Source organism: Enterobacter cloacae complex sp. SHL009 (genome assembly GCF_049237205.1).
Lineage (GTDB): Bacteria > Pseudomonadota > Gammaproteobacteria > Enterobacterales > Enterobacteriaceae > Enterobacter > Enterobacter cloacae_M.
In genome coordinates this window covers 56,683-114,353 of the sequence record NZ_JBMKIW010000004.1, presented here as the reverse complement: position 1 = coordinate 114,353, position 57,671 = coordinate 56,683, and the positions used below count along the sequence as shown (strand labels likewise).

Genomic DNA, 57,671 nt, shown 5'->3' with positions numbered 1-57,671 from the left:
TCGCCTTTCGGGAAGATCCGCGTCCAGGCAATAGAGGTGCGGAAGCATTTGAACCCCATCTCGGCAAAGAGTCTGATGTCTTCTTTATAGCGGTGGTAGAAATCGATGGCTTCATGGTTAGGATAATTTTTCCCCTCCAGCACGCCGTTGGTGATTTCACGCGGCACGCCGTGCGCCCCCGCGGTCATAACATCGGCAACGCTCACGCCCTTGCCGCCCTCTTTCCAGCCGCCTTCCAGCTGGTGCGCCGCAACGGCCCCGCCCCACAGAAAATCTGCTTTAAATCCTGACATTCGCTTTCCCTCATTCTGCGTTATTTTCTGCAAAAACAATTACAGAAACCGGTTTCAGTTCGATGATGTGCAAAGGGCATAGCTGTTGCAAGCAGTTCTCAGAAACCGGTTTCATTTTCGTGAACAGAGTCAAGTTTGGCTGCATTCATAAGGCACACAGAAAAAAAGATCCCCACGTCCAGAATAGGCTCGCAAACGTTTGCCTGGACTGTTAGAATTGCGCCGATTTTTCTTACTAGCTATGCAATCGCGTGGGGATTTAAGCCGTGACCAACAAAACTTCTCTCAGCTACAAAGATGCCGGTGTTGATATTGACGCAGGTAATGCGCTGGTTGACCGAATCAAAGGTGTGGTGAAAAAAACCCGCCGCCCGGAAGTGATGGGTGGTCTGGGTGGATTCGGCGCACTGTGCGCGCTGCCGCAAAAATATCGTGAACCTGTTCTGGTCTCGGGTACTGACGGTGTAGGCACCAAACTGCGCCTGGCGATGGATTTAAAACGTCACGACACGATCGGTATCGATCTGGTCGCGATGTGCGTGAATGACCTGGTGGTACAGGGCGCAGAGCCGCTGTTCTTCCTCGATTACTACGCGACCGGCAAACTGGACGTGGATACCGCTGCCAGCGTGATTAACGGTATCGCCGAAGGCTGTCTGCAGTCCGGCTGTGCGCTTGTCGGTGGTGAAACCGCGGAAATGCCGGGCATGTATCACGGCGAAGATTATGACGTCGCGGGCTTCTGCGTCGGCGTAGTAGAAAAATCAGAAATTATCGACGGCAGCAAAGTGACCGATGGCGATGTGCTGATCGCGCTGGCCTCCAGCGGCCCGCACTCCAACGGCTACTCCCTGGTGCGTAAAATCCTCGAAGTGAGCGGCTGTGACCCGCTGACGACCGAGCTTGACGGCAAACCGCTGGCTGACCATCTGCTGGCGCCGACCCGCATCTACGTGAAAAACGTGCTTGAGCTTATTGAGAACGTCGACGTTCACGCTATCGCTCACCTGACCGGCGGCGGCTTCTGGGAAAACATCCCGCGCGTCCTGCCGGACAACACCCAGGCGGTGATCGACGAATCGTCATGGCAGTGGCCAGCCGTGTTTAACTGGCTGCAGACCGCAGGCAACGTGAGCTCTCACGAAATGTACCGCACCTTTAACTGCGGCGTGGGCATGGTTATCGCCCTGCCGGCAAGCGAAGCGGATAAAGCGGTTAAGCTGCTGACTGAAAAAGGTGAAAACGCGTGGAAAATCGGTACGATTAAAGCTTCCGATTCCGAACAGCGTGTGGTCATTGAATGAAAAACATCGTGGTGCTCATTTCCGGCAACGGAAGCAATTTGCAGGCCATCATAGACGCCTGCAAGCAGAAGAAAATCAATGGCACCATTCGGGCAGTTTTCAGCAACAAGGCCGACGCGTTCGGCCTTGAGCGCGCGCGGGAAGCGAACATTCCCGCGCACGCGCTGGAAGCCAGCCAGTTCGCCGGGCGTGAAGCCTTTGACCGCGAGCTGGTGCATGAGATTGATGCCTACGCGCCGGACGTGGTCGTGCTGGCGGGCTATATGCGTATTCTGAGCCCGGCCTTCGTCGAACACTTCGCCGGTCGTCTGCTGAATATCCACCCTTCCCTGCTGCCAAAATATCCCGGCCTGCATACCCATCGTCAGGTTCTGGAAAACGGCGATGAGGAGCACGGTACCTCCGTGCATTTCGTTACCGACGAGCTGGACGGCGGTCCGGTGATCCTGCAGGCGAAAGTTCCGGTCTTTGACGGCGACAGCGAAGAAGACGTGACCGAACGTGTGCAGACCCAGGAACACGCCATTTACCCGCTGGTGGTCAGCTGGTTTGTCGACGGGCGTCTCGAGATGCGCGACGGTGCAGCCTGGCTGGACGGCGTGAAGTTACCCCCGCAGGGTTATGCGGCCGAAGAGTAGTTTGTTATGTCGGGTGGCGCTGCTGCGCTTACCCGACCTGTACATTGCATTACCCGATATCCCCTTCTCCAACCTTCTAAAATCCCCAACAAAAAAAATAACTGTCATACTTTTCTGGCACTGTTGGACATATCGTGGAATTGCTCGCCATAATAAGGACGAGACGGATTTACCACGTCCTGTGATTGAACTGGAGTGTGAGCTGTAATGGGTCAGGAAAAGTTATATATCGAGAAAGAGCTAAGCTGGTTAGCATTCAACGAACGTGTACTCCAGGAAGCGGCAGACAAAAGTAACCCGCTTATCGAGCGCATGCGTTTTTTGGGCATTTATTCCAACAACCTGGATGAGTTCTACAAGGTTCGCTTTGCCGAGCTGAAAAGACGCATCATCATCAGCGAAGAACAGGGCTTAAACTCGCACTCGCGGCATCTGCTGGGCAAAATCCAGTCCCGCGTGCTGAAAGCCGATCAGGAATTTGACGGCCTGTATAACGAACTGCTGCTGGAGATGGCGCGCAATCAAATCTTCCTGATTAACGAACGCCAGCTTTCCGTTAACCAACAAAACTGGCTGCGCCACTACTTCAAACACTACCTGCGCCAGCACATTACCCCGATTCTCATCAACCGCGAAACCGATCTGGTTCAGTTCCTGAAAGATGATTACACCTACCTGGCGGTGGAAATTATTCGCGGTGAGTCTATCCGTTACGCGCTGCTGGAGATCCCGTCCGACAAGGTGCCGCGCTTTGTGAACCTGCCGCCGGAAACCCCGCGCAGACGCAAGCCGATGATCCTGCTGGACAACATCCTGCGCTACTGTCTGGACGACATCTTCAAAGGCTTCTTCGATTACGATGCGTTAAACGCCTATTCGATGAAGATGACCCGTGACGCCGAATATGACCTGGTACACGAGATGGAAGCCAGCCTGATGGAGCTGATGTCATCCAGCCTGAAACAGCGCCTGACGGCCGAGCCGGTGCGCTTTGTCTATCAGCGTGATATGCCGGATGCCATGGTGGAGATGCTGCGCGATAAACTGACCATTTCGCGCTATGACTCCATCGTGCCGGGCGGTCGTTACCACAACTTTAAAGACTTTATTGGCTTCCCGAACGTCGGCAAAGCCAATCTGGTGAACAAGCCGCTGCCGCGCCTGCGCCATCTCTGGTTCGATAAATTCCGCAACGGATTCGACGCCATCCGCGAACGCGATGTCCTGCTCTACTATCCGTATCATACGTTTGAGCACGTGCTGGAACTGCTGCGTCAGGCCTCGTTCGACCCGAGCGTGCTGGCGATCAAAATCAACATCTACCGCGTGGCAAAAGATTCCCGCATCATCGATGCGATGATCCACGCGGCGCACAACGCCAAAAAAGTCACCGTGGTGGTTGAGCTGCAGGCGCGCTTCGACGAAGAGGCGAACATTCACTGGGCGCGACGTCTGACGGAAGCCGGTGTGCACGTCATCTTCTCCGCGCCGGGGCTGAAAATTCACGCCAAGCTGTTCCTGATTTCCCGTAAAGAGGGTGACGATGTAGTGCGTTATGCCCACATCGGTACCGGGAACTTTAACGAGAAAACGGCGCGAATTTATACCGACTACTCGCTCTTAACCGCCGACGCCCGCATTACTAACGAAGTGCGCCGGGTCTTTAACTTTATCGAAAACCCGTACCGTCCGGTGAGCTTTGACTATCTGCTGGTCTCGCCGCAGAACTCGCGCCGCCTGCTGTACGATATGATCGATAAAGAGATCGCCAATGCCCAGAAAGGGCTGTCGTCCGGCATCACGCTGAAGCTTAACAACCTTGTCGATAAAGGGCTGGTGGACAGGCTGTATGCGGCGTCCAGCTCCGGCGTACCGGTTAATCTTCTGATCCGCGGCATGTGCTCGCTGATCCCGGAACTGGAAGGCATCAGCGACAATATTCGCGTGATCAGCATTGTTGACCGCTACCTGGAGCACGATCGGGTCTATATTTTCGATAATGCGGGTGATAAACAGGTCTATCTCTCTTCGGCAGACTGGATGACGCGCAATATTGACTACCGTATTGAAGTCGCGGCACCGCTGCTGGATCCGCGTCTGAAGCAGCAGATCCTCGACATCATCGAGATTCTGTTCAGCGATACCGTGAAAGCACGCTATATCGACAAAGAACTCAGTAACCGCTATGTGCCGCGCGGCAACCGCCGTAAAGTGCGGTCGCAACTGGCGATTTACGACTATATCAAATCACTCGAGCAACCCGATTAACCTATGCCGATAAATGATAAGACCCCACGCCCGCAGGAATTCGCCGCGGTCGATCTTGGCTCTAACAGTTTCCACATGGTCATCGCCCGTGAGGTGGATGGCGCGCTGCAGATCATCGGTCGTCTGAAGCAGCGCGTACACCTGGCGGATGGTCTTGATGAACGCAGCATGCTCAGCGAAGAGGCAATGGAGCGCGGGTTAAACTGCCTGTCGCTGTTTGCTGAGCGCCTGCAGGGCTTCTCGCCCTCCAGCGTGTGCATCGTGGGCACCCACACCCTGCGCCAGGCCCTGAATGCCCCTGAGTTTCTCAAGCGGGCCGAAAAGGTGATCCCCTACCCGATTGAGATCATCTCCGGCAACGAGGAAGCGCGTCTGATCTTCATGGGCGTCGAGCACACCCAGCCGGAAAAAGGGCGCAAGCTGGTTATCGACATCGGCGGCGGTTCTACGGAGCTTGTGATCGGCGAAGACTTTGAGCCGCGCCTGGTGGAAAGCCGCCGTATGGGATGCGTCAGCTTCGCACAGATGTATTTCCCGGGCGGTAGCATCACCCGCGAGAACTTCCAGCGTGCGCGGATGGCGGCCGTCCAGAAGCTGGAAAACCTGGCCTGGCAGTACCGTATCCAGGGCTGGAACGTGGCGCTGGGCGCGTCAGGTACCATCAAAGCGGCGCATGAAGTGCTGCTGGCGATGGGTGAAAAAGACGGGTTTATCACGCCCGAACGCCTGACATTGCTGACCGAAGAGGTGCTGAAGCATAAAAGTTTTGACGCCTTAAGCCTGCCGGGGCTTTCCGACGAGCGTAAGGTGGTCTTCGTTCCGGGGCTGGCCATCCTGTGCGGCGTGTTTGATGCCCTCGCCATTAAAGAGCTGCGCCTTTCCGACGGCGCGCTGCGCGAAGGTGTGCTGTATGAGATGGAAGGCCGCTTCCGCCATCAGGATATTCGCAGCCGCACCGCACAAAGCCTGGCTAACCAGTACAACATCGACCGCGAGCAGGCGAAACGCGTGCTGGACACCACGGTACAGATGTACGAACAGTGGCAGGAGCAGAATCCGAAGCTCGCGCACCCGCAGCTTGCCGCGCTGTTGAAATGGGCCGCGATGCTGCACGAGGTGGGGCTGAACATCAACCACAGCGGGATGCACCGCCATTCGGCCTATATTCTGCAAAACAGCGATCTGCCTGGCTTCAACCAGGAGCAGCAAACCATGATGGCGACCCTGGTGCGTTATCACCGCAAAGCCATCAAGCTCGACGACCTGCCGCGCTTTACGCTGTTCAAGAAAAAACAGTTCCTGCCGCTTATTCAGCTCCTGCGCCTTGGCGTATTGCTCAATAACCAGCGTCAGGCGACAACCACACCGCCCACGCTGAAGCTTAAAACCGACGACCATCACTGGACGCTGAGCTTCCCGCACGACTGGTTCAGCCAGAACGCGCTGGTCCTGCTGGACCTGGAAAAAGAGCAGCAGTACTGGGAAGCGGTCACCGGCTGGCTGCTTAAGATTGAAGAAGAGAGCGCTGACGTCGCCGCGTAACGGTTCAGGCGTCCGCGCAGGACGCCTCTGCTTCCGGCAGTGACTCAAGCGGCACCGGTCTGCCAATCAGATAGCCCTGCACATAATCGATGCCTAGCGCGTGAACCGCGCTACGTATCTCTTCGCTTTCAACATACTCCGCCACCACCAGCATTTTCTTCATGCGCGCAAGATGGCAGATAGACGCCACAATCTGATAATCCAGGCTGTTATTGACGATATTGCGAATAAAGCTGCCGTCAATCTTGAGAATATCCGCGTCCACGCTTTTCAGCCGCGCATAGCTCGCATAGCCGGTGCCAAAATCATCAATCGCAATACGTACCCCCATTTTCTGCAGCTGCCGGAGGATGTGTTGCGCCTGCTCCGCATTGCAAAAGGTGCTGCACTCCGTCACTTCAAAGATTAGCTGCCACGGCTCAATGGCGTATTTCGCCAGCAGGCGGCTCACCTCAAGCGGAAACTGCACCCGACACACGGTCGACGGGGCCAGATTAATGGCAAAGCGCTGGCCGGGCAGTCTTTCGCGATGCGCGGCGAGAAAGCGCAGGGTGTGCTCCAGCACCCACAAATCTACCCGGGAAGAGAGACCAAACTCCTGCGCGACGGGCAGGAACTGGTCGGGGGAGATCAATAGCCCGTTTATATCCGACATCCGGAGCAGGACTTCGTGATAGCAATCGCCACGCATGCCGCGAACGGGTTGAACCAGCAGGGTGAATTCGTCGTTATCAAGCGCCTTTTGCAGGCGGCTCATCATCGCGACCTTATCCTTCAGGTTGCGCTGCAAATGGACGGCACCCCGCTGCTGAAGATTTTCCGGATGGTTGGAGGAGAGCGAAAGGTCGGCAACCACGCCCAGCTCGCCCAGCACCAGGTAAAGATGGTTAACCGGGGACCGGACATAGCAATAGCTCACGCCCACCTGCGGCTGCAGCGGCATGCCGTCCCAGACAAAGCGGAACTGCTTGATATGCTCGTCCAGGGCTTCAATCCGCTGCTGGTGCGATTCCGCGTTGAGCCGTACCGCCAGGTCATACCCGGTCAGGTGATACACCAGCTCATTGGGCTGGAGAATGCCATTCACCCACTGCGCCAGCTGCTGCTTGTACTGAATCCGCAGCAACACGCCGTAATTTCGGCCCAGAATTTCCAGCTCCGGAATGCGCAGCAGACAGAGCGCCGACCACGGGTTTTTCGCCAGATCGCGCGACAGCGCCCGCAGGTTAGGCATATGGACGACCGGATCGAGCAGCGCCAGCCTGCGGGAGCGTTTGTTCGCCGCGCGCTGCCGGGTCGCCAGCATCGACATATAAATCACCACGAACGAGAAGACCAGGTAACTGGAAGAGGTGATCGCCAGCTGAATGTCATACCCCGGGTTCACCGGGATATAGCGGTAAAAATAGTGAATAGACACCAGCAGTATCGGCGTCCAGATAAGCGAAATCAGCTTATAGCCAAAACGCATCGCGCCCCAGAGCATCACCGGCATCAGCAGGGAAAGAGTGTAGTTGGTGGTGAAAATGGAGCTGTTCTCATTCATCGGAAGCAGCAGCAGCGAAAGCAGCCCGCCAAGCGCGATAGCCCACACCAGCAACTCAACGACCGTCACCTTTTTATCTATCTCGGAACGGATCTGCGAGAGAAGGCTTTTGATATAGCGCGGATGTCGAAGCAGGCGGATCAGCAGATAGCTCAGCGGCACCCCCGTCAGACCGCTGACCAGCAGCGTCTGATAGTTGATGAGCGTACGAATATTGAGAGGATTTAATCCCGCAAGGCTCTGACGGCTCTCATACACACCTAAATACACCGCAAACTGAAACAGCACCAGAAATAGCGTCGCGGGGCAGAAGACTTGCCAGAAGATGCGCTGCGCCATCAGCCGCACGTCGCCGTACGCCGTCATATTCCGTCTGGGCGAAAATACCCGGTAGCCTCCCCAGCTGAGCACTAAAGGGACGACAAAGTGGAAGATCCCCGCGACGGTTTCAAACATCCCGACCGACGGGTAATAGCGGATAAACAGCGACAATACGATCCCGGGCAGCGCTTCCAGGCCAAAGAACATCATCAGCGAAAGCAATAATGAGAGGGGTAAATAATAGAGTGCCGCAATGCCGTCGCCCAGCTGCGTGAATGTATTCGCGATGCTCAGCACGGGAAGTAAAACCACAGGCAAAATAAGCGGTAATGCCCACCAGCGGTTTTCATTTTTTTTCAGGAAAGCCAGAATGTTCATAGATGCCCGGTTAAACCCCTTTCGCTCCAGAGGGAAAATAAAGACAGGCATCCAACCTGACGTACGCGCCGCCCGGCGGCGTGCGGGGCGAACAGTATGGAGGAAGGATTTTAAATATCAGGGCCGGGAAGCCGTTGACTTAAATCAAACTACTTTACGCAAATAACTTTTTGCGGCATTTTTTTGAAATTATTTTCTTCATATTATCAATATGATAAATGCATTAATTAATTTCAATAACATTAATCAATGTAAACATTGACGGTTATTTACACACTTCAGAATTGACCCCATCTTCCCCCTGTGCCTTAATATCCTTGTCGCCCAAAAGGGCTTATCCAGGAAAAACAGAGTGAGTCAGGTCACGCGTATGCGCAAACGACATCAATTTAATACCCGAATGACCCGCATCATACTGCTCATCAGCTTCCTGTTTTTCTTTGGCCGCTTCGTTTACTCTTCAATTGGCGCCTGGTACCACCATCAGGACAAAACCCAGTCGCAGCAATCCAGCCTGACCGTCGACACCACCGATCGCTAAACTGCCGCAGGATGCTGCACGAGCCGAATAATGGCCGCGATCCCTTTGCTGAGGATTTTATCCTGTCGCATTACCACCGCCAGCTGCCGCTGCAGCATGGGCGTAAGCGACATCACGCATAGCCCTTCGCGATCGGCATCCTGTTCGACCGCCATTCGCGGCACAATACTGTAGCCCAGCCCCGCGCGAACCATGCGTTTGATCGCCTCGATGCTGCCAAGCTGCATCACCGGTGCGATCGCTAATCCATTAGCCGCAAACCAGCCATCGATCAGCGCCCGGGTACCGCTGCCTGATTCAAAGGCAATCAGCGGCTGAGCGTGCAGCGCCTCCGGGGTAAAGTCCCTGAAAGCATCCTGCTGCTCCCGCGACGCGATAAAGACAAACTCTTCGTCCATCACCGGCATGACGTCCAGCGCTCTGCCGCTCACCGGCAGCGTCACCAGCCCCATATCGAGCCGGTTCTCTTCGATGGCCCTGACGATGTCGAGGGTGTTGCCCGTCGTCACCCCCACGCTCAGGAGCGGATAGTCCTGGCGCAGCTTCTCCAGCAGCGGGGGCAGAAAATGGATGCAGGCCGTTGCCCCCGTGCCAAGCGTAATGGTGCCGCTCACATCGTGGCTGAATGCGCTCACGGACCGAATGGCGTCATCCACCGCCTGCTGAATACGCTCCCCATGCGCCAGCAACGCTTCCCCGGCAGCCGTAGCCTTAATCCCTCGCCCGGTACGCTCCACCAGCCGCGTTTGCAGAAATTGCTCCAGCTGGCGTATTTGCAGGCTGACGGCGGGCTGGGAAATACCCAGCACATCCGCTGCCGCTGAAAAGCTGCCGCGCTGGATCACCAGACGGAACGTGGCGAGATAGCCCAGATTAAGCGTTGTCATTCAAAGTTTCTCTTATACCGCGCATAAGGTTGCTGCCCTGCCAGCACAATAGCGCGCGAGTTATGCTCAGGACAACTGCATAACGGAATGAAAAACAATGGAAACACCCGCCCTGCCACGCCGCCTCGCCCTCACGGCGGGATGTAATCAGCTTATCAACTGGGGGATCTCGTTTTATATGCCCGGCACCTTTGCAATGGCGATTTCAGCCGACCGGGGATGGACATCACCGCAGATTTACCTCGGCCTGACGCTGGCGATGCTGGTGATGGCGGCGGTTTCTCCGTTTGTCGCCCGCCTGCTGGCACGCTTTGGCGGTCAGAAAGTGGTGATGAGCGGCACGTTGCTGATCGCCGCAGGCTGCGCAGGGATGGCGTATACCCAGACGCTTTTTGGCTGGTACTGCGCCTGGCTTATCGGCGGCACAGGGATGCGCCTGTCGCTGTACGACGCGCTGTTCGCCGCGCTGGTAAACCTCTACGGGCAGCAGGCGCGAAGAACGATCTCACGCGTCACGCTGTCGGGCGGGCTGGCCTCCGCCGTTTTCTGGCCGCTGGGTGATGCCCTGCTTCAGGTCATGAGCTGGCAGGAGGCGCTGCGCGTCTATGCTCTCTTCGGCCTGCTGAGCGCGATGCTGATTCGAACGCTTCCCCGGCAAAGGCTGACGGTGACGACAAAGGTCACTGCGCCGCCGCTGAACAACGAGCGGCATAACGCCTGGCTTTATGCCGCCTTCATTGCCCTCATCACCTTTGTCTCTAACGGCACATCCACCCATCTGCCGGAGTTTATTGCCCACTTTGGCCTGCCGGTCGCCATCGGCATGCTGTGGGGGATCGGCCAGACGTGCGCCCGCTCGCTGGAAGTGCTGGCGGGTGCCCGCTTAACCCCCTTCAAACTGACGCTTTTTACCGCGCTCGCCATGCCGCTCTGCTTTCTTCTGGGGATGAGCAGCGCCCTGTTTGCGTGGTGTGCAGCCGGGTTTGTGCTGGGCTACGGCGCCATCAACGGGCTGGTCACCATCGTAAAAGCCACCCTGCCGCTGGAGCTGTTTAGCACCGAAAGCTATGCCCGCCGCACGGGGATGCTGCTGATCCCAGGCCAGCTAATGGCGGCAGCCTCACCGTTTGCCTATGCGTGGCTGAATAAAACCCTGGGGATCGCGGGTGCAATGTGGGTTTCAACGGGGCTGACGCTGGTGATTGCCGGGCTGGCGATAGCGATTGTGCGCCGTCCACGCAGGCAAACTGTATCGCACTGTATCCAGAGCGCCACGCTGACAAACGGGTACAAAACGCCGCCTCCGGCAAATATCTCCGATACATAAAAATGGTTTTCTTTCCCTGTCGCCATTCAGAACCGATGAGGAGAGAACCCATGATTCGTCGTTATGCACTTATCCCCCTGCTTGTCCTGGCATCTGTAGCCCATGCCCGGGCCACACCGCTGGACAACCTGAGCGCCGCGGACGTGAACGGCCCCGCCGCCGTTGCGCCGCTGGCGCAGCCGCAGCCGCCCGCAAAGCTGATAGTCGATCCCCCGCTTGCCGGGCCGCTGAGCAAAGGCGCGGTGTTTATTCAGTACCGTGCCGAAAACCTGCGCATCGAGCCGGTATTCGGCCCCGAAGCGCTCAAGGTTACCCCGCGCATCGGGCACATTCACGTGGTGGTGGATGACGCGCCGTGGCACTGGGCTGACGCCAGCGGAGAGCCGGTGATCCTGGTGGGGCTGCCCGCCGGTAAACACAAGGTGACAATTATTCTGGCCGACCCGACGCACAAGCCGCTCGACCACAAAACCGTTGAATTCACCGTCCCGCCCCACGCGGCGGTCCACCATTTTTAAGGAGTCTGAAGATGAAAGCACTGTCTGTAGTGACGGCAGGCCTGCTGGCGCTTTCCGCCAGCGCGTTTGCACAGAATAAAACCAGTGTGGTGCTGGTCCACGGCGCGTTTGCCGACGGCAGCTGCTGGAATAAGGTGATTACCCTGCTGCAGAAACAGCACGCCGAGGTCATTGCCGTCCAGCTCCCGCTCACGTCGCTTAAGGATGACGTTGCGGCCACGCGGCGGGCCATCGCCCGCGCCCAGGGTGACGTGGTGCTGGTGGGCCACTCCTGGGGCGGCACCGTGATTAGCGAGGCGGGCAACGATGCGCGGGTAAAATCGCTGGTGTACGTGGCGGCGTTCGCGCCGGACTCCGGCCAGTCGACGGCGGATCTGGCAGGAAGCTTCCCTGCCCCGCCGGGCAGCGCGGGCATTGCTAAATCGGCGGACGGCTATTTATACCTGCCGACAGGAGCCGTCAGAAAGGACTTCGCGCCTGACGTGAAGCCAGCCATTCAAGATACGATTGCAGCCACGCAGGGGCCGATTAAGGCCGAGGCGTTTGGTGAAAAGGTCGCCCACGCGGCGTGGCATGACAAACCGAGCTGGTATGTGGTCAGCAAGAATGACCGTATGATCAACCCCGATCTTGAACGGGCGATGGCGAAGACGATCCATGCGAAAACCGCCGAGGTGGCGGCAAGCCACGTGTCGATGGTAAGCCAGCCGCAGATCGTTGCCCGGACGATTGAGCAGGCGATAGGCGGTAATTAACCGGAGTGACTCATTCGGTCTTCTGCACTTCCGTATCCACCGGCAGCAGCGCAGTGCCGTCATGCGCTGCTGGCGCCATAAAGGGAACCGGCCTGCCCGTCCGCCTGTCAATCAGCAGCGAGTGACGCTCGCCCTGCGCAAACAGATTTTGCTCTCCCCACTGACGCAGCGCCACGATCACGGGGAAAAGACGTTCGCCTTTGTCGGTCAGAACATATTCCTGATAAGCCGTGCCGTCCGATGCTCCCTGTAACGTCAGGATTTCCGCCTCAACCAGCTTGCGAAGCCGGTCAGAAAGGATGTTGCGCGCCACCCCAAGGCTGCGCTGAAAATCCCCGAAGCGCGTCATGCCGTCAAACGCATTACGCACAATAAGAAGCGACCAGCGATCCCCGAGCAGGTCAACGCTGCGGGCAACGGGACAATATTCCTCTTTTACCGTATTTCGGGACATCACCTGTTTTCCTCGCAAAGGCCACTCTATAACTAGTTGCATTTTAAAACTGCTTAGCCTAGCATTCAACCAGTTTCATTTTAAAACCAGGTTATCACAGGCGAGGATTTTGAATATGTCACTGACGTCAGCCCTTCCTTCAGCCGACATGCCGCGCAGCATGGTCTGGCTGTTCGCCACCGCCAGCGGCCTAAGCGTGGCAAACGTCTATTACGCCCAGCCTTTGCTTGACGCGCTGGCGAACGATTTCGGCATCAGCCATGCGGCCGTGGGTGGCGTGGTGACCGCGACGCAAATTGGCTGCGCGCTGGCTCTTTTGCTTGTCGTTCCTCTGGGTGACAAAGTGGATCGTCGACGACTCATGGCAGTACAGCTGATTGCTCTGGTGGTGGCGCTGGTTTCCGTCAGCATGGCACAGTCCTCTTCAGCGCTGCTTATCGGTATGCTTGCGACCGGTATGTTGGGCACGGCCATGACGCAGGGGCTGATCGCCTACGCCGCCAGCGCCGCGTCGCCCCATGAACAGGGACGCGTTGTCGGCGCGGCACAGGGCGGCGTGTTCACAGGTTTGCTGCTCGCTCGCGTCTTTGCCGGTGGCATCAGCGATATCGCGGGCTGGCGCGGGGTTTATCTTTGCGCTGCCGCGCTGATGCTTATGATTGCGTTACCTCTGTGGTGGCGACTCCCCGCCCTGCCAGCCGTCACTGCCACGATGAGCTATCCGCACCTGATTGGCTCAATGCTCACGCTGCTGCGGCAGGAAAAAGTGCTGCAGATACGCGGCGTGCTGGCGCTGCTGATGTTTGCATCGTTCAACATTTTCTGGAGCGCACTGGTGCTGCCGCTGAGCGCACCGCCGTTTAACTTTTCGCATACAGCGATTGGCGCGTTTGGGCTGGCTGGCGCGGTGGGCGCGCTGGCGGCTGGCCGGGCAGGACGCTGGGCCGATCGGGGATATGCCCAACGCACCAGCGCGGCGGCGCTGAGTATCTTACTGTTAGCCTGGTGGCCCTTGTCGCTGATGGACCGTTCACTCGGGATCTTGCTTATCGGCATCATACTGCTCGATTTGGGCGGTCAGGCGCTGCACGTCACTAATCAGAGCATGATTTTCCGCACCCGTCCCGAGGCGCACAGCCGGCTGGTCGGGCTTTACATGCTGTTTTATGCCGTCGGCAGCGGGCTCGGCGCGCTCGGCACAACGATGGCGTATGCCTGTGCCGGCTGGCCGGGCGTCTGCCTGCTTGGCGCCTCGGTCAGCCTGCTGGCGCTGGTGTTCTGGTGGCTAACCCGCGCTAGCCACCGCTGTCCGCGGGATAATCCCGATTAATCCACGCGTGGTCCTCTTCCCAGGTGAACATCCATTTGCGCACCGGGCCGGCCATCACGTTGAGATAGTAGCTGTCATACCCGGCCATCGTCGCCACCGGGTGGTAGCCCTTCGGCACCATCACCACGTCACGGTTATAGACCGCCATACACTCATCCAGCGTTCTGTCGTCGGTGTAGACGCGCTGCATGCAGAACCCCTGCTCCGGGTTAAGGCGATGATAGTAGGTCTCCTCCAGGTAGGTCTCCTGAGGCGGGTTATCCGTGTCATGCTTGTGGCTCGGGTACGAGCTGGTGCAGCCCTCGTTGGTCCACACCTCCACCACCAGCAGGCTATCGGCGGGCCTGTCTTCCGGCAAAATGTTGTGCACGTAGCGCTGGTTGTGGCCTTTGCCGCGCGCTTCACCGTCGATATCCTGCGGGGCAATCAGCCGCGTCGGATAGGTGCCCTTGCCCGGCGCGGCGCAGACCGCCAGCTCCAGCGTCGTCAGCGCCTTCACCTGCACCGTCTCCTGCAGGGTGACGTACACCGCCCAGGGCTTGATGCGCTCGAACGGGCTCATCCGCTCGCCGATATCGTTAAACTGCGCGGAAGGCGTGCTGATGGAGGCCCGCCCGGCAACCAGCACCAGGCAGCGCTCTTCGCTGATGGCGGGCAGCATCAGCGTCTGCCCCTCCTGCAGCTCATACGCCTCAAAGCCGACGTAGCCCCACCCCGCGCTTTCCGGCGTAACGGACTGGGTGCGCCCCTCCGCGTTCGGCTGCTGCCAGCGTGATAACAGACGTGACATGTTCCCTCCTTAAATCAGTCCGGCGTCGCGGGCCAGACGGCTCAGGTTGTTATACCCCAGACGGGCGTAGGTCAGCGGATGGGCAATCGCCGGATCCTGCTCGGCCTCGACCACCAGCCAGCCGTGATAATCCTGCGCCTTCAACAGCCGCATAATCGGCGGGTAATCGACGCAGCCGTCGCCCGGCACGGTAAACACGCCGCTCAGCACCGCATCGAGGAAGCTGGTTTTGCGGTTTTTCACGTCCGCCAGCACGTCGGCGCGCACGTCTTTACAGTGAACGTGGTTGATGCGCGACGCCCAGCGCTGCGCCACCGCCAGCGGATCGGCCCCGGCAAAGGTGAGATGGCCGGTATCCAGCAGCAGTCCGACCGCCTCCCCGGTGTGGATCATCAGGTTGTCCACGTCCTCGGCGGACTCAATCACCGTGCCCATATGGTGATGGTAGGCAATCTGCACGCCCTGCTGCTGCGTATAGCGGGCAAATTCGGTGAGCTTCTCGCCGTACTCCTTCCAGCGTTCCTGCGGGAAGCGCGGACGCAGATGCACCGGGGTCTGCTGTTCGCCGTGAATGCAGCCGCTCACTTCCGCAAACACCAGCACCTTCGCCCCCAGCTCGCGCAGCAGCGTCAGGTGGGACTGCACGGCGGCGATCTCCTCCTCCACGCTGCGCTCCAGCAGGCGACCGGAGTACCAGCCGGAGACCAGCTGCAGGTCGTGACGCTGCAGGATGGGGCCAAGCAGGCGCGCTTCGCGCGGGAATTTATTGCCCAGCTCGAAGCCGGCAAAACCGGCCTCTTTACCTTCGCTCAGACAGGTCTCCAGCGAGGTTTCCGCGCCGAGAGAAGGCAGATCGTCGTTCGTCCAGGTCAGCGGGTTAATGCCTAATTGCACACTCATTGTCGTCTCCATTATGCGTGTCCGCGCTCGCGCCACCAGGCGATAAGCTGCAGGTAGTTGTCCCGGATGCGCGTCACCAGCTGCGCATCGTCAATATCGTGCTTCAGCCACGCGCGGGAGGCATCGCCAAACAGCGTGCGCCCCACGGCGAAGCCTTTTACCAGCGTCTGCCCCGCTGCGGCTTTGAAGTCCGCGCGCAGCTGTTCCGCCGGGGCGTCCAGGCCGAGGATCACCACCCCGCGGCAGTGCGGATCGCGGCGTTCGATAATCTCGCTCAGCGCCGTCCAGCCGTCGGCCGAGAGCGGCGGCAGCTTCCACCAGTCGGGATAAATGCCGAGGTTGTAGAAGCGGGAGATGGCGCGCAGGTAGAGCTCGTCGCTGCGCGGCATGCTGGCGGGCAGGATCACCTCCAGCAGCAGCTCGTGCCCGGACCGGCAGCAGGCGTGGTACACCTCGGCGATTTTCTGCTCCTGCTCCAGGCGCAGGCCGTGGGCATCTTCCGGGTGGAAGAAGACCAGGCACTTCACCACGTGCTCCTGCGGCCAGCTGATAAGCTGGGTGCCGATGTTGCCGTGCTCCATCTCCAGCGGCCTGGAGCCCGGCAGCTCGATGGGGCGGCCAATCCACCACCCTTCTCCGGTGATCGCGTTCAGCGCGTCCTGACCAAAGGTGCCGTCGCACAGCAGGCCGGCTTTGCCCTCCAGCCCGGCGCGGCTCGCCGCCTCGCGGCTGGCCTGCAGGATCAGCTGCTTCAGCGCGGGAATGCGCTTAAGCGACGCGCCGCACTGCATCGCCATATCCTCAAGCTGGCTGCGGTGATCGAAGGCCATCACGCACAGCTCCGGCCATTCGCGGCGGCGGGTGGTCACCCGGTGGAGATGGTTAAGACGCGGGTCAAGATCCGGGCGCGGAACATCTGCAGCGCGTAAAAGATAGTCATCCAGCTCGATTTTGCTCGGCATCGCCGGGGCGCAGCCGTGACGCGAGACCACCAGCGCGCCGCAGGCGTTGGCGTAGCGGCACGCCTGCTCCCAGCCCTCGTCGTTCAGGTAGCCGCGCAGCAGGCCGGACATAAACGCATCCCCCGCCCCAAGAACGTTCAGCACCTCCACGCGCACGCCGGTCACCGTCAGGCCGTCGTCCAGCCGGGACGGAATAGCGTCGGTATAGACCGAGCAGCCGAGCGCGCCGCGTTTGCAGACCAGCGCAGCGTCACTGACGGCGCGCACCTGCTCCAGCGCCTGCAGGGTATCCGTGCTGCCGCCCGCAATGTGAAACTCCTCTTCGGTGCCGACAATGACGTCGAAGAGGTGCAGCACCTCCTGCAGCTCGCGGGTGACCTTATCGGCGGCGATAAAGCGCGTTTCCCCGTCGCCTAAGGCGGTGAGCCCCCACAGCACCGGACGGTAGTCGATGTCCAGCACCGTGCGCACGCCGTGACGGCGGGCATAGCCCAGCGCCGTCAGCACCGCCTCGCGGGTCTGCGGATGAGAAAGGTGAGTCCCGGTGATGGCAAGACAACGTGCGGAGGCAATGTAGCTTTCGTCCACATCGCTGGCGGTAATCGCCATGTCCGCGCAGTTATCGCGATAAAAAATCAGTGGAAAGGTGTCCCGGTCTTTAATGCCGAGCAGCACCAGCGCCGTGAGGCGTTGTTTATCGGTAATCAGATGGCTGGTATCGCAGCCCACCTGGTTGAGCTCTTCCCGCAGGAAGCGGCCCATATGTTCATCGCCGACGCGCGCCAGCATCGACGAACGTAAACCCTGGCGCGCGGTGCCGTACGCCACGTTACCCGACGACCCGCCGAGATATTTGGCGAAGCTCGACGCGTCTTCCAGGCGGGCACCAATCTGCTGACTGTAGAGGTCTACCGCCACGCGGCCCATGCATATCACATCAAACTGCTTTTCCACGTTGATACCTCATCAGACAATGTCGTTCACATTCAGCCAGCGGCCTTCCTGGTGAGAGAGCGCGATCGCGTCCAGCACGCGCGACACCTTCCAGCCCTCTTCGAAGTCCGGCCACATCGGCGCGTCGGCGGCAATCCCGTCCACCAAGTCGCGCACCTCCACCGTTTTTTGATCGTTAAAGCCAATCCCGTGACCCGCGCCCATACAGAACGCGGCGTAGTCCGGGTGCGCCGGGCCGACGAGAAGCGTGCGGAACCCCTGACGGTTCACCGGATCGTCATGCAGATAGAGCTTCAGCTCGGCCATGCGCTCCTGGGTGAAGCTGATGGCGCCTTTCGTCCCGGTGATGACGTACGACAGCCCCATCTTGCGGCCGCAGGCAACGCGGGAGGTTTCAATAACCCCTTGCGCGCCGCCCGCAAAGCGCACCATCGCGTGGGCCTGATCCTCGTTTTCGACGGCAATCATTTCCGACGATCCGGCCTTCGCCGGGCGCGCCGGGACCACGATCTTCAGGTCGCCGCAGACCTGCTCGATCTCCCCGACCAGGTACTGGGCCATATTGACGATATGCGCCGCGAGGTCGCCCAGCGCCCCCAGCCCGGCGGTCTCTTTAAAGCAGTGCCAGTGAATGGGCGAGAGCGGGTCGGCCATATAGTCTTCGTTGTGGGTGCCGTAGAAGTGGATCACCTCGCCAATCTCGCCGCGCGCGATAATCTCCTTCGCCAGCTGCGCGGTCGGGTTCTTCATGTAGTTGAACCCCACCAGCGTTTTCACCCCGGCCCGCTTCGCGGCGTCGACCATCTCGCGCGCGTCGTGGGCGTTAAGCGCCAGCGGCTTCTCCGAGTAGACGTGCTTGCCGTGGCGGATCGCCTCCAGCGCCATCTCCTTATGCAGGTGGTTGGGTGAACAAATATCCACCACGTCAATAGCAGGGTCGGCCACCAGCGCCCGCCAGTCGCCGGTGGAGCGGTTGAAGCCAAACGCCTGCGCGCGCGCTGCCGCCAGCTCCGGCGTGACTTCCGCCACCATCTCGCGCACCAGCCTGCCGCGCAGGTTGAACACCGTCGGGGCCTGGGCGTAGGCGATAGCGTGCGCCTTGCCGATATACCCGGTGCCAATTAATCCAATACGAACCTCTTTCATCGTGATCCTCACAGTGCGCCGCGACGGCTCTTGGCATAGGTATCGAATGCCACCGCCAGAACGATAATTAATCCGGTGATAATCTGCTGGTAGTAGGCCGAGACGTTCATCAGCACCAGGCCGTTAATCAGAATCCCCATGATGATGGAGCCGATAATGGTGCCGCCGATCCGCCCGTAGCCGCCCATCAGCGAGGTGCCGCCGATCACCACCGAGGCGATGACGCGCAGCTCAAAGGAGATCCCGGCCACCGCCTCGGCGCTCCCCAGACGCGCGCTCAGAATGAAGCCCGCCAGCCCGGCCAGACAGCCAATCAGCACGTAGACGCTGACCAGCACGCGCTTGACGTTCACCCCCGCCAGGCGCGCCGCCTCCGGGTTACCGCCGATGGCATAGACGAAGCGGCCCCAGCGGGTTTTATGCAGCGCCAGATAGCCGCCGAGGGCGACGATGGCGAAGATCCAGATCGGAATGGAGATGCCGAGCAGCTCCCCGCGACCCCACCAGCGGTAGCCAGGGTCGAAACCGGCGATCGGCGCGCCGTCGTTGATCACCAGCGTCAGGCCGCGCCAGATGGTCATCCCGCCGAGGGTGACGATGAAAGGCGGCAGGCGCAGGCGGGTGACGCCCAGACCGTGCAGGAAGCCAATCGCCGTGCCCATGGCCAGACAAATCCCCAGACCAATCAGCCAGCTCATGCCGCCCCAGGCGTTCGGATCGACGGTGGTGAAGTTGTCGCCCTTGATCACGTACGCCGCGGTCATGGCGCAGACCGCCAGAATGGAGCCCACGGAGAGGTCAATCCCGGCAGTCAGGATGACGAAGGTCATCCCCACGGCCATGATCCCGTAGATGGAGACTTCGGTCAGGATGTTGAAAATATTGCGTTCAGAGAAAAAGTTGCTGTTCTGCGACTGGAAGAAGATCAGCAGCAGGATCATGAAAATCAACACCCCGAAGCGCTCGAAGAAGGCGATGGGATCGATGCGTCCGGCGCGTTTGACCGGGGCCTGCGTTTTAGAAATCATCTGCGTCATGAGAAACTCCGTTATGCCGCGTTCAGGGCGTTGTGGTTGATGGCCATCATCGTCATCAGCCGTTCTTCGTTAGCGTCGTCACCGTGGATCTCGCCGGTCACCCGGCCTTCGCTGAGGGTGATGATCCGATCTGACACCGCCATCACCTCAGGCAGATCGGAGGAGATCACAATCACCGCCACGCCCTTTTTCGCCATGTCAAACAGCACCTGGTGCACTTCCGATTTGGTCCCCACGTCGATGCCGCGCGTCGGCTCATCAACGATCAGCACCCGCGGGTTGAGCGCCATGCAGCGCGCGAGGATCACCTTTTGCTGGTTGCCGCCGGAGAGCTTGCGCACCTCCTGCGCGCTGTTGACCATTTTGATCTGCAGCGCCTTGCGGTAGGACTCAATCAGATCGTCTTCTTTGCGGGTGTTTACGAACCAGCGCCACTGCAGCAGCGAGGAGAGGCAGGAGAGCGACAGGTTGTCGCGAATCGACAGCCCCAGCACCGCCCCCTCTTTTTTGCGGTCTTCCGGCACCAGCGCCACGCCCTGATCGAGAGCATACAGCGGGTCGCGCGGCTGGTACGGCACGCCGTCCAGCTCAAAGCTGCCCGAGGTAAACGCATCAGCGCCAAACAGGCAGCGGGCCACTTCGGTACGTCCCGCGCCCACCAGCCCGGCAATGCCCAGAACTTCCCCGGCGTGGACGTGGAAGCTGATGTCGTGCAGGGCGATGCCGTGCGGATCCAGCGGCGGCTTTTCGCGGCTCAGCCCCTTTACCGCCAGGCGGACGGGTTTGTCCTCGTGATGGGTTTCGCTGGCGGGGCGGCGGTTAAAGGCCACGTCGCGTCCGACCATCAGGCGGATCAGCTGTTCAACGTTGGTCTCCGCCACCGCGCCGGTGCCGGTGAAACGGCCGTCCTGGAAAACGGTGAAGCGATCGCAGAGCTGGAAAACTTCGTGCAGGCGGTGGGTAACGTAAATAATGCTCACGCCGCGGTTTTTAAGCTCCCGCACCACGCGGTGCAGGCTTTCCACTTCGCTGTCGCTCAGCGCGGCGGAAGGTTCGTCCATAATGATTAACCGGGCGTTGAGGGTCAGCGCCCGGGCGATCTCCACCATCTGCTGCTGGGCGACGCTCAGGCGGGCGACAGGCGTGGTCGGCGCAACGTTCAGCTGGAGGTAATCGAGAATGACCTGCGCCTCCTGGTTGACCGCCCTTTCGTCGACGATCAGGTTACGCCTGCGCGGCTCGCGCCCGAGAAACATGTTTTCCGCGACGGTCATGTTGGGCAGCAGGTTGAACTCCTGATAGATGGTGATAATGCCCTTGTTCTGGCGTTCCACCGGGGAGTCGTCCACCGGCAGCGTTTCGCCGTTGAACCAGATATCCCCGCGCGTTTGCGGCTGCGCGCCCGCGAGCGCCTTCAGCAGCGTGGATTTTCCCGCCCCGTTTTCCCCCAGCAGGGCGTGAATTTCGCCGCTGCCGACGGTCAGCTGGGCGCTGCTTAACGCCCAGACGCCGGAAAAGCTTTTTGCCAGGTCGGTCACTTTCAGTAAGGGTTGCGACATCGGTCTGCTCCTCCTTTAGAGTGAGCCGCCGCGCCAGCGGCGGCTGCGGATAAATCAGTTACCGGCCTCACCGATACGCTCAGCCTGCTGCAGGTTCTCTTTGGTGATCAGCGTCGGCGGGTAGTCGGCCCCGGTAATGGCTTTCTTCTCGCGCACGTTGGCCACCAGCTGGCTCATCGCCGTCTGCACCGCAAAGCCCGGACGCTGATCCGCCGTTACCGCCAGCCAGCCGTCGCGCACGCGGGCCAGCGCTTCCGGCACCGCATCAAACCCGGTCACGAGGATTTCGCCCGGCTTCACGCCCTGGCTCTGCAGCGCTTCAATCGCGCCCAGCGCCATATCGTCGTTGGCGGAGAGGATCACCTGCGGGCGTTTCGGCAGCGAAGGCAGAACGCTTTCAACAATGCGCATCCCTTCAGAACGCATCCAGTTGCCGGTCTGATCGGCGACGATCTTGTATTTATCCCCGCCCGCCTTCAGGCTGTCGCGGATCCCTTTGGTGCGCTCAATATTGGAAGAGGAGCCCGGCTGGCCGGTGAGGAGAATGATGTCCGCGCCGTTAGGGAATTTGGTTTTGACGAAGTCGCCAATCGCCTGGCCGCCCTTGTAATTGTTGGCGCCGAAGTGCGGCACTTTTTTCTGGCTGTCGACGGATCGGTCAAGGGTGACCACCGGCAGCTTCGCATCCTGAATTTCATCCACCGCGCTGGAGACCGCGTTGACGTCGTTCGGGGAGACGATAAAGCCCTGCGCCCCGCGGGTGATGGCGTTTTCCAGGTCAGCTACCTGCTTCGGCGAGCTGCCCTGTCCGTCCAGCACCTGAAGCTTCACGCCCATCTCTTTTGCGGCTTTCACCGCCGTGCGCTGCATGTGAACTTCAAACGGCATGGCCAGGTTTGGCGTACTGAAAACAATTTGCTCGTTTTCGGCGAGGGCGGCCCCGGACGTCATGGCGATGAGGGCGGCTACGATCAGTTTTTTCATTATTATGTCTCTCTGTGTAGGGTTGTTGTGTTTAGAGGACGATCTCGCGCTGGCTGCGCAGTGACTCCAGCGCTTTATCCGCAAGGTACAGCGCACGTTCACCATCATCGCCGCTGCAGTCAGGCACCGCTTCGCCGCGCAGAACCGCGACAAAGTGTTCCCATTCCGCGGCGTAAGCGGATTTGTAGCGCTGCAGGAAGAAATGTTCCGGCAGCGCGCTGGTGCAGCCCTGTTTGCCGTAATGCTGCACCTGGTTTTCCAGAATGTTGCCCGCGCACAGCAGCCCTTCGGAGCCGTGCAGCTCCAGGCGCTGGTCGTAGCCGTAAGATGAACGGCGGCTGTTGACGATGGTCGCCATCGCGCCGGAGGCATATTTCAGAACGATAAACGCGGTATCGATATCCCCCGCCTCGCCAATCGCCGGATCCACCAGGTTGCTGCCCTGGGCATACACCGACACCGGCTCTTCGCCCATGATGAAGCGGGCCATGTCAAAGTCGTGAATGGTCATATCGCGGAACATGCCGCCAGAGACGCGCACGTACTCCGCAGGCGGCGGAGACGGATCGCGGGAGATGATGAGCAGCGATTCCGGTTTGCCGATGCGCCCGGCCTGCGCGTCGGTTTTCACGCGGCGAAACTGCGGGTCAAAGCGGCGGTTAAAGCCAATGAACAGCGGCACGTCGTACTCTTTGACCACCTTCAGGCAGTCGCGCACGCGGGCGAGGTCAAGGTGTACCGGCTTTTCGCAGAAGATGGCCTTGCCGTGGCGGGCGGCCATTTCAATCAGATCCGCGTGGGTGTCGGTGGCGGAGGCGATCAGCACGGCGTGAACGTTAGGGTCGGTCATCGCCTCGTTCAGGCTCTGCTGACGGGCCTGATACTGCGCGGCGAGACGGGTGGCAAATTCCTGATTCGGGTCAACCACGGACCAGAGCGTGGTCGCGCCGTGGCTGGCGATGTTAGCTGCATGTACCTGGCCAATTCGGCCAGCGCCCAGTAAAGCAATGTTAAACATAACGGCTCCCGGTGTTGGTGAATGCTGTGAACTAACGACTCTATAAATAAAACATTTATTTCATTTTTATAAATAGTGAAAATTATGTTTTTGAGTGCGGGTTAACACTTTTGAGATGAATGAGATAAATTTTGTTATCAATCTCACAACATGGAAGAAGGTGCTGCTAGCCCCTCACCCCGGCCCTCTCCCCAAAGGGGCGAGGGGGAAAAGAGCGCACCGACCCTAACCCTCTCCCCATTGGGGAGAGGGTTAGGGTGAGTGGAAAATGAAATGAAAATTTCGTTACTTCGGGAAAACTCAATACTGACGGGCTTTTTTCACCTGCGCCTGCGTTTGCTCGGCGGCTTCACGCACGGCAGACGATTCCGCCACCTGCGCATCACCGGTTCGCCACCAGGAGGCGTAGTCGTGGGTCATGGTCTTCGGCAGCACCTTGATGTCCAGCAGCGTCGGGCCCGGATGGGCGCGTGACGCTTCCAGCGCCGCCAGCAGGCTTTGCTCATCGTTCACCCGCCACGCGCGGCAGCCGTAGCTTTCCGCGTTTTGCGCAAAATCGACCTTCACCAGCGGCCCGTCAAGCCGCCCGGTTTCCGGGTTGCGGTGGCGGTTTTCCGTGCCAAAGCTGCCCATGCCGTGCCCCATCTGCAGGTTGTTAATGCAGCCGAAGCTGGCGTTATCAAACAGCAGAACGGTGACCTTAATGCCCTCCTGAACGGCGGTTTGGAGCTCGGAGTGCAGCATCATGTAGGAGCCATCCCCCACCATGGCGTATACCGGCTGCCCGGGTCGGGCAAGCTTCGCGCCGAGGGCTGCCGCAATCTCATAGCCCATGCAGGAGTAGCCGTACTCCAGGTGATAGCTGTCCGGCGTTTTGACCTGCCAGAGGCGCTGTAAATCCCCCGGCAGCGAACCGGCCGCGCCCACCACGATGGCGTTATCTTCAATATGCTGGTTGATCAGCCCCAGCACCCGCGTCTGGGTCAGGCGGGTGTTGAGCGTCTCGCCGTACTCCGCCAGCTGCGCGTCCAGGTGTCCCGCCACTTCGGGCGCGTCGTCAGGACGCCACTGGCGATCCCACAGGCGACGGCACTCGTCGCGCCAGGCGGATTTCGCCTCAGCGATTGCCTCTCCCCAGCCGCTGCGGTAATCAACGAGCGCGTGGGTCAATGCCTCGAGCCCGGTTTGAGCGTCGGCAATCAGCGCCGTGGCGTCCAGCTTCAGGGCGTCAAACTCGGCCACGTTCAGCAGCAGAAATTCGACATCCGGATGGGAAAAGAGCGCCTTGGAGCCGGTGGTAAAGTCGGTCAGGCGCGTGCCGATGCCAATCACCAGATCAGCTTGTGGCGCGAGCTGGTTGGCCGCCATTCCGCCCGTCACCCCTACGCCACCGAGGTTAAGTGGGTGGTCACTTACCAGCGCCCCCTTCCCGGCCTGGGTTTCGGCAAACGGCAGCTGCAGCGTCTCGACAAAGTCGCGAAACGCCTCATGCGCGCCGGAATAACGCACCCCGCCGCCGCACACCACCAGAGGGCGACGCTTGCGGGCGATCAGCGCCCGCGCCTGCGCCAGACGCTGCGGATCGGGCGGACGACGCTCGATGTGGTGCACGCGACGCGCAAAGAAGCTTAGCGGGTAATCCCACGCTTCCCCCTGCACGTCCTGCGGCAGGCAGATGGTCACCGCGCCGGTATTGGCGGGGTCAGTAAGCGTTCGCATCGCGCTTAGCATGGCGCTCATCAGCTGCTCAGGGCGGTTAATCCGGTCCCAGTAGCGGGAGACCGGACGGAAGCAGTCGTTGGTACTGATGCTGAGATCGTGATACTGCTCGATCTGCTGCAGTACCGGGTCCGGCTGGCGGCTGGCGTAGATATCGCCCGGGAGCAGCAGCAGCGGGATGCGGTTCGCCGTGGCGGTTGCCGCCGCCGTGACCATATTGGCGGCACCCGGCCCGACGGAGGAGGTGACGGCAAAGATGCGCTTACGGCGGTGCTGTTTGGCGAATCCCGTCGCCATATGGGCAATGCCCTGCTCGTTGCAGCCCTGCATGATGTGCAGATGACCGGGGTCCTGCTCCAGCGCCTGGCCGATACCCAGCACGTTGCCGTGACCAAAGATGGTGGCGACGCCCTCTACGAAGGGCGTTTCGTTGCCGTCCACGCTGACGTACTGTTGATTAAGGAACCGGACCAGCGCCTGGGCCATGGTCATACGTTCGGTTTGCATAAAACCTCCTGTCAGCCCAGCGTTGGCATAGAGAACGCAGCGCCTGTCTCCTGCTGCATTTCCGGCCAGCGCGCGGTGATGGTTTTCATTCGGGTGTAGAAGCGCACGCCGTCGCTGCCGTGAACGTTGAGCGCGCCAAAGATGGAACGCTTCCAGCCGCCGAAGCTGTGGAATGCCATCGGCACCGGGATCGGCACGTTGACGCCCACCATGCCCGCCTGCACCTCTTCGCAGAAGCGGCGCGCGCAGCCGCCGTCGCGGGTGAAGATCGCTGAACCATTACCATATTCATGGCGGTTAATCAGATCCACCGCGCTGGCGTAATCTGCTACGCGCACCACAGAAAGCACCGGGCCAAAAATCTCTTCTTTATAGATGGTCATCTCCGGGGTGACGTTATCGAACAGCGTCGGCCCGACGAAGTAGCCCTGCTCGTGGCCCTTCACGCTGAAGCCGCGACCGTCCACGCGCAGTTTAGCCCCCTGCGCTTCCCCGCTGTCGATGTAGCCCAGCACCTTGCTGCGGTGCGCGGAGGAGATGAGCGGCCCCATTTCGTTTTCCGGCGTCTGGTCGAGCCCCGGCCCGACGCGCAGCGCGGCAATCTGTTTTTCCAGCCGGGCGCAGAGGTCATCGGCGGTTTTATCTCCCACTGCCAGCACCACCGAGAGCGCCATGCAGCGTTCGCCCGCCGCGCCGTAGGCCGCGCCCATGATGGCGTTGGTCGCCATCTCCATGTCGGCATCCGGCATCAGGATGCAGTGGTTTTTCGCGCCGCCCAGCGCCTGGCAGCGCTTACCGTGGGCGGAGGCGGTCTGGTAAATGTATTCCGCAATCGGCGTGGAGCCGACAAAGCTCACCGCCTGCACGCGCGGGTCGGTCAGGAGCACGTCAACGGACTCTTTATCGCCCTGCACCACGTTGAAGACGCCGTCCGGCAGGCCGGCCTCTTTCAGCAGCTGCGCCAGCGCGAGCGCCAGAGAAGGATCTTTTTCCGACGGCTTCAGCACGAAGGTGTTGCCGGTCGCCAGCGCAATCGGGAACATCCACATCGGCACCATCGCCGGGAAGTTAAACGGCGTGATCCCGGCGCAGACCCCGAGCGGCTGCATCAGCGAGTGGCTGTCGACGCCCGTGCCGACGTTCGCCGAGTGTTCGCCCTTTTGCAGATGCGGGATGCCGCAGGCAAATTCCACCACCTCCAGGCCGCGGGTCAGTTCGCCCACCGCGTCGGAGAAGACCTTGCCGTGCTCTTCGCTGATGAGGCGGGCCAGGCGCTCCATGTTCTCTTCCAGCAGCGCCTTGAAGCGGAACATCACGCGCGCGCGCTTAAGCGGAGCATGGCGCGCCCACGCCGGAAACGCCTGCTGCGCGGCGGCAATCGCCTGCTCCGTTTCCTGCGCCGTACTCATCACCACCTGGCGGATCTGCTCGCCGGTGGCCGGGTTGAAGATCGCCTGAACGCGCTGGCCTGAACCGGTGACACATTCGCCGTGAATAAAATTCGCTACCGTCTCCATCCTTAACCTCTCGCTGTTGATACGTGACTGTTACCTGAACACTGTGTACTGAACACTATATATGAAACAAATATTCCATTTTAAGTTGAAATAAAATAAATAATGATTATTGTGATCAAGGATGGATTTTTATGTTAACAGCCAACAACACTGGTGCAGCGTGCGCTATTAAGGATTTCGGGCGAGGAAATGACTGAAGTTTCTGTTTCATTTTTGCTGCCAGATGGATGGCCGACATTTAAAAGACGCGGTTTTGCGTTTAGAATCATAAGACTGTATTTGGGGGATAAGATGACGACAGCAACCAGCCTGAACGAACTGCAGCAGCAAATCCGCGATCGCTACGATAGCCTGAGCAAGAGGCTGCAGCAGGTCTCCCGCTACGTGCTGGATAACACCAACAGCGTGGCCTTTGATACGGTTGCCGTCATTGCCGAGCGCGCCGACGTGCCGCCCTCGACGCTGATCCGCTTTGCCAACGCCTTTGACTTCACCGGCTTCAACGAAATGAAACAGCTGTTTCGTATGAACCTGGTGGAGGAGACCGCCAGCTACAGCGACCGCGCCCGGCTGTTCCGCGAGATGGAGAGCGAGGCCGTGCCGGAAACGCCGCTCGATATCCTGCAGGAGTTCGCCCGCTCGAACGCGCAGGCGCTGCAGCAGCTGGCCGCCCGCGCCGAACCGGAAATGCTGGAGCGCGCGGTGCAGCTATTGGTCGACGCCGACACCATCTACATCGCCGGACTGCGCCGCTCCTTTAGCGTCGCGGCCTACCTCACCTACGCCCTGAGCCACCTCGAGTGCCGCCCTATCCTGCTCGACGGCATGGGCGGCATGCTGCGCGAGCAGATCAGCCGCATTAAGGCGCGCGACATCGTGGTGTCGATCAGCTTCTCGCCGTACGCGGAAGAGACGGTGATGGTCAGCGAAACCGCCGCCAGCGTCGGCGCGCGGCAGATCGTGATTACGGACAGCCAGATTAGCCCGCTGGCGACGTTCAGCGATCTCTGCTTTGTGGTGAAGGAGGCGCAGGTGGACGCGTTTCGCTCGCAGTCGGCGACGCTGTGCCTGGTGCAGTCGCTGGTGGTGGCGCTGGCGTATCGGTTGGGGGAGGGTAAGTAAGGCAATAAAAAACCCCCTGCACAGGCAGAGGGTTTTGGTGTTAATTCAGCGGGGAATTATTCCCACTCAATCGTAGCCGGTGGCTTACCGCTGATGTCATACACCACGCGGGAAATACCGTTCACTTCGTTGATGATACGGTTAGACACGCGGCCTAAGAAGTCATACGGCAGGTGCGCCCAGTGCGCGGTCATGAAGTCGATGGTTTCCACCGCACGCAGGGAAACTACCCAGTCGTACTTGCGGCCATCGCCCATCACACCGACGGAGCGAACCGGCAGGAACACGGTGAACGCCTGGCTTACCTTGTTGTACAGGTCAGCTTTGTGCAGCTCTTCGATGAAGATCGCGTCCGCGCGACGCAGCAGGTCGCAGTACTCTTTCTTCACTTCGCCCAGCACGCGCACGCCCAGACCCGGACCCGGGAACGGGTGACGGTAGAGCATATCGTACGGCAGACCCAGTTCCAGACCGATCTTACGCACTTCGTCTTTGAACAGCTCGCGCAGCGGTTCAACCAGGCCCATCTTCATCTCTTTCGGCAGGCCGCCCACGTTGTGGTGAGATTTGATGACGTGTGCTTTACCGGTTGCAGAGGCCGCGGATTCGATCACGTCAGGGTAGATGGTGCCCTGCGCCAGCCACTTCACGTCTTCCAGCTTCAGCGCCTCTTCGTCGAACACTTCCACGAACACGCGGCCGATGATTTTACGTTTGGCTTCCGGATCGTTCTCGCCTTTCAGCGCGTCCAGGAAGCGCTGCTCGCCTTCCACGTGAACGATGTTCAGACCGAAGTGGTCGCCAAACATGTCCATAACCTGCTGGGCTTCGTTCAGACGCAGCAGACCGTTGTCCACGAACACGCAGGTCAGGTTTTTGCCGATGGCGCGGTGCAGCAGCATCGCGGTCACGGAGGAGTCCACGCCGCCTGAGAGGCCGAGAATTACCTTGTCATCGCCAACCTGCTGGCGGATACGCTCAACGGCGTCGTCGATGATTTTTGCCGGGGTCCACAGGGCTTCACACTGGCAGATGTCACGCACGAAGCGCTCCAGCATTCGCATACCCTGACGGGTGTGGGTCACTTCCGGGTGGAACTGCACGCCGTAGAAGCGTTTTTCTTCGTTCGCCATGATGGCGAACGGACAGCTTTCGGTGCTGGCAACGGTCACGAAGTCAGACGGGATGGCGGTAACTTTGTCGCCGTGGCTCATCCACACGTCCAGCAGCGGTTTGCCGTCTGCGGTCAGGGAGTCTTCGATACCGCGCACCAGCGCGCTGTCGGTGACGACTTCTACCTGTGCGTAGCCAAACTCGCGCTCGTTGGAGCCTTCTACGTGGCCGCCCAGCTGCATTGCCATGGTCTGCATACCGTAGCAAACGCCGAATACAGGCACGCCAGCTTCGAACACGTACTGCGGCGCGCGCGGGCTGTTCTCTTCGGTGGTGCTTTCCGGGCCGCCGGACAGGATGATGCCGCTTGGATTGAATTCGCGAATCTGTGCTTCCGTGACATCCCACGCCCACAGCTCACAGTAAACGCCCAGTTCACGTACGCGACGCGCCACCAGCTGAGTGTACTGAGAACCGAAGTCCAGGATGAGAATGCGATGTTTATGAATGTTTTCCGTCATTGACGCTAATTCCGAGGCAAGTGAAACAAAAACAGAGCGCCCGGCTGAAGCCGGGCGCGGAAACTTATCAGGAGCCCAGACGGTAGTTCGGGGACTCTTTGGTGATCGTCACGTCGTGAACGTGGCTCTCCTGGATACCCGCACCGCTGATGCGTACGAATTCCGCTTTAGTACGCAGCAGGTCAATGGTACCACAGCCGGTCAGACCCATACAGGAGCGCAGGCCGCCCATCTGCTGGTGAATGATCTCCTTCAGACGGCCTTTATAGGCAACGCGACCTTCGATGCCTTCCGGCACCAGTTTGTCAGCGGCGTTATCGGTCTGGAAGTAACGGTCAGAGGAGCCTTTTGACATAGCGCCCAGGGAGCCCATGCCGCGGTAAGATTTGTAAGAACGACCCTGGTAGAGTTCGATTTCACCCGGGGATTCTTCGGTACCGGCCAGCATGGAGCCTACCATTACGGCAGCTGCGCCCGCGGCGATCGCTTTGGCGATGTCGCCAGAGAAGCGGATACCGCCGTCAGCGATAACCGGAATACCGGTGCCTTCCAGCGCTTCAACCGCGTCAGACACCGCTGTGATCTGCGGAACGCCCACGCCGGTGACGATACGGGTAGTACAGATGGAGCCAGGGCCGATACCCACTTTCACCGCGCTGCAGCCAGCGTCAGCCAGCGCGCGAGCGCCTGCGCCAGTTGCCACGTTACCGCCAATGATCTGCAGATCAGGGTATTTGGCGCGGGTATCGCGAATACGTTGCAGAACGCCTTCGGAGTGGCCGTGAGAGGAGTCAATCAGCAGGACGTCAACGCCCGCAGCGACCAGCGCGTCAACGCGCTCTTCGTTACCGGCACCTGCGCCAACCGCAGCGCCGACGCGCAGACGGCCATGCTCGTCTTTACAGGCGTTCGGTTTACGTTCTGCTTTCTGGAAATCTTTAACGGTGATCATGCCGCGCAGGTGGAAGCTGCTGTCAACAACCAGCGCTTTTTCAACGCGTTTTTCGTGCATTTTTGCCAGCACCACGTCGCGGGTTTCACCTTCGCGAACGGTGACAAGACGCTCTTTTGGCGTCATGTACACGCTAACAGGCTGGTTCAGGTCAGTCACGAAACGCACGTCACGACCGGTAATAATACCGACCAGTTCGTTCTCTTCGGTCACAACCGGGTAACCGGCGAAGCCGTTACGTTCGGTCAGGGCTTTCACTTCGTGCAGCGTGGTGGTTGGCAGAACGGTCTGTGGGTCAGACACGATGCCGGATTCATGTTTCTTCACGCGGCGAACTTCTTCCGCCTGACGTTCGATAGACATGTTTTTGTGAATAAAGCCAATGCCACCTTCCTGTGCCAGGGCGATAGCCAGGCGCGCTTCAGTCACGGTGTCCATTGCCGCAGAGAGCATAGGAATGTTCAGGCGAATGGTTTTAGTCAACTGCGTGCTGAGATCGGCAGTATTCGGCAGAACAGTGGAGTGAGCGGGAACGAGGAGGACGTCGTCAAACGTCAGTGCTTCTTTAGCGATACGTAGCATGGGCAATATCTCTGACCTGGGTGGTTAAATATTGCCGTGGCATTATACAGAGCGTAACCGATTGCATCTACACTTTTTTATAAAAAAGCTTGCGATTGCCTCTCAGCAGGTTACTATCGACTGAATAACTTGCTGATTTAGAATTTGATCCCGCTCACATGTTATCCTCTCAATCCCCCTCAATTTATACCGTCAGCCGCCTGAATCAGACGGTGCGTTTGCTGCTTGAGCAGGAAATGGGGCAGGTCTGGATCAGCGGTGAGATCTCTAACTTCACGCAGCCGTCCTCCGGTCACTGGTACTTTACCCTAAAAGACGATACCGCCCAGGTGCGCTGCGCGATGTTCCGCAACAGCAACCGTCGCGTGACGTTTCGTCCTCAGCACGGCCAGCAGGTTCTGGTTCGCGCCAATATCACCCTGTATGAGCCGCGCGGCGATTATCAGATTATCGTCGAGAGCATGCAGCCCGCGGGCGAAGGCCTGCTGCAGCAGAAGTATGAACAGCTAAAAGCCAGGCTCTCTGCCGAAGGGCTGTTCGACCAGCAGTTCAAAAAACCGCTGCCCTCCCCCGCCCACTGCGTTGGGGTCATCACCTCGAAAACCGGTGCGGCACTGCACGATATTTTGCACGTGCTGAAGCGTCGCGACCCTTCCCTACCCGTCATCATCTACCCGACCGCCGTTCAGGGTGACGATGCGCCGGGCCAGATAGTTCGCGCCATTGAGCTGGCGAACGTGCGTCAGGAGTGTGACGTCTTAATCGTCGGGCGCGGCGGCGGTTCGCTGGAAGACTTGTGGAGCTTTAACGACGAGCGCGTGGCGCGGGCAATCTTTGCCAGCCTTATCCCCGTGGTAAGCGCCGTCGGCCACGAAACGGACGTGACGATTGCCGATTTTGTCGCGGATCTGCGCGCGCCTACGCCGTCCGCGGCGGCGGAAGTGGTCAGCCGCAACCAGCTGGAGCTGCTGCGTCAGATTCAGAACGTACAGCAGCGTCTTGAGATGGCGATGGACTACTTTCTTGCCAACCGTACCCGGCGCTTTACCCAGCTTCATCATCGTCTTCAGCAGCAGCATCCGCAGCTGCGTCTGGCGCGCCAGCAGACCGTGCTGGATCGTCTGCGTCAGCGCATGAGCGTTGCGGTGGACGCGCAGCTTAAGCGCGCGGTATCGCGCCAGCAGCGCGTGACGCAGCGCCTGAACCAGCAGAACCCTCAGCCGAAAATCTATCGCGCGCAAACGCGGATCCAGCAGCTGGAGTATCGTCTGGCGGAGACAATCCGGGCGCGGCTGAGCACCACCCGCGAGCGTTTTGGCAATGCGGTGACCCACCTTGAAGCCGTCAGCCCCCTCTCCACGCTGGCGCGCGGCTATAGCGTGACGACGGCGACGGACGGCAAAGTGCTGAAGCAAACTAAACAGGTAAATACCGGCGATGTGCTGACGACGCGTCTTTCCGACGGCTGGGTAGAAAGTGAAGTGAAATCAATTAAACCGGTGAAAAAAACGCGTCAGCGTAAAACCGGATAATTCTTCGCCGGTTACTTACTATACTGCTGCTATTCCCTTTTTTAATAAGGAGAGCAGCATGCCCCATCTTCATAGCGTTATTCCCCCTTATATTCTTCGTCGTATTATCGAAAGCGGTTCCGAGCCGCAGCAGCGCTGCGCCCGTCAGACCTTAACCCATGTCCAGACGCTGATGGCCCACATGCCGGGCAAACCCGCTGCTCCGCACGTGAATAAAGCCGGGCAGCTGGAGCGCGATATTTACGACGCGAAGCAAACCCAGGAGCTGCCGGGTACGCAGGTGCGTTACGAAGGCCAGCCGTCGAACGGCGATGTGGCGGTGGATGAAGCCTATAATTATTTAGGTATTACCCATGACTTCTTCTGGAAAGAATATCAGCGCGATTCGCTCGATAATAAAGGGCTTATTTTGACCGGCACTGTGCATTACGGTCGGGAATATCAGAACGCCTTCTGGAACGGTCAGCAGATGGTATTTGGCGACGGCGACGGGGATATATTTAACCGCTTTACCATCGCCATCGACGTGGTGGCGCACGAGCTGAGCCACGGTGTGACCGAGACCGAAGCCGGGCTTATCTATTTTGAGCAGTCGGGCGCGCTGAACGAGTCTCTGTCGGACGTGTTTGGCTCGCTGGTCAAACAGTACCATCTGAAGCAAACCGCCGATAAAGCAGACTGGCTCATTGGTGAAGGGCTGCTGGCGAAAGGGATTAACGGCAAAGGGCTGCGCTCAATGTCTGAACCCGGCACCGCCTATGACGATCCCCTGCTTGGCAAAGACCCGCAGCCTGCGCACATGAAAGATTTCATTAAAACGCGCGAGGATAACGGCGGCGTGCATCTGAACTCCGGCATCCCCAACCGGGCATTTTATCTGGCCGCGGCGGCGATCGGCGGCTACGCCTGGGAAAAAGCGGGTTATGCCTGGTACGACACGGTTTGCGATCGCAATCTGGCGCAGGATGCGGATTTTGAGGCCTTCGCAAAACTGACGATCGCGCACGGAGAGAAACGCTCCGGCGGCGACGTTGGAGCGGCCATTAAACAAGCCTGGGAACAGGTGGGAGTGTTGTAAATGCAGGTTCCGGAACTGACGGATGACGCCGTGGTTGAGCTGGCCCGGGAAGGCGGCGTCGCTTTTATCCCCAGGCTGAGCGGACAGCGCACCATCGCGCTCTCCTCGCTCAATGAAGCCCAGCGCCAGCGCCTGGTGAGCATCCTGGAACAGGCTTTTCCGCGCGGTCAGCCGCCGGGGCAAGCCTCTTCACCCGGCAGCGGCGACCAGCGCTATTTCCGCATCCAGATTATCTGGACCGGGCAAAATCAGGCGCACTACGCCGATATCGTCGTGCTGGTGCCGGAGCAGGAAGCGCCAGAGTCGCTGGTTGAGCTTTGGAAGAAAGGCGAAGGCTGCGTCTGCGATTAACCTTCGGCCCGAACAAACTCCACGCGTTTTTTAGAGATAAGGCCGTGGCCGTTCTGGCAGAAATAGTCCACCGCGCCGCAGGCTTTTAATACCTGGAGTGGCTGATGGCACTCCGGGCAACGGGCTACAAGCGCAATATCTTTATTACAACTGTCGCAGTGCGCCACGCCGTTCTGGGGCTCAAGCGGTGACTGGCAATCCGGGCAGGTAATCGACATATTCTCTCCTGTTGGGTTTTACCGGGACAGGATAACTGCCCCGGTAGGCTGAACATTATCAGGCTTCAGCTGCCGGTTTAGTCTGCGCATTTTCCAGCATGCGGCGCACCGGAACAATAAGGACGATCAGTACCGCGGCACAGATCAGCAGCGCGATGGAGCAGCGCGCAAAGAGATCCGGCAGCATATCCAGCTGATCGGCCTTCACGTGGCCGCCAATCAGGCCCGCCGCCAGGTTACCCAGCGCGCTGGCGCAGAACCACAACCCCATCATCTGTCCGCGCATTCTCTCCGGCGCCAGCAGCGTCATGGTCGCCAGGCCAATCGGACTCAGGCACAGCTCGCCGAGCGTCAGCATCAGGATGCTGCCCACCAGCCAGAACGGCGATACGCCCGCTCCACCGCTGCTCAGCACGTTCTGTGCCGCCAGCATCATCAGGCCAAAGCCCGCCGCCGCGCACAGAATACCAATAACAAACTTGGTAATGCTGCTCGGACGAATGTTTTTGCTCGCGAGCTTCGGCCATGCCCAGCTAAACACCGGTGCCAGCAGAATGATGAACAGGGCGTTGATTGACTGGAACCACACCGCCGGGATTTCAAAATCACCAATCATGCGGTTAGTGTAGTCGTTGGCAAACAGGTTGAATGAGGTTGGCTTCTGCTCAAACGCGGACCAGAAGAACGCCGCGGAGATCAGCAGAATAAAGCAGACCAACAGCCTGGCGCGCTCTTTACGATTCAGGCCCGCAAAAACAAACAGATAAATAAAGTAGAGGGCAACGGATGCCGCAATCACGTAGACCAGCACGCTGGCTACCGCGACCGGGTTAATCACAATCACGCCCTGCGCAATCAGCGTCACGATCGTTGCCACGCCTGCCGCCAGCGCCAGCAGCCAAACGCCCACGCCGTTACGCTTCACCACCGGGCTGTTCCAGGTGGAGTCGAGGCCGACTTCGCCGTCATAGCGTTTCATCGCCGGAACGGCAAACACGCGGAAGATAATCAGCGCCACCAGCATCCCGATGCCGCCAATACCAAAGCCCCAGTGCCAGCCGTGGGTTTTAATCAGCCAGCCGGAAATCAGCGGCGCGATGAACGAGCCCATGTTGATGCCCATATAGAACAGCGAGAAACCGCCGTCACGACGCGCGTCGCCTTTTTTATACAGGGTGCCGACCATCACCGAGATACAGGTCTTAAACAGCCCGGAGCCAAGCACGATGAACATCAGGCCGATAAAGAACAGGTTGTTCCCCATTACCGCAGAGAGCGCAATCGACAGGTGACCGAGCGCAATCAGAATTGAACCGTACCAGACGGCTCTCTGCTGACCGAGCCAGTTATCCGCCAGCCAGCCGCCCGGCAGCGCGGCCAGGTACATGGTACCGGCAAAGATACCGACAATCGCCGAGGCGTTTTCACGCGCCAGGCCCATCCCGCCGTCATAGACGGTGGCGGCCATAAACAGGATCAGTAACGGACGAATGCCGTAAAATGAGAAACGCTCCCACATCTCGGTGAAGAACAGGGAACCGAGCGGATACGGATGGCCGAAGAACGTTCGGCTCTCTTTTTGATTAACAGTGGATTGCATAATTCTCCCGAAAGGTATGTCGTCGTGCTTGTAAACACCAGCAGGTACGCCGGCCAGTTACGTATCTGGCCGATTTTTTACATGCGGCGAAAAGTTAGTTAACCATTTGATAACCAGGCGCTAGTTTTGTCTAGTACCGGACCCTGGACTTTAAGATGAAAATTCGACGATTGTCTACTTTCTTAGATTTAAACTTGGTTAAAAGTGAATAGTGATTGACTTCACACAGAGAAAACCGGCGGTATGATTGGGCAAAAAAAAGCCCGCGATAAACGCGGGCTTTCGTGAAGCAGGTAAAGCTTATTTGCTTTTCTTAATGTGCTTAATCAAGCGCTTACGCTTACGCATCTGATTTGGCGTCAGGGTGTTGCGCTTGTTGGCAAACGGGTTTTCCCCTTCCTTAAACTGGATACGGATAGGCGTGCCCATTACGTCCAGCGATTTACGGAAGTAGTTCATCAGATAGCGCTTGTAGGAATCCGGCAGGTCTTTCACCTGGTTGCCGTGAATTACTACGATTGGCGGGTTGTAACCACCGGCGTGAGCATATTTCAGCTTCACGCGACGGCCGCGCACCAGCGGCGGCTGATGGTCTTCTGCAGCCATATTCATGATGCGGGTCAGCATGGCGGTGCTCTGACGACGGGTGGAGCTGTCGTACGCTTCACGCACGGATTCGAACAGGTTACCCACTCCGCTGCCGTGCAGCGCAGAGATGAAGTGCACGCGGGCAAAGTCGATAAAGCCCAGACGGAAGTCGAGGGTCTCTTTCACCTGCTCGCGCACTTCATTGCTCAGGCCATCCCACTTGTTGACTACGATAACCAGTGAGCGCCCACTATTGAGGATAAAGCCGAGCAGAGAGAGGTCCTGATCGGAGATACCTTCGCGTGCGTCGATGACCAGCAGCACTACGTTAGCATCTTCGATCGCCTGCAGGGTTTTGATAACGGAGAATTTTTCCACCACATCGGTGATTTTCCCGCGCTTACGCACCCCGGCGGTGTCGATGAGGACATACTCACGCTCATCGCGCTGCATAGGAATGTAGATACTGTCACGGGTGGTGCCCGGCATGTCGTAAACGACCACGCGCTCTTCACCCAGAATACGGTTAGTAAGCGTAGACTTACCTACGTTTGGACGACCCACGATGGCCAGCTTGATCGGCAGGTCCTGCGGGTTGAAGTCGTCTTCAGGCTCTTCTTCGCCCTCTTCTCCGTCTTCGAACTGCGCCCAGTATTCAGCGTCTTCGTCCACCTCTTCCGGCGGGTTTACTTCGTCCACCCACGGCAGCAGAACGGTTTCCAGCAGGCTGGTGACGCCACGGCCATGCGATGCCGCAATCGGGTAGATCTCACCCAGGCCCAGAGACCAGAAATCCGCGACGGCCTGATCGGCATCGATGCCGTCAGTTTTGTTCGCCACCAGGAAGGTCGGCTTTTCGCGTGAACGCAGGTGTTTGGCAATAGCGGAGTCCGCCGGCATCAGGCCAGCGCGCGCATCCACCATAAACAGCACCACATCCGCTTCTTCAATCGCCAGCAGCGACTGTTCCGCCATGCGGGTTTCAACGCCGTCTTCTGTGCCGTCAATACCACCGGTATCGATACAGATGAACTCACGTCCTTCCACCTCTGCACGACCGTACTTACGGTCACGCGTCAGCCCCGGGAAATCCGCAACCAGCGCATCACGGGTGCGTGTTAAACGGTTAAAAAGAGTGGATTTTCCAACGTTAGGGCGCCCGACAAGCGCGACCACAGGTACCATGTTTGAAGCCTCATAAAATTCAAAATAACGTCGCTTTTGCGGCGTTTTTAAAAATGTCAAAACGGCTCCTGAGTGAACAGGAGCCGTTTAGTATACTACAACCGCCGGGTAATTAACGCGTGATCGCGTACAGCGTGCCGTCTTTTGCCTGAATCAGCAGTTTGCCGTCGGCCACAACCGGATCGGTCAGGAAACCAGAGCTGTCGACTTTTTGCTGTGCAACAAAGCGGCCGTTATCCGGATCGATCCAGTGCATATACCCTTCGCTGTCGCCAACCACCAGGCTACCGTTGTACAGTGCCGGAGCAGTCAGCAGACGGTGCAGCAGATCGCTTTGCGTCCACAGCGTCACGCCGCCTTCGGTGCTCAGAGCCAGCAGACGGTCGTTCTGATCGACCATATAGATGCGGTTGCCCTCAACGATGAAATCGTTCACAGAGCCCAGCTCACGTTTCCACATGATCTGGCCGCTGCGCAGATCCAGCGCGGTCAGGTTGCCGTTATAGGCCAGCGCGTAAACCACACCGTTAACGATGACTGGCGTTGTGTCTACGTCGCTCAGACGGTCAATTTCCGTTGAGCCAGTAGCCTGAGAGATACGCTGCTGCCAGATCATCTGGCCCTGCTGCATCAGCACTGCGCTCACGCGACCGTTGTCACCGCCCACAATGGCAGCACCAAATGCGGTAGCCGGCGCGGATTCGCCGCGCAGAGAGAGCGCAGGCATATCCAGGTTAACGGTCCATTTCACCAGACCGTCAGCTTCATTCAGCGCCTGCAGCTGGCCGTTGCTGGTATGAATCAGCACCAGACCGTCGCTTACCACCGGACGAGACAGGGATTCACCCGCCACGGTTGTTTGCCAGGCAATGGAGCCGTCGCTGCTGTTCAGCGCATACACCTGCGCCTTTTCGCTGCCCACGTAAACATGGCCACCGGCAACGGTCAGACCGCCAGACAGCAGTGCAGGCTTACGGGAGAACCAGCCGTCTTTTTCCGCCAGGTTAACGGACCACACTTCTTTCCCGTCATCGGCGTTCACCGCTTTCACGGTACCTTTGCGGTCAGCGGCATAGACAACGCTGTCTGCATACGCTGGATGAAGGTTGGAATAGAAATCACCAATCCCATTGCCCACGGAGACATCCCACGCGGTGGATGGGGTAAACTGGTTTTCAACCGTCGGCAGTGGGGACATTTTCACAACGTCTTCTTCGCCACTGAACAGTGAACAACCACTCAATAACGTAACAGAAAGCAGTCCTGGCAGAAGTAATTTACGCAATTGCATCGGGTCCCTCTCAGACGGACAAATTATTTATTTTCATCTGCATCATTTCGCTCAGCGCAGGTGAAGCATTGCTCTCTACGCCAGCTTGCCACGCTTTACGCGCGCCCGCTTTGTCACCTTTGCTCAGCAGTGCTTCACCGCGCAGATCGGCAACGATGGCAGCAAAGCCTTCGCCTTTGATGGTATCGAGCGTTTTCAGCGCATCGTCAGCTTTCTTCTGCTGAACCTGAATACGTGCCAGGCGCAGATTGATCACCGCTTTCAGGTTTTCATCACTGGCGGCAGCAAGGCCCTGAGACAGCTGTGCAGCGGCTTTATCCAGTTCGTTCTTATCAACGTACTGCTGAGCCACTTCCAGCGCAGCCAGTGCACCGTAGGTGTTTTTGTTGTCAGCCGCAAACTTTTCTGCCGCCGTCAGCGTTTGAGGCTGATCGGCACGAATTGCGCTCACGGTATTTTCATAGGACAGAGACGCGCCGCGCGCGGAATCTGCCTGATGATTGTTCCAGTAACGCCAGCCCACCAGCGCACCGATACCTAAAACAACCCCAACAACCAGCGCTTTGCCGTTTTCAACAAAGAAGCGCTTAATCGCGTCGACCTGATCGTGTTCGTTCTCGTAAATTTCCACGCAGTCCTTCTCCTTAGCCCAATAGAGTGCGCAAGTGCGCCGCAACGCCGTCCTGCGTTACCGTTGTCTGCTCACCAGAGCGCAGGTCCTTCACCACCACTTCGCCGTTAGCCACTTCGGACTCGCCCAGCACCAGTGCAATACTTGCGCCCCACTTATCGGCACGAGCAAACTGTTTTTTAAAGTTGCCGCCGCCATGGTTGGTCATCAGCTTAACGCCCGGCAGCGCATCGCGCACGCGTTCGGCAAGCTGCATCGCCGCAGACTGCGTTTCCGCGCCTGAGGCCACCAGGTATATATCGACAACGGAATCTGCTTTAAATTCCGGATTAACTGCCTGAACCAGCAAAACAAGTCGCTCAAGACCCATCGCGAAGCCAACAGCAGGTGCTGCGCGACCGCCAAGTTGCTCTACCAGACCGTCATAACGACCGCCCGCGCACACGGTGCCCTGAGAGCCGAGGCTCGTGGTCACCCACTCAAACACGGTACGGTTGTAGTAGTCCAGACCGCGCACCAGGCGCTGATTCACTGTATAGGCGATGCCTGCCGCTTCAAGCAGCTTGCACAGGCCCGCGAAGTGTTCGCGAGATTCTTCATCCAGGTAGTCACCCAGAGCAGGCGCATCGTTCAGCAGTGCCTGAACATCCGCGTTTTTGGAATCCAGAACGCGCAGCGGGTTGCTGTACATGCGACGTTTGCAGTCTTCGTCCAGCTTCTCTTTATGCTGTTCCAGGAACGCTACCAGCGCATCGCGGTAGTTAGCGCGAGCTTCCAGAGAACCGATAGAGTTCAGCTCAAGGGAAACGTGATCGGCGATACCGAGCGCGCGCCACCAGCGGGCGGTCAGCATAATCAGTTCGGCGTCAATGTCCGGACCCTGCAGGCCAAAGACTTCCACACCCAGCTGATTGAACTGACGATAACGACCTTTCTGAGGACGTTCGTGGCGGAACATCGGGCCGATATACCACAGGCGCTGCTCCTGATTGTACAGAAGACCATGTTCGATGCCGGCGCGTACGCAGCCCGCCGTACCTTCCGGACGCAGGGTCAGGCTGTCGCCGTTGCGGTCCTCAAAGGTGTACATCTCTTTTTCAACCACGTCGGTGACTTCACCGATCGCGCGTTTGAATAACGGGGTCTGCTCTACAATCGGCAAACGGATTTCGCTGTAACCGTAGCTGCCGAGCACCTGCTTCAGCGTGCCTTCAATGCGCTGCCAGATGGCGGTTTCGCCAGGCAGATAATCGTTCATGCCGCGGATGGCTTGAATGTTTTTTGCCACGTTTATTCTCTTTCTATATACAAAAAAAACCCAAAGAATGGGTTCAATCATACATGGGAAGCGGCACGCTTCCCATCACGTTATTTTTCAACCTGCTGGATGCTGATACGCTGTGTCTCGTCCATCATGGCGGCTTTGGCGCGGATGCGGGCTTCAAGCTGGTCGATCATGTCGCTATTATCCAGACGATCTTTACGAACGCCATCTTCATAGAGACCACTTTTCTTGTTACCGCCGGTCACGCCCAGGGTTGACACCAGCGCTTCACCCGGGCCGTTTACCACACAGCCGATGATGGAGACGTCCATCGGGGTGATAATGTCTTCCAGGCGTTGCTCCAGGGCATTCACCGTCCCGATCACATCAAACTCCTGACGTGAGCAGGTTGGGCAGGCAATGAAGTTGATCCCACGCGCGCGAATACGTAGCGACTTCAGGATATCGAAACCGACCTTGATCTCTTCGACCGGATCGGCCGCCAGCGAGACGCGCAGGGTGTCACCGATCCCTTCGGAGAGCAGCAGCCCCAGACCGATCGCAGATTTTACAGAGCCGCTGCGCAGGCCGCCCGCTTCGGTGATCCCGAGGTGCAGAGGCTGGTCGATCTGTTTTGCCAGCAGACGATAAGACTCTACCGCCAGGAACACGTCGGACGCTTTTACGCTGACTTTGAACTGATCGAAGTTAAGACGATCGAGATGATCGACATGACGCATCGCGGATTCGAGCAGCGCCTGTGGCGTCGGCTCGCCGTATTTTTCCTGCAGGTCTTTTTCCAGGGAACCGGCGTTAACGCCGATACGGATAGGAATATTTTTATCGCGGGCGCAGTCCACGACCATGCGGATACGCTCTTCGTTACCGATGTTGCCCGGGTTAATGCGCAGGCAATCGACGCCGTATTCGGCCACTTTCAGCGCGATGCGGTAGTCGAAGTGAATATCAGCCACCAGCGGAACGCTGACCTGCTGTTTGATCAGTTTGAACGCCTCAGCGGCATCCATGGTCGGGACGGAGACGCGAACAATGTCCGCGCCTACACGTTCTAATGCTTTGATTTGATTGACCGTCGCTTCTACATCGGTAGTGCGCGTGTTGGTCATCGACTGAACGGCGATAGGTGCCCCATCGCCGATTGGCACATTCCCAACGTAAATCCGTTTCGATTTTCTACGTTGAATCGGAGCCTGGTTATGCATGAAAAATCTCCCGCGTTGCCCGTCTGTTACTGTGCTGCTGATTGTTCGGCATTAACGGTAAGACGTGCAACCTGGTTAGTTCTGATAAAGCGGCTCAGGTCGACAGGTTTTCCTTGATACTGGATCTGTACCGCTGCCGGAGCGCCGATTTTAAGTTTATAGGGAGCCTGGCCGGTTAGGTTTAACGTGCCATCTTTACGCTGCAGGCCGCTGAACAGTTTTTTACCTGTCGCGTCAGTCACTTCCAGCCAGCAGTCGGCGCTGAAGTTCATCACCAGCGCGTTGGGATCGGCTGCTGTCGCCGTACCCGCCGGGCTGGTTGGCAGAGTCGCTGCGCTATTGTCCGCAGGCTGAGCAGCCGCAGGCGCGTTCGCCGCAGTATCAACATTAGCCTGAGAAGGGGCAACAACCGCGTTTTGATCCTGAGCCTGCGGTGCAGCGGTGTTAGCCGTTGCTGCCGGAGCCTGTACAGCATCGGTCGCCGACGCGTCTGGCGCTGCGGTCTGTGGCTCGCTTGAGGAAGCTGCGCCGTCGGTATTCAGCGGCACGTTCTGGGCATTCTCACTTCCGGCCTGGTTGAGTTCGGCGGAGGATTGATCGGCCATGGTGGTGATCTCTTCCTGCTGGGCCTTGTGGTTTTGCCACCACCATGCGCCGGTCAGACCGATCACCACAAACAGCACCAGCCAGGTAAAGCTCATCAGCCAGCCATCGCGTTTTTTACGACGTTTCCCCAGGGAGAAAGTCTGCATCGGCGCAACTTTTGCTGCACGGACCGGTGCCTGCTTCTCCATCATTGGCAGTAATTCGTTTTCGGGGATATGCACCAGTTTTGCGTAAGAGCGGATATAACCGCGCAAGAACGTTGAAGCCAGATCGGCAGGTGCCTTATCTTCTTCAATATCGCGAACCGTGGAAACCTTCAGGCACAAGCGTTCCGCAACGGCTTGCTGGCTGAGTCCGAGTTGTTCACGGGCGTTGCGAAGACGAACGCCAGTGGAGAGTGCTTCATGTTGGTCGTGAGTGGCTTCAGTATTCATTCGCTACAACTACTGGTACGTGAAAAATAAGGGTTCAGGTGCCGGTGAGTCACAATGCCACCCGCACCGCGAAACTTCTGGTCAGTTAACCTTGAACAGAGAGTATAAGACTGTCAGCCCGGAGATGACAGTACAGCCCTGCCCGTACGGCTAAACTGTTGTTACGTCGTTACATACTGCCCGAAAGTCGGATGAAACGCACCGTAATTATTGTTCAGTCATCACGAATCTGACTGATTATTCAGTAAGAGTATGCTTCACGGCGCAGATAATGCGCCGTGAGTGCATAATAATCAAACAGCTTTAACCGCGATCGTCTCGCCCTGCATGCGTTTACGCAGGGTACGTTTGGTACGGTCAATAACGTCACCTGCTAGCTGTCCGCATGCTGCATCAATGTCATCACCACGGGTTTTACGCACGATGGTGGTGAAACCATACTCCATCAGCACCTTGGAGAAACGGTCGATACGGCTGTTTGAGCTTCGGCCATACGGCGCGCCCGGGAACGGGTTCCATGGGATCAGGTTGATTTTGCATGGCGTATCTTTCAGCAGTTCAGCCAGCTGATGCGCATGTTCGGTACCGTCGTTGACGTGGTCAAGCATCACGTACTCGATGGTAACGCGGCCCTGGTTGGCGTTGGATTTCTCCAGATAGCGACGCACCGCAGCGAGGAAGGTTTCGATATTGTACTTTTTGTTGATCGGCACAATTTCGTCACGAATTTCGTCGTTTGGTGCATGCAGGGAGATCGCCAGGGCAACGTCAATCATGTCGCCCAGCTTGTCCAGCGCAGGCACAACGCCAGAGGTAGACAGCGTGACGCGACGCTTGGACAGACCAAAACCGAAGTCATCCAGCATGATTTCCATCGCCGGAACGACGTTGGTCAGGTTCAGCAACGGCTCACCCATCCCCATCATCACCACGTTGGTGATAGGACGCGTACCGGTTACTTTTGCCGCACCGACGATTTTCGCGGCACGCCAGACCTGGCCGATAATTTCTGACACGCGCAGGTTACGGTTAAAGCCTTGCTGCGCGGTAGAGCAGAATTTGCACTCCAGCGCACAGCCAACCTGAGAGGAGACACACAGCGTGGCGCGGTCTTCTTCCGGGATGTAGACGGTCTCAACGCGCTGATCGCCTACCGCAATCGCCCATTTGATGGTGCCATCCGCCGAGCGCTGCTCTTCCACCACTTCCGGTGCGCGGATTTCAGCCACTTCCTTAAGCTTGTTGCGCAGGACCTTGTTGATGTCAGTCATGTCATCAAAATTGTCGCTGCAGTAATGGTACATCCACTTCATGACCTGATCGGCACGAAACGGCTTTTCGCCCATCTCTTTAAAGAACTCGCGCATCTGCTGACGGTTCAGATCCAGCAGGTTGATTTTTCCATTTTTATTGGGAACCGCAGGAATGGCGACTTCGGAGGTATTCACTAATTCAGACATAATATTTTCCGGCCTCGTTGTTACACGTTATGGCCCATGGAGGGTTGAATAGAAACGCCCCGGAAAGCAGTCTGCTCGTCCGGGGCGTTGCATTGTACAAAGTCTGGCGCAGGGATGCCACGTCTGGACGCGGCATTTACGAAAATAATGTGTAAACGAAACCGTTAAATTAACGGGTGCGTGGACACACTTCGCCTTCTGCGAAGAAGAAAGCGATTTCGCGTGCAGCAGATTCAACAGAGTCAGAACCGTGGGTACCGTTCTCGGTGAAGCTGTCTGCGTAGTCAGCGCGCAGAGTACCTGCCAGCGCGTTGTCCGGGTTGGTTGCGCCCAGCAGGTCACGGTGACGCTGTACTGCGTTTTCGCCTTCCAGCACGGATACCACGATTGGACCGGAGGTCATGAACTCAACCAGGCCGTCAAAGAATGGGCGACCTTCGTGCTCAGCGTAGAAACCGCGAGCCTGCTCAACGGTCAGGTGCAGCATTTTAGTGCCAACAATTTTGAACCCTGCTGATTCAAAGCGAGCGAAGATGCTGCCAATAACGTTTTTTGCCACCGCGTTTGGTTTGATGATGGAAAAAGTACGTTCAATAGCCATGATAACCTCTGTCAATGTTCTGTTGTTTTGCATACCTGAGTATGGTGTGGCGCGGATTATAATGAGCAATAGCGCCATTGCCTATGGATTCAGGTAACATTTTTTTAAAATAAGACGAGTTTTAGCAACAGCTCACATCTGAAAGCTGTTTTCAAATCACTGCAGCGTAAAATTCACCGTCGCGACCTGCCCGGTCTCATCCATAACGAGTAACTGATAATCGCCCGATTTATCAAGCAGTAATGTGTAAACTCTTCCCTTCACATTCAGCGGTTCACCGTTCAAAAACCACCAACGCTCACCGCTATTACCGGTCGCCTGAAGCGGCAGCGAAACGCGGGATTCCCCTGGAAGACGTTTGATGACGGCCCCTTCGCGCACGCCTGTCAGGATGAGTGGCGCAGGTGCGTCCTGCGACAGCGGAGGACAGGTGGCTGATGAAGGAGGGACCCGTACCGCGCGACGTTCGGTCGCCGGCAGCCAAGGCTCCAGCGGCAGCGGCCAGACATCAAGGACTTTTTCAGTTGCATCAGGGCAATCTGCCGCCACGCGTTTACCCGTTTTATCCAGCCAGACCGGGAAACGAATGCCGCGTATCCCTTCCTGTTCGGGCAATAGCAGCGTGGGCGGTTCACTCCCTTCCAGCAGCCAGGTCGACAGGCGACGCCGACAGTTTTCACTCCCTTCCGGCAGCGACTGGCCGCCCGGCCAGCAGATCACGCCCCGCCCGACGTTCTCCGGACGCGGGTCGCGCGGCAGGCGGGCCTCGTCTACCGATGAGCGTGACTGAAGCAGGTTATTTACCTGATTTAAGAGTGGAACCGCGCTGGCGAAACCAAACTGCCCCGCTACGGGCGTGCCGTCCGGTCGTCCTGTCCAGATGCCTATTACGTAACGGGCATTCAGACCAATCGCCCAGGCATCACGGTAGCCGTAGCTGGTGCCGGTTTTCCACGCCAGCGGCGCGATTTGCGGTAGCGCATTATCCGGCAGCGGCTGCGCCTCGTTCGCCAGAATACGGCGAATAATCCACGCCGAGCCTTGCGAAAGCAGCGGACGGTCAATGAGCGGATCGCCCGGCCGTAAACGCAGCCTTCCCGCCTTACCGTGTCGGGCAAAGGCGCTGTAGGCCGCTGTGATATCCGCCAGCCGGGCGCCTGCCCCGCCGAGGATCAGGGACAGATTCGGCTGCGCCCCCGCGGGCAGGATCAGCGGCAATCCCGCGTTGCTCAGCATCCCGGCAAAACGTTTTGGCCCGTAGGCTTCCAGTACCTGTACCGCGGGCAGGTTGAGGGAGCGCACCAGCGCTTCACTCATGCTGACCGGTCCGTGGAACCCACTGTCAAAATTTCCGGGGCGATAATCACCGGTTTTTCTGGGAACGTCCTGGAGCAGCGAGGCGGGATGGATCAGGCCATCGTCCAGCGCCATACCGTAAATAAAGGGCTTTAACACCGATCCCGGGGATCGGATCGCATTGACCATATCCACGTGGCTGAAACGCGTGTCATCGTTAATATCCACCGAGCCGACCCAGCCGCGCACTTTCATATCCGTATGATCCACGACGATCATCGCCAGCGAGCTACGTGCCGGCAGGCGAGATTTCCAGTTCATCGCCAGCTCTTCCAGCTGCCGCTGTAGCCCGGCATCCAGAGTGGTGACAATTTTAGTGTCGCGGCTTTTGCCTAGCATCATGCGTGCAAAGAGCGGCGCCAGCTGCGGCATCTGCCGGGGCGCCAGCCATACCGATTCCTCCCATGATTCTTTGACCTGCTTCGCGGACCAGACGCCCTGCGTGACCATGCGGTCTAGCACTTTGTTGCGCGCCGCCTCGGCCCGTTCAGGCCAGCGGTCCGGACGCAAGCGGCTGGGTGCCTGCGGCAGTACCGCCAGCAGCGCCGCTTCGGAATAGCTGAGCTGCGACGGCGGTTTGCCAAGATAGGTCCAGCTTGCCGCTCCGACGCCCTGCAGCGTGCCGCCAAACGGAGCGCGGTTGAGATAGAGGGTGAGAATGTCTCGCTTGGAAAGATGCCACTCCAGCTGCATCGCCCGCCAGAGCTGACGAACTTTGCCGCCAAAGGTGCGCGGATGTGGGTCCAGCAGGCGTGCCACCTGCATTGTGAGCGTGCTTCCGCCAGAGACGACTTTGCCAGAACTGAGATCCTGCCAGGCAGCGCGCAGGACAGAAAGCGGGTTTACGCCAGGGTGATCCCAGAACCAGCGATCTTCATACTGGATCAGCGCCTCAAGGTAGCGGGGAGAGACCTCTTCAATGGTAACCGGGTAGCGCCAGATACCGTCGCTATCGGCAAAACGCCAGAGCGGCGTGCCCTTCTCATCCACCACCACCCGGGCGGGGTTAACCTCTTTCAGAGGCAACGGCCACAGGCGGTCGGCGGCGACAATCAGCCCCCATAAAACGAGAAGCGCTCCCGCCAGCCATAGCCAGCGGGAGCGTGTCAGACGTGCCATTCGCATATTACGGAACAACAATCAGCGGGCCGCTGGCCGCCCCCGTTGCCCGCCACTGCGGAACGTACATAGACTCCACCATCGGGACCGGCACCTGATAGGTTCCCGGCGTCACGGCGCGCGCCAGATAGACCAGCGTGACTGGCTGACCTTCATTTACCGGCACGGCGGCCACAAAGCGGTCGTCGCGGAATTCCATATGCTGAATGTCCGCCTGCTGCATCTGGCTGAGCAGGTTCTGTACTTCGCTACCGCTGTCCTGCAGGCTGGCGCTGCTGCTTGCCAGGTTCTGGTTTTCCAGCTCCAGACCCGGAGGGAGGAGATCCACCACCAGCGCATCCGGCACGTTCTGGCTGGCTTTAACTTCCAGCCACACCAGCACCAGCTCACCGCTCTTCAGGGAAGAGAGTGATTTAGTGCTGCCGTCGGTTGCCAGGATATGACGTTCAACCTGCAGCACGTTCGCGCTCGGCTGAGGCGCGTATTCCGGATAGCCGGTGCTGTCCAGACGCACCCACAGCGGAGTCGTGCCAGTATTGGTCACCTGCAGCGCGCCAAGCTGGTCGCCGCTCACGTTTTGTACCAGTGACTTATCGCCGCCAGATGCGGTCTCAGACAGAGAGGTTTTCGCCTGCCATGTACCGGACAAGGTTTGCAGCGAACGTCCGGCCAGGAACAGCGCATTGCTCTCCTGCGTTGACAGCCAGCGCTGGCTGAAGGCCTGTTCAGACAGAGCATTCAGCAGCGTATTCTGCGCATCCGGCAGCAGCTTGTACTCCTCCAGCAGGGAGAGCATCAGAGCGTTATCGCGAAGCTGGCTGCCGTAATCGGCCATCCAGGTTTTGCTGTCGTTACGCGGCGTTTTGAGTGCCAGGTCCAGCGCCTGCTGGCTGCGCGGTGCATCGCCCATCAGCTTGAGCGCCATGCCCAGCTGCATCAGCGGCAACCCGGAAGCCGCCTGCTCGTGGCGATCCCAGATTTCACGCAGCGCGCCCAGCGGCGCTTTTTGCTGACGTGCCAGCACCAGCGCGGCATAGGCCTGCACGGCGAACTTGCTGGCCTGAGTATCATCGCTGTAGCGAATGGACATCATTCCCGGATCCTGCAGGTAGCGCAGCAGGCGGTTATTGGCGTTATTCACCGCATCGGCAGGTACGCTGTAACCCTGCTCGCCCGCGCGCACCAGGAAGTCGGTCACGTAGGCCGTCAGCCAGTACTCTTCCGGGCCGTTTTTATCCCATAGCGCAAAACCACCGTCCTCACGCTGCATCTGCAGCAGACGGGAGATGCCAATATCAATCGCCGCACGGCGCTTATCATCGGTGTCGCCTTTGATGCCAAGTGCAGTCAGCTGCGCCGCGTTGGTGTAGAGCGACGGGAACAGACCGCTGGTGGTCTGTTCCAGGCAGCCATACGGATACGCCTGCAATTCGCGAATATAGCGCGCCAAGTTAAGCGGTGGTTTGCCGCTCAGCAGCAGCTGTCCCTGCAGGGTAGCAGGAGAGAAACCGTTACTATGCTGCGCCGGTGCGGTCCAGGACTCGCCGGTATTCAGCATGGCACCGGTATTCACCGTCTGCGCCGGGAATGCCGGACGCACGCCGATTTTCCAGCTCTTCTGCTGCGGGGCGAAGGTCTCACCCGGGAGCTGCAGGCCGGTCACCTGAGCGATCACTTCACCGTCACCATAACCGTCCAGCGCACGCACCGGAATAAACAGGGTGTTGCGTGCGCCAGGAGACAGCTGAATCGGCTGCGGCTGCCCCCCTTCCAGCGACAGTTTTCCTGTCGCGGTCAGGGCGACGTTCAGCGTTTGCGGCTGGTCGGTGAGGTTAGTGATATCCAGCGTCAGCCGCGAGGTATCCCCGCTTGCCAGGAAGCGCGGCGTATTAAGCTCGGCAATGACCGGCGCGGCCACCACAACCTTGCTTTCACTGCTGCCGAAATCGTCCTCCGTCCAGGCCTGCGCCATCAGACGCAGCTCACCGTTGAAGTCTCCTATCGGCAGCGCAACCGTGCCTTCTCCGTTGGCATCCAGCGTGACCGGCTGTGCCTGCTGGGCAATAATGGTGACGTGGTTCACCGGCGGCTTACCGCCGCGCTTAAGCTCATCACCGTCACCACCAAAGCGCAGCGCGGCCAGGCGGCCCTGCCCTTCGATGACCTGGCCATAGATATCGTAAATGTCCGCGCCATAGCGCTTCTGGCCGAAGAAAGCCTGCCACGGATCGGGCGTAACGTAATCGGTAATATTCAGCACGCCGCTGTCCACCGCAGATACAAGCACATTCACTTTCTGCGGCACCGCCCCCTCTTTCACGCTGGCTTTCACCTTCACTGAGAGCGTCTGGTTTGGACGCATTTTCTGCGGGTTATCGAGCGCAATGTTCAGACGGCGATTTTCGTCGCCCATCGGCAGATGCAGCAGGCCGACCGCGCGTTTCGGCGTGGCGGATTTGGATTTATCACCCGGACGTACCACCAGCGTGCTGAGGTAAAGATCGTGACGTTTCCAGGCTTTGTCGACCGGGATAGCGAGATCAAGCCCGTTTGCCGGTACGTCGATCTCTTTCCACCACAGCGGCCCTTCGCTGGACTCAATCATCGCATAGCCCTTACCTGCTGCCGGCGCTGCAATGTGCAGGTTAATGGTATCGCCTGGCTGATAGGCTGGCTTATCCAGCTTCAGCGTCACGCGGTCAGGGCGTGCAGCCCCTGTGCCGTCGCTGTTATCCTGCCAGCTGTATCCCGCCCAGAAGCGTACGCTGCTGACCATCTCATCAGGCGCTTTCACCTCCAGACGATAAGAGCCCCATTCCACCGGGAAGGTGACTTTACCCGTCTCGTCGGCCTTGAGCGTCAGCTCCTGCTCGCCTTCAACCAGATCTTTCTGATCGAACTGAGACTGCCAGCCTTCGCTCTCAGACCAGTTCCAGAAGTAGTCCCGACGCTCGCGAATCAGGCGAACCTGTAACCCGGAAACGGCCTTTTTCGCTCCGCTGGCATCGGCGTAAACAATGTCGAAGCTGGCGTTACCGTTCTCGTCAACAATCGGCTGGTTGACGGTGGTATCGGTGCGGTAGTCGTAAACGGCTTTACTGGCGAACTGAGGGCGGATACCCGGCAGCTCAGCCGCAGGCCAGATTGCCTGCTCGGTGCGACGCGTCACCGGACGACCGCCGGATTCCAGCAGGCTGGCCTGCAGGATCAGCTGCAGCGGAGAGTGCACCTCTTTCCACTGGCTTTCGGTAGAAACCTGTCCACGCCCCTGCTCATCAAGCGTAAGCTGAACTTCATCCAGGCTGCGGCTCAGGTTCTCCTCGGCGATATCGCCAAACTGGAAGCCCGGCAGCGCAGCCACCGCGTCACGCAGCGGACGCAGGAAAAGCTGGCCCTGCAGGGAATTACCGTTGGCCGGTGCGCCATACAGGTAATAGCCTACCACGTTAAAGTCCACGTTATCCTGCGGTGAAACCGGCGATTTTTGTCCGCTCAGGTTCAGCGCCATACGCTCGGGCATGAAGTCTTCGACGTGGAAGTCCCACAGGCGCTGCAGGTTATCGCCCGTGTTGGCGCGGATATGCCACATGCCGGTCTGCGCCCCGCTGTCCAGCGGATAGTTAAAGCGATAGAGCCCATTCTCTGGCTTGACGACAATCGTACGCGCGACCTGTCCATCCGGGCGCAGCACGTCAAGCTTCACGGGCTGATCGGGAAGCGGCTTACCGTCACTGTCGCGCAGTAAGCCGTTGAGGATCACTGTTTCACCCGGACGATAGAGATCGCGCGGGCCAAACATGAAGAATTGCTTGCTGTAGCCGGGGCTACCGGCAATATCGAACTCCGCCAGATCCAGCGCCGGAAGCTTGAGGTCAAGCAGCGTGGTCTGGCCGTCTTTGCTCGCCAGAATCAGCGCGGCTTCTTTGTCCGTTTCAAGCTTCGCATGACCGTCGGCATCGCTCTTCGCCTCAGCGAGAGTCTGGCCTTTGTCGTTCAGCAGCGTGACGGTCACGCCGGACTGCGCCGCACCGTTTTCCAGACTCTGAGTGAAAATATCCAGGCGGTTATGGTAACGGTGAGCGGACAGACCAATATCGCTTAAGGTAAAGAGCGTTGCGGCGTTGCTGTAGTTGTAGTGCCCCGCCTGGTTCATGACCGCGATGTAAACGCCAGACTGCTGGAGCGGTTTAATATCCTTCAGGGGCAACAGCAATTTTTCGCGCGTATTGCGCGCCGGATTAAGATCGAATCGACCGGTGTAAACCAGCTCCGCCATCTTCAGCAGGTTATCGGATTCCCAGTTGGTCAGCGAGTTACGGTACTCCCACTGGCTGACAAGGGAGGCCAGCGATTCCGGCTTCACGCGGTAAAAGTTGACATCGACATTGTTGACGTTGAGCGCCATCACCGGCAGACCTTCCACCACCTTACCCGGCAGCAGCGAGCCGCGGCTGGCAAAACCAACGGTGGGTTCAATGTCACGGGTGATCAGGGCTTTTTCATAATCAATGCCAAACGTCGCCTTGTTCAGCGCCTGCAGGTCACGTTCAACGGTGACGACCAGATTGCGGTTAGGTTCCAGATGGCGCAGCCGAAGCTCTTTCAGGTTAGGCGCAAGTTCCCACGCCCCGTCAACCTTGCCGCTTTTCTTATCCACGACATGCACCGTTTTGGCGAAATCCTGATCGGGATTTAGCGGAACAGAAAAGGTCAGCACCAGCGTGGCGGCACCGTCGAGCTGAACTTCAGAGGTATCCAGCAACGTCAGCGCTTTTCCCTGACTCTGGGCAGCCAGTTTAGCCAGCGTGTCAGCATTGGGCTTTTCCGCGGCTTTCGGTGTCGATGCGGTGGATGCCGCGGGAGCCGCAGCCTGGGGTTTATCGTCGCTGTTATCACAGCCGACAAGCGTAAACGTGGTAAGCAGCGCAAGAGAAAGCGCGGCTAAGCGAAACGGTTTCATCCTTTATCCCTGGCCCATGGAGCCTGTTGGTCGTCGTCCGGATAAGTATTATCCGCAAGTTTCATTAATTCAAAAAGGCCAATTTTAAAAACTGGAAAGCGTCTCGCAGAATGGCATCACGTCGCTACGCCGTGATGGAACCGCGATCACAGCACATAACGTCACATGTTACCTTTCAAGTCATTTGTTTTTAAAACAAGAAGATAGCTGGCTAAGCTCGCCTGAAGGCTGCTAGTTTTATGACCATGACGCACCCCGAGTGCGCGGTTCAAAAAGAGAGAAAGCCATGAAACGAGCCGTGAACGCCCTACAAAATTTCGGAAAATCATTGTACGGACCGGTACTTATCTTACCGATCGTCGGTCTGTTTATCGCCTTTGGTAACGTGCTGGGTAACGGTAATCTCGCTGAATACCTGCCGTTTCTGGGCCATCCGCTGATTCAGCATATTGGTCAGCTTATCGCGAAATCTGCCGTGTCGGTACTGGTCAACCTCGCGCTGGTGTTTGCCGTCGGGATCCCGATTGGTCTGGCGACGCGTGATAAAGGCTATGCCGCGCTGATTGGTCTGGTGACCTTCGTCGTGTTCATCAACGCCATGAACGTCACGCTGCAGCTGCAGGGCGCGCTGGCGCCAGCGGCCCAGATGAAAGCGGCCGGACAGACCATGGTGCTGGGCGTGCAGGTGCTGGAGATGGGCGTTTTTGCCGGGATCCTGACCGGGGCGCTCTCCGGATATCTGTACAACAAATACTCCGGCGTACAGTTTAACGGCGCGATGGCAATTTACTCCGGCCACTGTTTTGTCGCCATCGTCATGCTTCCCGTCTCCATGCTGCTCGGCGTGGTGATGAGTGAACTGTGGCCGTTTGCCCAGCACGGCATTAGCGCCCTGGCGCTGGCCATCAAAGGCTCCGGGCCGTTTGGCGTGGCAATCTACGGTTTCCTGGAACGTATTCTGGTCCCCACCGGCCTGCACCATCTGGTTTATACCCCGTTCCTCTATACCGAGCTGGGCGGCACGCAGGAGGTTTGCGGCGCAACCTATCAGGGCGCGCGCAATATTTATTTCGCCGAGATGGCCTGCCCGGACGTGAAGCAGCTCAGCAGCACCGTGGTGTGGGACGCGCGCGGCATCAGCAAGATGTTCGGCCTGCCTGCCGCAGCCCTGGCGATGTATATGACCGCAAAGCCGGAGCGTAAAGCCATTGCGAAAGCCATTCTGATCCCGGCGGCGCTGACCTCGCTGCTGGTCGGCGTAACCGAGCCGATTGAGTTCTCCTTCCTGTTCGTCGCCCCGCTGCTGTTCGTGGTGCACGCGGTGCTGACCGGCATCGGCATGATGCTGTTCTCGCTGCTGGGCGTTCACGCCATCGGCGCCAACGGGATTATCGACTTTATCCTCTATAACCTGCCGCTCGGCACGGAGAAGTCCAACTGGCCGATGTACCTCGTGGTCGGGCTGATCATGTTCGCCCTCTACTTTGTGGTGTTCCGCTTCCTGATCCTGCGCTTCAACATGAAGACGCCGGGCCGTGAGGATGACGATCGGGAGACGCGCCTCTACAGCAAGCAGGAGTACCAGGCGAAGGGCAATAACGACGGGCTGGGCGAATCCATCGTGACGGGTCTGGGTGGCAGGGAAAACATTGAGGTGGTGGACAACTGCTACACCCGCTTACGCGTCACGGTGAAGGACGTCGCCATTATCGACGAGCCGCGGCTCAAGGCGACCGGCGCGAAAGGGATTATCAAACAAGGTAACAACGTTCAGGTGGTCTACGGGCTGCACGTCAAAAAAATGCGAGAAGCCGTTGAGACGTTTCTCTGAAAGGAGCTAAAGATGTTTACACCCCCATTCATTCTGTCGATTGCCGGCGGCGGTAGCACCTACACGCCGGGCATTGTGAAAAGCCTGATGGTGCGCCTGCAGGATTTCCCGCTGGCTGAAATCCGCCTTTATGACATCGACGAGGCGCGCCAGAACACCATTGCGCCCGTCGTCGAAAAGGTCATTCGCGACCACAGTCAGAGCATCAAATTTACCGTCACCAGTGACCCGGAAGTGGCGTTCAGCGGCGCGCATTTCGTCTTCGCCCAGATGCGCGTCGGCCAGTACAAGATGCGCGAGCAGGATGAGAAGATCCCGCTGCGCCACGGCGTGGTCGGGCAGGAAACGTGCGGGCCCGGCGGCCTGGCGTACGGGCTGCGCACGATCCTGCCAATGGTGGAGCTTATCGATCTGGTCGATCGCTACGCGCACGAAAAAGCCTGGATCGTGAACTACTCCAATCCGGCGGCGATCGTCGCAGAGGGCGTGCGCCGCCTGCGGCCAAATGCGCGGGTGCTGAACATCTGCGATATGCCGGTGGCCGCGATGCGCAATATGGGGGCGATTCTGGGTGTCGATCGCCGCAGGCTGGAGGTGGACTACTTCGGCCTGAACCACTTCGGCTGGTTTACCCGCGTGCTGGTGGACGGCGAAGACAAGCTTCCCGAGCTGCGTAAGCATATCGCGAAGTTTGGCCTGCTGACGGAAGATGCGGCCAAAACCGATCCACAGCATTCCGATCCTTCGTGGGTAAAAACCTGGCGCAACATTAAGCCGATCATGGACAACTTCCCGGAGTACCTGCCGAACCCGTACCTGCAGTACTACCTGATGCCGAACCAGATCGTCGAGCATCAGAACCCGGACTATACCCGCGCCAATGAAGTAATGGACGGGCGCGAGAAAAAGCTGTTCGCCGCTGCCGAAGAATACAAGCGCACCGGGATCCTGCCGGACGCCTTCCACGTGGGCGTCCACGGCGAGTTTATCGTCGATGTCGCCTGCTCGCTGGCCTTTAACCTGCGAAGCCGCCATCTGGTAATGGTGGAAAACCGCGGGGCGATTACCAACCTGCCTTACGATGCGGTGGTGGAAGTGCCCGCTTATATCACCTCCGAAGGCCCGGAACCGATTCGTGTCGGTCAGGTGCCGCTGTTCCATCGGACCCTTTTGCAACAGCAGCTCGCCTCTGAACAGCTGCTGGTTGAGGCGACAATCGAAGGAAGCTATGAGAAAGCCCTGCAGGCGTTTACCCTCAACCGCACCGTGCCGACCATGGAACACGCGAAAGCGATTCTTGATGAGATGATCGAGGCCAACCGCGACTACTGGCCAGCGCTGCAAAAAGCCTGGCAGGACGGCGAACCGGTGAAAAAATAGGGGCTTGCTCGCGAGTTGAACGTGGTTTGCTTGTCGGTGTCAGAAAAAACACCGACAATCCTTTTTTACGGAAAAGAATGGAGGCAACCCATGTCCACCTCATATTTTGTCGCCGCCGACTGGCTGATTGAGCACGGTGACGATCCGGAAGTTCAGATTATTGACGCGCGTATGGCCCCGGCCGGGCAGGAACACCTTCGCGATATGGTCGCGGAATACCGTGCCGGACATCTGCCTGGCGCGGTATTTTTTGATATCGAAGCCCTCTCCGATCGCAACTCTCCCCTGCCGCACATGCTGCCGCGCCCGGAAGCGTTTTCTGTGGCGATGCGCGAGCTGGGCGTCAGCAAAGACAAACACCTCGTTGTTTATGATGAAGGTAACCTCTTCTCCGCACCGCGCGCGTGGTGGATGCTGAAAAACTTCGGTGTGGAAAAAGTCTCTATTCTGGCGGGCGGGCTGGCGGGCTGGAAGCGCGACGAGCTGCCGCTCCAGCATGGTGACGTGACGCTGCCGGAAGGCGAATTCGACTCCACGTTCGACGCGCACGTGGTAAAACGTCTGACCGACGTGCTGGTCGTGAGCCATGAAAAAACGGCGCAAATCGTCGATGCCCGTCCTGCTCCGCGCTTCAATGCCGAAGCGGATGAACCGCGTCCAGGGCTGAAGCGCGGACATATTCCGGGGGCGCTGAACGTGCCGTGGGGCGATCTGGTGTTTGAGGGCGAGCTGAAAACCACCGACGAGCTGCGGGCTATTTTTGACCGTGCTGGCGTTGATTTACATCGTCCGATTATTGCCAGCTGCGGCTCCGGCGTAACGGCCTGCGTGGTGATCCTGGCGCTCGCCACGCTCGGCGCGCGCGACGTCACGCTTTACGACGGCGCCTGGAGCGAATGGGGTGCGCGGGACGATCTTCCTGTCGCACCCGCGAAATAATGGATAACCGCCTGGCCACGCTGTTAACGCGCGGTGCGTCGCTGACCCGCGCGGAGTATCGCGTCCTCGCCCACCTCACGGAGCACCCGATGCTGGTGGGCAACATCACGGTGCGAGAGCTGGCGCAGGCGACATTTGTTTCCACCGCCACCATCATGCGGCTGTGTCAGAAGCTGGGGTTTAGCGGCTTTAGCGAGTTTATCTGGCACTGCAAGCAATTGCTCTCCGACACGCCGCATATTGCCGCCCAGGCGCCCTCCCTTCCAGAACTCCCGGTGCTGTTTAATCAGTTTATCGCCAACTATCAGCACACCTTCCAGTGGGTCACGCAGGAGAAGCGCCAGCAGTTTGCCGACCTGCTGCGCCAGAAAGAGAGCTTCTTTCTCTACGGGGCCGGTTTTTCCTATCTGTTTGCGGAGTACCTGACCAAGAAGCTGCAGGTGCTGGGCAAAACGGCGTTTATCTCCGGGCCGGGAGACAGCCGGAATATTTTCCTCAGCAACGCCTCACGCTATCAGGTGTTTATTGCCGTCTCGCGC

The 57,671-nt window shown here is 58.7% G+C and carries 45 protein-coding genes (2 of these 45 only partly in view); 17 read left to right on the top strand and 28 right to left on the bottom strand.

Annotated features, from left to right (window positions below):
- Positions 1-293: the start of a 6-phospho-beta-glucosidase gene (locus ACOTZC_RS11550; protein ID WP_045355332.1), read on the bottom strand. 1,138 nt of this gene lie to the left of the window's left edge; 293 of the gene's 1,431 nt are visible here — the first part of the coding sequence; its start codon is at positions 291-293; its stop codon lies beyond the left edge, outside the window.
- Between the two features lie 266 nt (positions 294-559).
- On the opposite strand from ACOTZC_RS11550, the gene purM reads away from it, so the two are divergent.
- The 4 genes from purM (at position 560) to ppx (ending at position 6,045) form a co-directional block, all read left to right on the top strand.
- The gene (purM, locus tag ACOTZC_RS11545; protein WP_047173902.1) at positions 560-1,597 is read left to right on the top strand and encodes a phosphoribosylformylglycinamidine cyclo-ligase; all 1,038 of its coding nucleotides are present in this window, start codon (positions 560-562) and stop codon (positions 1,595-1,597) included.
- On the top strand, positions 1,594-2,235 hold the full coding sequence (gene purN / locus ACOTZC_RS11540; protein WP_023308771.1) for a phosphoribosylglycinamide formyltransferase: 642 nt from the start codon (positions 1,594-1,596) through the stop codon (positions 2,233-2,235). The genes purM and purN overlap by 4 nt, the downstream gene beginning before the upstream one ends.
- Positions 2,236-2,442: 207 nt before the next feature.
- Positions 2,443-4,503 (top strand): polyphosphate kinase 1, encoded by a 2,061-nt coding sequence (ppk1, locus tag ACOTZC_RS11535; protein WP_109845431.1) that lies wholly within the window; start codon positions 2,443-2,445, stop codon positions 4,501-4,503.
- Between the two features lie 3 nt (positions 4,504-4,506).
- The gene (ppx, locus tag ACOTZC_RS11530) at positions 4,507-6,045 is read left to right on the top strand and encodes an exopolyphosphatase (RefSeq protein ID WP_163354067.1); all 1,539 of its coding nucleotides are present in this window, start codon (positions 4,507-4,509) and stop codon (positions 6,043-6,045) included.
- Positions 6,046-6,049: 4 nt separating this feature from the next.
- Here the strand turns inward: ppx and ACOTZC_RS11525 are convergent, their stop codons facing one another.
- Positions 6,050-8,290 (bottom strand): sensor domain-containing phosphodiesterase, encoded by a 2,241-nt coding sequence (locus ACOTZC_RS11525; protein ID WP_248161666.1) that lies wholly within the window; start codon positions 8,288-8,290, stop codon positions 6,050-6,052.
- Between the two features lie 352 nt (positions 8,291-8,642).
- On the opposite strand from ACOTZC_RS11525, the gene ACOTZC_RS11520 reads away from it, so the two are divergent.
- Complete coding sequence (locus ACOTZC_RS11520) at positions 8,643-8,831, top strand: YfgG family protein (protein WP_050582901.1); 189 nt, start codon at positions 8,643-8,645, stop codon at positions 8,829-8,831.
- On the opposite strand, the gene ACOTZC_RS11515 is transcribed toward ACOTZC_RS11520, so the two are convergent.
- The gene (locus ACOTZC_RS11515) at positions 8,828-9,718 is read right to left on the bottom strand and encodes a LysR family transcriptional regulator (protein WP_248161664.1); all 891 of its coding nucleotides are present in this window, start codon (positions 9,716-9,718) and stop codon (positions 8,828-8,830) included. The two genes, ACOTZC_RS11520 and ACOTZC_RS11515, sit on opposite strands and share 4 nt — an antisense overlap.
- 97 nt (positions 9,719-9,815) lie before the next feature.
- Here ACOTZC_RS11515 and ACOTZC_RS11510 point away from each other — a divergent pair, with 97 nt between their 5' ends.
- The 3 genes from ACOTZC_RS11510 to ACOTZC_RS11500 are packed head-to-tail and all read left to right on the top strand — an operon-like array spanning position 9,816 to position 12,318.
- Positions 9,816-11,045: an MFS transporter gene (locus ACOTZC_RS11510; RefSeq protein ID WP_248161662.1), complete on the top strand. Its 1,230-nt coding sequence runs from the start codon at positions 9,816-9,818 to the stop codon at positions 11,043-11,045.
- 50 nt (positions 11,046-11,095) lie between these two features.
- On the top strand, positions 11,096-11,563 hold the full coding sequence (locus ACOTZC_RS11505; protein ID WP_045399690.1) for a DUF6130 family protein: 468 nt from the start codon (positions 11,096-11,098) through the stop codon (positions 11,561-11,563).
- An 11-nt stretch (positions 11,564-11,574) separates the two neighbouring features.
- A complete protein-coding gene (locus tag ACOTZC_RS11500; protein WP_421635775.1) occupies positions 11,575-12,318 on the top strand; it encodes an alpha/beta fold hydrolase in 744 nt (247 codons plus the stop codon).
- A 10-nt stretch (positions 12,319-12,328) separates the two neighbouring features.
- Here the strand turns inward: ACOTZC_RS11500 and ACOTZC_RS11495 are convergent, their stop codons facing one another.
- On the bottom strand, positions 12,329-12,772 hold the full coding sequence (locus ACOTZC_RS11495) for a winged helix-turn-helix transcriptional regulator (protein WP_045399683.1): 444 nt from the start codon (positions 12,770-12,772) through the stop codon (positions 12,329-12,331).
- 115 nt (positions 12,773-12,887) lie between these two features.
- Between ACOTZC_RS11495 and ACOTZC_RS11490 the strand changes: the two genes are divergently transcribed.
- Positions 12,888-14,102, top strand: coding sequence for an MFS transporter (locus tag ACOTZC_RS11490; RefSeq protein WP_047173897.1), 1,215 nt, complete (start codon positions 12,888-12,890; stop codon positions 14,100-14,102).
- Here ACOTZC_RS11490 and iolB read toward each other — a convergent pair.
- The 10 genes from iolB to ACOTZC_RS11440 form a co-directional block, all read right to left on the bottom strand.
- Complete coding sequence (gene iolB, locus ACOTZC_RS11485) at positions 14,068-14,892, bottom strand: 5-deoxy-glucuronate isomerase (RefSeq protein WP_248161660.1); 825 nt, start codon at positions 14,890-14,892, stop codon at positions 14,068-14,070. The two genes, ACOTZC_RS11490 and iolB, sit on opposite strands and share 35 nt — an antisense overlap.
- Positions 14,893-14,901: 9 nt before the next feature.
- On the bottom strand, positions 14,902-15,792 hold the full coding sequence (gene iolE, locus ACOTZC_RS11480) for a myo-inosose-2 dehydratase (RefSeq protein ID WP_047647087.1): 891 nt from the start codon (positions 15,790-15,792) through the stop codon (positions 14,902-14,904).
- Between the two features lie 11 nt (positions 15,793-15,803).
- The gene (locus ACOTZC_RS11475) at positions 15,804-17,708 is read right to left on the bottom strand and encodes a bifunctional 5-dehydro-2-deoxygluconokinase/5-dehydro-2-deoxyphosphogluconate aldolase (RefSeq protein WP_126303526.1); all 1,905 of its coding nucleotides are present in this window, start codon (positions 17,706-17,708) and stop codon (positions 15,804-15,806) included.
- A 12-nt stretch (positions 17,709-17,720) separates the two neighbouring features.
- Positions 17,721-18,854, bottom strand: a complete 1,134-nt coding sequence (locus tag ACOTZC_RS11470; RefSeq protein ID WP_063927751.1) for a Gfo/Idh/MocA family protein — start codon at positions 18,852-18,854, stop codon at positions 17,721-17,723.
- Positions 18,855-18,862: 8 nt separating this feature from the next.
- Positions 18,863-19,891, bottom strand: coding sequence for an ABC transporter permease (locus tag ACOTZC_RS11465; RefSeq protein ID WP_023308786.1), 1,029 nt, complete (start codon positions 19,889-19,891; stop codon positions 18,863-18,865).
- A gap of 11 nt (positions 19,892-19,902) precedes the next feature.
- Complete coding sequence (locus ACOTZC_RS11460) at positions 19,903-21,450, bottom strand: sugar ABC transporter ATP-binding protein (RefSeq protein WP_023308787.1); 1,548 nt, start codon at positions 21,448-21,450, stop codon at positions 19,903-19,905.
- 54 nt (positions 21,451-21,504) lie between these two features.
- Positions 21,505-22,434, bottom strand: a complete 930-nt coding sequence (locus ACOTZC_RS11455) for a sugar ABC transporter substrate-binding protein (RefSeq protein ID WP_023308788.1) — start codon at positions 22,432-22,434, stop codon at positions 21,505-21,507.
- 31 nt (positions 22,435-22,465) lie between these two features.
- Positions 22,466-23,452, bottom strand: coding sequence for an inositol 2-dehydrogenase (gene iolG / locus ACOTZC_RS11450; RefSeq protein ID WP_038417345.1), 987 nt, complete (start codon positions 23,450-23,452; stop codon positions 22,466-22,468).
- Positions 23,453-23,752: 300 nt separating this feature from the next.
- Positions 23,753-25,678, bottom strand: a complete 1,926-nt coding sequence (gene iolD, locus ACOTZC_RS11445; RefSeq protein ID WP_248169535.1) for a 3D-(3,5/4)-trihydroxycyclohexane-1,2-dione acylhydrolase (decyclizing) — start codon at positions 25,676-25,678, stop codon at positions 23,753-23,755.
- An 11-nt stretch (positions 25,679-25,689) separates the two neighbouring features.
- The gene (locus ACOTZC_RS11440) at positions 25,690-27,195 is read right to left on the bottom strand and encodes a CoA-acylating methylmalonate-semialdehyde dehydrogenase (protein ID WP_047173891.1); all 1,506 of its coding nucleotides are present in this window, start codon (positions 27,193-27,195) and stop codon (positions 25,690-25,692) included.
- A 291-nt stretch (positions 27,196-27,486) separates the two neighbouring features.
- Here ACOTZC_RS11440 and ACOTZC_RS11435 point away from each other — a divergent pair, with 291 nt between their 5' ends.
- Entirely contained in the window at positions 27,487-28,317 is an 831-nt protein-coding gene (locus ACOTZC_RS11435; protein WP_063408287.1) for a MurR/RpiR family transcriptional regulator, read from the top strand.
- Positions 28,318-28,373: 56 nt separating this feature from the next.
- Here the strand turns inward: ACOTZC_RS11435 and guaA are convergent, their stop codons facing one another.
- Both guaA and guaB read right to left on the bottom strand, forming a co-directional pair.
- A complete protein-coding gene (guaA, locus tag ACOTZC_RS11430) occupies positions 28,374-29,951 on the bottom strand; it encodes a glutamine-hydrolyzing GMP synthase (protein ID WP_006811514.1) in 1,578 nt (525 codons plus the stop codon).
- 67 nt (positions 29,952-30,018) lie between these two features.
- Entirely contained in the window at positions 30,019-31,485 is a 1,467-nt protein-coding gene (guaB, locus tag ACOTZC_RS11425; protein ID WP_023333022.1) for an IMP dehydrogenase, read from the bottom strand.
- Between the two features lie 158 nt (positions 31,486-31,643).
- Between guaB and xseA the strand changes: the two genes are divergently transcribed.
- From xseA to ACOTZC_RS11410, 3 genes are read left to right on the top strand one after another with little or no spacing between them, the layout of a single operon-like run.
- Positions 31,644-33,017, top strand: a complete 1,374-nt coding sequence (xseA, locus tag ACOTZC_RS11420; protein ID WP_163354073.1) for an exodeoxyribonuclease VII large subunit — start codon at positions 31,644-31,646, stop codon at positions 33,015-33,017.
- Positions 33,018-33,075: 58 nt separating this feature from the next.
- Complete coding sequence (locus tag ACOTZC_RS11415) at positions 33,076-34,095, top strand: M4 family metallopeptidase (RefSeq protein WP_421635774.1); 1,020 nt, start codon at positions 33,076-33,078, stop codon at positions 34,093-34,095.
- Positions 34,096-34,446 carry a protealysin inhibitor emfourin gene (locus ACOTZC_RS11410; RefSeq protein ID WP_023308795.1) on the top strand — a complete coding sequence of 117 codons (351 nt, stop codon included), beginning with the start codon at positions 34,096-34,098 and terminating at the stop codon, positions 34,444-34,446.
- Here the strand turns inward: ACOTZC_RS11410 and ACOTZC_RS11405 are convergent.
- The 12 genes from ACOTZC_RS11405 to ACOTZC_RS11350 all read right to left on the bottom strand — a co-directional run bounded on the left by ACOTZC_RS11405 (position 34,443) and on the right by ACOTZC_RS11350 (position 52,982).
- A complete protein-coding gene (locus ACOTZC_RS11405) occupies positions 34,443-34,664 on the bottom strand; it encodes a zinc ribbon domain-containing protein (RefSeq protein WP_047173888.1) in 222 nt (73 codons plus the stop codon). The genes ACOTZC_RS11410 and ACOTZC_RS11405 overlap by 4 nt on opposite strands.
- Before the next feature lie 58 nt (positions 34,665-34,722).
- The gene (locus ACOTZC_RS11400; RefSeq protein ID WP_023308797.1) at positions 34,723-36,264 is read right to left on the bottom strand and encodes a peptide MFS transporter; all 1,542 of its coding nucleotides are present in this window, start codon (positions 36,262-36,264) and stop codon (positions 34,723-34,725) included.
- A gap of 300 nt (positions 36,265-36,564) precedes the next feature.
- Complete coding sequence (gene der, locus ACOTZC_RS11395) at positions 36,565-38,037, bottom strand: ribosome biogenesis GTPase Der (protein WP_023308811.1); 1,473 nt, start codon at positions 38,035-38,037, stop codon at positions 36,565-36,567.
- Positions 38,038-38,149: 112 nt separating this feature from the next.
- Complete coding sequence (gene bamB / locus ACOTZC_RS11390; RefSeq protein ID WP_008502135.1) at positions 38,150-39,328, bottom strand: outer membrane protein assembly factor BamB; 1,179 nt, start codon at positions 39,326-39,328, stop codon at positions 38,150-38,152.
- Between the two features lie 10 nt (positions 39,329-39,338).
- Positions 39,339-39,959, bottom strand: a complete 621-nt coding sequence (locus ACOTZC_RS11385; protein WP_115875997.1) for a YfgM family protein — start codon at positions 39,957-39,959, stop codon at positions 39,339-39,341.
- Between the two features lie 13 nt (positions 39,960-39,972).
- The gene (gene hisS / locus ACOTZC_RS11380; RefSeq protein ID WP_032622984.1) at positions 39,973-41,247 is read right to left on the bottom strand and encodes a histidine--tRNA ligase; all 1,275 of its coding nucleotides are present in this window, start codon (positions 41,245-41,247) and stop codon (positions 39,973-39,975) included.
- 80 nt (positions 41,248-41,327) lie between these two features.
- Entirely contained in the window at positions 41,328-42,446 is a 1,119-nt protein-coding gene (gene ispG / locus ACOTZC_RS11375; protein ID WP_047173885.1) for a flavodoxin-dependent (E)-4-hydroxy-3-methylbut-2-enyl-diphosphate synthase, read from the bottom strand.
- Between the two features lie 26 nt (positions 42,447-42,472).
- Positions 42,473-43,486, bottom strand: a complete 1,014-nt coding sequence (rodZ, locus tag ACOTZC_RS11370) for a cytoskeleton protein RodZ (protein ID WP_023308815.1) — start codon at positions 43,484-43,486, stop codon at positions 42,473-42,475.
- A 293-nt stretch (positions 43,487-43,779) separates the two neighbouring features.
- Positions 43,780-44,946 carry a bifunctional tRNA (adenosine(37)-C2)-methyltransferase TrmG/ribosomal RNA large subunit methyltransferase RlmN gene (locus ACOTZC_RS11365; protein ID WP_014171168.1) on the bottom strand — a complete coding sequence of 389 codons (1,167 nt, stop codon included), beginning with the start codon at positions 44,944-44,946 and terminating at the stop codon, positions 43,780-43,782.
- A gap of 169 nt (positions 44,947-45,115) precedes the next feature.
- The gene (ndk, locus tag ACOTZC_RS11360) at positions 45,116-45,547 is read right to left on the bottom strand and encodes a nucleoside-diphosphate kinase (protein WP_003860625.1); all 432 of its coding nucleotides are present in this window, start codon (positions 45,545-45,547) and stop codon (positions 45,116-45,118) included.
- 156 nt (positions 45,548-45,703) lie between these two features.
- The gene (gene pbpC, locus ACOTZC_RS11355; protein ID WP_126303530.1) at positions 45,704-48,028 is read right to left on the bottom strand and encodes a peptidoglycan glycosyltransferase PbpC; all 2,325 of its coding nucleotides are present in this window, start codon (positions 48,026-48,028) and stop codon (positions 45,704-45,706) included.
- Between the two features lies 1 nt (position 48,029).
- Positions 48,030-52,982 (bottom strand): alpha-2-macroglobulin family protein, encoded by a 4,953-nt coding sequence (locus tag ACOTZC_RS11350; RefSeq protein ID WP_421635773.1) that lies wholly within the window; start codon positions 52,980-52,982, stop codon positions 48,030-48,032.
- 286 nt (positions 52,983-53,268) lie between these two features.
- On the opposite strand from ACOTZC_RS11350, the gene ACOTZC_RS11345 reads away from it, so the two are divergent.
- From ACOTZC_RS11345 to ACOTZC_RS11330, 4 genes are all read left to right on the top strand, one after another.
- On the top strand, positions 53,269-54,813 hold the full coding sequence (locus ACOTZC_RS11345) for a PTS transporter subunit EIIC (RefSeq protein ID WP_126303532.1): 1,545 nt from the start codon (positions 53,269-53,271) through the stop codon (positions 54,811-54,813).
- 12 nt (positions 54,814-54,825) lie between these two features.
- Positions 54,826-56,193, top strand: a complete 1,368-nt coding sequence (locus ACOTZC_RS11340) for a 6-phospho-alpha-glucosidase (protein ID WP_126303533.1) — start codon at positions 54,826-54,828, stop codon at positions 56,191-56,193.
- 90 nt (positions 56,194-56,283) lie between these two features.
- Positions 56,284-57,132 (top strand): 3-mercaptopyruvate sulfurtransferase, encoded by an 849-nt coding sequence (gene sseA / locus ACOTZC_RS11335; RefSeq protein WP_421635772.1) that lies wholly within the window; start codon positions 56,284-56,286, stop codon positions 57,130-57,132.
- Positions 57,132-57,671, top strand: partial view of a MurR/RpiR family transcriptional regulator gene (locus tag ACOTZC_RS11330; RefSeq protein ID WP_045399628.1) — the 5' portion only. The gene runs 231 nt beyond the window's last position; the window shows 540 of its 771 coding nt (coding positions 1-540); its start codon is at positions 57,132-57,134; the stop codon falls past the right edge of the window. Before sseA ends, ACOTZC_RS11330 begins: the two co-directional genes overlap by 1 nt.

Coding starts and splice junctions, on each gene's coding strand:
- ACOTZC_RS11490 (WP_047173897.1), top strand. CDS start 12,888: ATGTCACTGACGTCAGCCCTTCCTTCAGCCGACATGCCGCGCAGCATG.
- rodZ (WP_023308815.1), bottom strand. CDS start 43,486: ATGAATACTGAAGCCACTCACGACCAACATGAAGCACTCTCCACTGGC.
- ACOTZC_RS11400 (WP_023308797.1), bottom strand. CDS start 36,264: ATGCAATCCACTGTTAATCAAAAAGAGAGCCGAACGTTCTTCGGCCAT.
- ACOTZC_RS11455 (WP_023308788.1), bottom strand. CDS start 22,434: ATGAAAAAACTGATCGTAGCCGCCCTCATCGCCATGACGTCCGGGGCC.
- iolG (WP_038417345.1), bottom strand. CDS start 23,452: ATGTTTAACATTGCTTTACTGGGCGCTGGCCGAATTGGCCAGGTACAT.
- ACOTZC_RS11440 (WP_047173891.1), bottom strand. CDS start 27,195: ATGGAGACGGTAGCGAATTTTATTCACGGCGAATGTGTCACCGGTTCA.
- ppx (WP_163354067.1), top strand. CDS start 4,507: ATGCCGATAAATGATAAGACCCCACGCCCGCAGGAATTCGCCGCGGTC.
- ACOTZC_RS11415 (WP_421635774.1), top strand. CDS start 33,076: ATGCCCCATCTTCATAGCGTTATTCCCCCTTATATTCTTCGTCGTATT.
- ACOTZC_RS11460 (WP_023308787.1), bottom strand. CDS start 21,450: ATGTCGCAACCCTTACTGAAAGTGACCGACCTGGCAAAAAGCTTTTCC.
- ppk1 (WP_109845431.1), top strand. CDS start 2,443: ATGGGTCAGGAAAAGTTATATATCGAGAAAGAGCTAAGCTGGTTAGCA.
- guaA (WP_006811514.1), bottom strand. CDS start 29,951: ATGACGGAAAACATTCATAAACATCGCATTCTCATCCTGGACTTCGGT.
- ACOTZC_RS11470 (WP_063927751.1), bottom strand. CDS start 18,854: ATGAAAGAGGTTCGTATTGGATTAATTGGCACCGGGTATATCGGCAAG.
- iolE (WP_047647087.1), bottom strand. CDS start 15,792: ATGAGTGTGCAATTAGGCATTAACCCGCTGACCTGGACGAACGACGAT.
- ACOTZC_RS11525 (WP_248161666.1), bottom strand. CDS start 8,290: ATGAACATTCTGGCTTTCCTGAAAAAAAATGAAAACCGCTGGTGGGCA.
- der (WP_023308811.1), bottom strand. CDS start 38,037: ATGGTACCTGTGGTCGCGCTTGTCGGGCGCCCTAACGTTGGAAAATCC.
- ACOTZC_RS11495 (WP_045399683.1), bottom strand. CDS start 12,772: ATGTCCCGAAATACGGTAAAAGAGGAATATTGTCCCGTTGCCCGCAGC.
- ACOTZC_RS11345 (WP_126303532.1), top strand. CDS start 53,269: ATGAAACGAGCCGTGAACGCCCTACAAAATTTCGGAAAATCATTGTAC.
- sseA (WP_421635772.1), top strand. CDS start 56,284: ATGTCCACCTCATATTTTGTCGCCGCCGACTGGCTGATTGAGCACGGT.
- ACOTZC_RS11510 (WP_248161662.1), top strand. CDS start 9,816: ATGGAAACACCCGCCCTGCCACGCCGCCTCGCCCTCACGGCGGGATGT.
- ispG (WP_047173885.1), bottom strand. CDS start 42,446: ATGCATAACCAGGCTCCGATTCAACGTAGAAAATCGAAACGGATTTAC.
- ACOTZC_RS11505 (WP_045399690.1), top strand. CDS start 11,096: ATGATTCGTCGTTATGCACTTATCCCCCTGCTTGTCCTGGCATCTGTA.
- ACOTZC_RS11350 (WP_421635773.1), bottom strand. CDS start 52,982: ATGAAACCGTTTCGCTTAGCCGCGCTTTCTCTTGCGCTGCTTACCACG.
- pbpC (WP_126303530.1), bottom strand. CDS start 48,028: ATGCGAATGGCACGTCTGACACGCTCCCGCTGGCTATGGCTGGCGGGA.
- guaB (WP_023333022.1), bottom strand. CDS start 31,485: ATGCTACGTATCGCTAAAGAAGCACTGACGTTTGACGACGTCCTCCTC.
- bamB (WP_008502135.1), bottom strand. CDS start 39,328: ATGCAATTGCGTAAATTACTTCTGCCAGGACTGCTTTCTGTTACGTTA.
- ACOTZC_RS11340 (WP_126303533.1), top strand. CDS start 54,826: ATGTTTACACCCCCATTCATTCTGTCGATTGCCGGCGGCGGTAGCACC.
- ACOTZC_RS11465 (WP_023308786.1), bottom strand. CDS start 19,891: ATGACGCAGATGATTTCTAAAACGCAGGCCCCGGTCAAACGCGCCGGA.
- ACOTZC_RS11365 (WP_014171168.1), bottom strand. CDS start 44,946: ATGTCTGAATTAGTGAATACCTCCGAAGTCGCCATTCCTGCGGTTCCC.
- ACOTZC_RS11515 (WP_248161664.1), bottom strand. CDS start 9,718: ATGACAACGCTTAATCTGGGCTATCTCGCCACGTTCCGTCTGGTGATC.
- xseA (WP_163354073.1), top strand. CDS start 31,644: ATGTTATCCTCTCAATCCCCCTCAATTTATACCGTCAGCCGCCTGAAT.
- ACOTZC_RS11410 (WP_023308795.1), top strand. CDS start 34,096: ATGCAGGTTCCGGAACTGACGGATGACGCCGTGGTTGAGCTGGCCCGG.
- ACOTZC_RS11500 (WP_421635775.1), top strand. CDS start 11,575: ATGAAAGCACTGTCTGTAGTGACGGCAGGCCTGCTGGCGCTTTCCGCC.
- ACOTZC_RS11435 (WP_063408287.1), top strand. CDS start 27,487: ATGACGACAGCAACCAGCCTGAACGAACTGCAGCAGCAAATCCGCGAT.
- iolB (WP_248161660.1), bottom strand. CDS start 14,892: ATGTCACGTCTGTTATCACGCTGGCAGCAGCCGAACGCGGAGGGGCGC.
- ACOTZC_RS11405 (WP_047173888.1), bottom strand. CDS start 34,664: ATGTCGATTACCTGCCCGGATTGCCAGTCACCGCTTGAGCCCCAGAAC.
- iolD (WP_248169535.1), bottom strand. CDS start 25,678: ATGCAAACCGAACGTATGACCATGGCCCAGGCGCTGGTCCGGTTCCTT.
- ndk (WP_003860625.1), bottom strand. CDS start 45,547: ATGGCTATTGAACGTACTTTTTCCATCATCAAACCAAACGCGGTGGCA.
- purN (WP_023308771.1), top strand. CDS start 1,594: ATGAAAAACATCGTGGTGCTCATTTCCGGCAACGGAAGCAATTTGCAG.